50 protein-coding genes are annotated in these 57,671 nt (G+C 39.1%); 30 read left to right on the forward strand and 20 right to left on the reverse strand.

The window, feature by feature from the left end; genetic code table 11:
* Positions 1 to 761 precede the first annotated feature (761 nt).
* Both DRF67_RS13610 and DRF67_RS13615 read left to right on the forward strand, forming a co-directional pair.
* Positions 762 to 3,122, forward strand: a complete 2,361-nt coding sequence (locus DRF67_RS13610; protein WP_115928841.1) for a TonB-dependent receptor — start codon at positions 762 to 764, stop codon at positions 3,120 to 3,122.
* A 6-nt stretch (positions 3,123 to 3,128) separates the two neighbouring features.
* A complete protein-coding gene (locus DRF67_RS13615) occupies positions 3,129 to 4,331 on the forward strand; it encodes a hypothetical protein (protein ID WP_115928842.1) in 1,203 nt (400 codons plus the stop codon).
* 52 nt (positions 4,332 to 4,383) lie between these two features.
* On the opposite strand, the gene DRF67_RS13620 is transcribed toward DRF67_RS13615, so the two are convergent.
* The 3 genes from DRF67_RS13620 to DRF67_RS13635 form a co-directional block, all read right to left on the reverse strand.
* A complete protein-coding gene (locus DRF67_RS13620) occupies positions 4,384 to 6,507 on the reverse strand; it encodes an outer membrane beta-barrel family protein (RefSeq protein WP_115928843.1) in 2,124 nt (707 codons plus the stop codon).
* Positions 6,508 to 6,517: 10 nt separating this feature from the next.
* Complete coding sequence (locus tag DRF67_RS13625) at positions 6,518 to 7,726, reverse strand: PepSY-associated TM helix domain-containing protein (protein ID WP_115928844.1); 1,209 nt, start codon at positions 7,724 to 7,726, stop codon at positions 6,518 to 6,520.
* A gap of 439 nt (positions 7,727 to 8,165) precedes the next feature.
* Complete coding sequence (locus DRF67_RS13635) at positions 8,166 to 8,588, reverse strand: hypothetical protein (RefSeq protein WP_115928846.1); 423 nt, start codon at positions 8,586 to 8,588, stop codon at positions 8,166 to 8,168.
* Between the two features lie 148 nt (positions 8,589 to 8,736).
* On the opposite strand from DRF67_RS13635, the gene DRF67_RS13640 reads away from it, so the two are divergent.
* Both DRF67_RS13640 and DRF67_RS13645 read left to right on the forward strand, forming a co-directional pair.
* Complete coding sequence (locus tag DRF67_RS13640) at positions 8,737 to 9,159, forward strand: PaaI family thioesterase (protein WP_115928847.1); 423 nt, start codon at positions 8,737 to 8,739, stop codon at positions 9,157 to 9,159.
* 114 nt (positions 9,160 to 9,273) lie between these two features.
* Positions 9,274 to 9,618: a phage holin family protein gene (locus DRF67_RS13645; RefSeq protein WP_115928848.1), complete on the forward strand. Its 345-nt coding sequence runs from the start codon at positions 9,274 to 9,276 to the stop codon at positions 9,616 to 9,618.
* A 52-nt stretch (positions 9,619 to 9,670) separates the two neighbouring features.
* Here DRF67_RS13645 and DRF67_RS13650 read toward each other — a convergent pair whose 3' ends face one another.
* Positions 9,671 to 10,537, reverse strand: a complete 867-nt coding sequence (locus DRF67_RS13650) for a chitobiase/beta-hexosaminidase C-terminal domain-containing protein (RefSeq protein ID WP_115928849.1) — start codon at positions 10,535 to 10,537, stop codon at positions 9,671 to 9,673.
* Positions 10,538 to 10,739: 202 nt separating this feature from the next.
* Here DRF67_RS13650 and DRF67_RS13655 point away from each other — a divergent pair, with 202 nt between their 5' ends.
* Together DRF67_RS13655 and DRF67_RS13660 are read left to right on the forward strand one after the other, a co-directional pair.
* A complete protein-coding gene (locus DRF67_RS13655; RefSeq protein WP_115928850.1) occupies positions 10,740 to 12,734 on the forward strand; it encodes a S9 family peptidase in 1,995 nt (664 codons plus the stop codon).
* 140 nt (positions 12,735 to 12,874) lie between these two features.
* On the forward strand, positions 12,875 to 13,366 hold the full coding sequence (locus DRF67_RS13660) for a DNA-deoxyinosine glycosylase (RefSeq protein ID WP_115928851.1): 492 nt from the start codon (positions 12,875 to 12,877) through the stop codon (positions 13,364 to 13,366).
* 623 nt (positions 13,367 to 13,989) lie between these two features.
* On the opposite strand, the gene DRF67_RS13665 is transcribed toward DRF67_RS13660, so the two are convergent.
* The 6 genes from DRF67_RS13665 to DRF67_RS13690 all read right to left on the reverse strand — a co-directional run bounded on the left by DRF67_RS13665 (position 13,990) and on the right by DRF67_RS13690 (position 20,887).
* Positions 13,990 to 15,033: a phosphotransferase enzyme family protein gene (locus DRF67_RS13665; protein WP_115928852.1), complete on the reverse strand. Its 1,044-nt coding sequence runs from the start codon at positions 15,031 to 15,033 to the stop codon at positions 13,990 to 13,992.
* Complete coding sequence (locus DRF67_RS13670; protein WP_115928853.1) at positions 15,024 to 15,938, reverse strand: nucleotidyltransferase family protein; 915 nt, start codon at positions 15,936 to 15,938, stop codon at positions 15,024 to 15,026. Before DRF67_RS13670 ends, DRF67_RS13665 begins: the two co-directional genes overlap by 10 nt.
* Complete coding sequence (locus DRF67_RS13675; protein WP_115928854.1) at positions 15,928 to 17,325, reverse strand: Gfo/Idh/MocA family protein; 1,398 nt, start codon at positions 17,323 to 17,325, stop codon at positions 15,928 to 15,930. Before DRF67_RS13675 ends, DRF67_RS13670 begins: the two co-directional genes overlap by 11 nt.
* Positions 17,326 to 17,472: 147 nt before the next feature.
* On the reverse strand, positions 17,473 to 18,546 hold the full coding sequence (locus DRF67_RS13680; protein WP_115928855.1) for a serine hydrolase domain-containing protein: 1,074 nt from the start codon (positions 18,544 to 18,546) through the stop codon (positions 17,473 to 17,475).
* 57 nt (positions 18,547 to 18,603) lie between these two features.
* Complete coding sequence (locus DRF67_RS13685) at positions 18,604 to 20,139, reverse strand: M61 family metallopeptidase (RefSeq protein ID WP_165851798.1); 1,536 nt, start codon at positions 20,137 to 20,139, stop codon at positions 18,604 to 18,606.
* A gap of 55 nt (positions 20,140 to 20,194) precedes the next feature.
* Positions 20,195 to 20,887 carry an AIM24 family protein gene (locus DRF67_RS13690; protein ID WP_115928857.1) on the reverse strand — a complete coding sequence of 231 codons (693 nt, stop codon included), beginning with the start codon at positions 20,885 to 20,887 and terminating at the stop codon, positions 20,195 to 20,197.
* Between the two features lie 227 nt (positions 20,888 to 21,114).
* Between DRF67_RS13690 and queA the strand changes: the two genes are divergently transcribed.
* From queA to DRF67_RS13715, 5 genes are all read left to right on the forward strand, one after another.
* Positions 21,115 to 22,164: a tRNA preQ1(34) S-adenosylmethionine ribosyltransferase-isomerase QueA gene (queA, locus tag DRF67_RS13695; protein WP_115928858.1), complete on the forward strand. Its 1,050-nt coding sequence runs from the start codon at positions 21,115 to 21,117 to the stop codon at positions 22,162 to 22,164.
* A gap of 100 nt (positions 22,165 to 22,264) precedes the next feature.
* Positions 22,265 to 23,299: a 23S rRNA (adenine(2503)-C(2))-methyltransferase RlmN gene (gene rlmN / locus DRF67_RS13700; RefSeq protein WP_115928859.1), complete on the forward strand. Its 1,035-nt coding sequence runs from the start codon at positions 22,265 to 22,267 to the stop codon at positions 23,297 to 23,299.
* A 74-nt stretch (positions 23,300 to 23,373) separates the two neighbouring features.
* Positions 23,374 to 24,324 (forward strand): sterol desaturase family protein, encoded by a 951-nt coding sequence (locus DRF67_RS13705; RefSeq protein ID WP_115928860.1) that lies wholly within the window; start codon positions 23,374 to 23,376, stop codon positions 24,322 to 24,324.
* Between the two features lie 207 nt (positions 24,325 to 24,531).
* Positions 24,532 to 25,410 (forward strand): hypothetical protein, encoded by an 879-nt coding sequence (locus tag DRF67_RS13710; protein WP_115928861.1) that lies wholly within the window; start codon positions 24,532 to 24,534, stop codon positions 25,408 to 25,410.
* A gap of 73 nt (positions 25,411 to 25,483) precedes the next feature.
* The gene (locus DRF67_RS13715) at positions 25,484 to 26,461 is read left to right on the forward strand and encodes a polyprenyl synthetase family protein (RefSeq protein ID WP_115928862.1); all 978 of its coding nucleotides are present in this window, start codon (positions 25,484 to 25,486) and stop codon (positions 26,459 to 26,461) included.
* On the opposite strand, the gene DRF67_RS13720 is transcribed toward DRF67_RS13715, so the two are convergent.
* Positions 26,462 to 26,755 carry a hypothetical protein gene (locus tag DRF67_RS13720; RefSeq protein ID WP_115928927.1) on the reverse strand — a complete coding sequence of 98 codons (294 nt, stop codon included), beginning with the start codon at positions 26,753 to 26,755 and terminating at the stop codon, positions 26,462 to 26,464.
* Between the two features lie 136 nt (positions 26,756 to 26,891).
* On the opposite strand from DRF67_RS13720, the gene DRF67_RS13725 reads away from it, so the two are divergent.
* Positions 26,892 to 29,324, forward strand: a complete 2,433-nt coding sequence (locus DRF67_RS13725; RefSeq protein ID WP_115928863.1) for an alpha-ketoacid dehydrogenase subunit alpha/beta — start codon at positions 26,892 to 26,894, stop codon at positions 29,322 to 29,324.
* 479 nt (positions 29,325 to 29,803) lie between these two features.
* On the opposite strand, the gene DRF67_RS13730 is transcribed toward DRF67_RS13725, so the two are convergent.
* Positions 29,804 to 30,187 (reverse strand): winged helix-turn-helix transcriptional regulator, encoded by a 384-nt coding sequence (locus tag DRF67_RS13730; protein ID WP_115928864.1) that lies wholly within the window; start codon positions 30,185 to 30,187, stop codon positions 29,804 to 29,806.
* Between the two features lie 122 nt (positions 30,188 to 30,309).
* On the opposite strand from DRF67_RS13730, the gene DRF67_RS13735 reads away from it, so the two are divergent.
* Together DRF67_RS13735 and DRF67_RS13740 are read left to right on the forward strand one after the other, a co-directional pair.
* A complete protein-coding gene (locus DRF67_RS13735) occupies positions 30,310 to 31,371 on the forward strand; it encodes an NADH:flavin oxidoreductase (protein ID WP_115928865.1) in 1,062 nt (353 codons plus the stop codon).
* Positions 31,372 to 31,862: 491 nt separating this feature from the next.
* Entirely contained in the window at positions 31,863 to 32,351 is a 489-nt protein-coding gene (locus tag DRF67_RS13740) for an ASCH domain-containing protein (protein ID WP_115928866.1), read from the forward strand.
* A gap of 90 nt (positions 32,352 to 32,441) precedes the next feature.
* Here DRF67_RS13740 and DRF67_RS13745 read toward each other — a convergent pair whose 3' ends face one another.
* Complete coding sequence (locus DRF67_RS13745) at positions 32,442 to 33,644, reverse strand: C1 family peptidase (protein WP_115928867.1); 1,203 nt, start codon at positions 33,642 to 33,644, stop codon at positions 32,442 to 32,444.
* A 366-nt stretch (positions 33,645 to 34,010) separates the two neighbouring features.
* Between DRF67_RS13745 and DRF67_RS13750 the strand changes: the two genes are divergently transcribed.
* The 10 genes from DRF67_RS13750 to DRF67_RS13795 all read left to right on the forward strand — a co-directional run bounded on the left by DRF67_RS13750 (position 34,011) and on the right by DRF67_RS13795 (position 43,339).
* Positions 34,011 to 34,529: an RNA polymerase sigma factor gene (locus DRF67_RS13750; protein WP_115928868.1), complete on the forward strand. Its 519-nt coding sequence runs from the start codon at positions 34,011 to 34,013 to the stop codon at positions 34,527 to 34,529.
* Positions 34,530 to 34,541: 12 nt separating this feature from the next.
* Positions 34,542 to 36,839: a T9SS type A sorting domain-containing protein gene (locus DRF67_RS13755; protein WP_115928869.1), complete on the forward strand. Its 2,298-nt coding sequence runs from the start codon at positions 34,542 to 34,544 to the stop codon at positions 36,837 to 36,839.
* Positions 36,840 to 37,100: 261 nt separating this feature from the next.
* Complete coding sequence (locus DRF67_RS13760) at positions 37,101 to 37,604, forward strand: GbsR/MarR family transcriptional regulator (RefSeq protein WP_115928870.1); 504 nt, start codon at positions 37,101 to 37,103, stop codon at positions 37,602 to 37,604.
* A 148-nt stretch (positions 37,605 to 37,752) separates the two neighbouring features.
* Positions 37,753 to 38,118 carry a hypothetical protein gene (locus DRF67_RS13765; protein ID WP_115928871.1) on the forward strand — a complete coding sequence of 122 codons (366 nt, stop codon included), beginning with the start codon at positions 37,753 to 37,755 and terminating at the stop codon, positions 38,116 to 38,118.
* A 6-nt stretch (positions 38,119 to 38,124) separates the two neighbouring features.
* Complete coding sequence (locus DRF67_RS13770) at positions 38,125 to 38,937, forward strand: DCC1-like thiol-disulfide oxidoreductase family protein (protein WP_115928872.1); 813 nt, start codon at positions 38,125 to 38,127, stop codon at positions 38,935 to 38,937.
* 11 nt (positions 38,938 to 38,948) lie between these two features.
* Positions 38,949 to 39,731, forward strand: coding sequence for a fatty acid desaturase (locus tag DRF67_RS13775; RefSeq protein ID WP_115928873.1), 783 nt, complete (start codon positions 38,949 to 38,951; stop codon positions 39,729 to 39,731).
* Positions 39,728 to 40,204 carry an SRPBCC family protein gene (locus DRF67_RS13780; RefSeq protein WP_115928874.1) on the forward strand — a complete coding sequence of 159 codons (477 nt, stop codon included), beginning with the start codon at positions 39,728 to 39,730 and terminating at the stop codon, positions 40,202 to 40,204. The genes DRF67_RS13775 and DRF67_RS13780 overlap by 4 nt, the downstream gene beginning before the upstream one ends.
* Positions 40,201 to 40,905: a YqjF family protein gene (locus DRF67_RS13785; RefSeq protein WP_115928875.1), complete on the forward strand. Its 705-nt coding sequence runs from the start codon at positions 40,201 to 40,203 to the stop codon at positions 40,903 to 40,905. Before DRF67_RS13780 ends, DRF67_RS13785 begins: the two co-directional genes overlap by 4 nt.
* A gap of 40 nt (positions 40,906 to 40,945) precedes the next feature.
* The gene (locus tag DRF67_RS13790; protein WP_115928876.1) at positions 40,946 to 41,845 is read left to right on the forward strand and encodes a TIGR01777 family oxidoreductase; all 900 of its coding nucleotides are present in this window, start codon (positions 40,946 to 40,948) and stop codon (positions 41,843 to 41,845) included.
* A 3-nt stretch (positions 41,846 to 41,848) separates the two neighbouring features.
* On the forward strand, positions 41,849 to 43,339 hold the full coding sequence (locus DRF67_RS13795; RefSeq protein WP_228435813.1) for an alpha-L-fucosidase: 1,491 nt from the start codon (positions 41,849 to 41,851) through the stop codon (positions 43,337 to 43,339).
* Between the two features lie 57 nt (positions 43,340 to 43,396).
* Here DRF67_RS13795 and DRF67_RS13800 read toward each other — a convergent pair whose 3' ends face one another.
* Complete coding sequence (locus DRF67_RS13800) at positions 43,397 to 44,278, reverse strand: hypothetical protein (protein ID WP_115928877.1); 882 nt, start codon at positions 44,276 to 44,278, stop codon at positions 43,397 to 43,399.
* A 320-nt stretch (positions 44,279 to 44,598) separates the two neighbouring features.
* Here DRF67_RS13800 and DRF67_RS13805 point away from each other — a divergent pair, with 320 nt between their 5' ends.
* From DRF67_RS13805 to DRF67_RS13820, 4 genes are all read left to right on the forward strand, one after another.
* Positions 44,599 to 44,862 (forward strand): hypothetical protein, encoded by a 264-nt coding sequence (locus tag DRF67_RS13805; RefSeq protein ID WP_115928878.1) that lies wholly within the window; start codon positions 44,599 to 44,601, stop codon positions 44,860 to 44,862.
* Positions 44,863 to 45,088: 226 nt separating this feature from the next.
* Entirely contained in the window at positions 45,089 to 46,477 is a 1,389-nt protein-coding gene (gene lpdA, locus DRF67_RS13810) for a dihydrolipoyl dehydrogenase (RefSeq protein WP_115928879.1), read from the forward strand.
* A 99-nt stretch (positions 46,478 to 46,576) separates the two neighbouring features.
* Entirely contained in the window at positions 46,577 to 48,520 is a 1,944-nt protein-coding gene (locus DRF67_RS13815; RefSeq protein WP_115928880.1) for a S9 family peptidase, read from the forward strand.
* 264 nt (positions 48,521 to 48,784) lie between these two features.
* Positions 48,785 to 49,585, forward strand: a complete 801-nt coding sequence (locus DRF67_RS13820; RefSeq protein ID WP_115928881.1) for a patatin-like phospholipase family protein — start codon at positions 48,785 to 48,787, stop codon at positions 49,583 to 49,585.
* An 83-nt stretch (positions 49,586 to 49,668) separates the two neighbouring features.
* Here the strand turns inward: DRF67_RS13820 and DRF67_RS13825 are convergent, their stop codons facing one another.
* From DRF67_RS13825 to DRF67_RS13845, 5 genes are all read right to left on the reverse strand, one after another.
* On the reverse strand, positions 49,669 to 50,109 hold the full coding sequence (locus tag DRF67_RS13825) for a hypothetical protein (RefSeq protein ID WP_115928882.1): 441 nt from the start codon (positions 50,107 to 50,109) through the stop codon (positions 49,669 to 49,671).
* Between the two features lie 130 nt (positions 50,110 to 50,239).
* Positions 50,240 to 50,944: an ABC transporter ATP-binding protein gene (locus DRF67_RS13830; RefSeq protein ID WP_115928883.1), complete on the reverse strand. Its 705-nt coding sequence runs from the start codon at positions 50,942 to 50,944 to the stop codon at positions 50,240 to 50,242.
* 80 nt (positions 50,945 to 51,024) lie between these two features.
* The gene (locus tag DRF67_RS13835; protein ID WP_115928884.1) at positions 51,025 to 51,585 is read right to left on the reverse strand and encodes a hypothetical protein; all 561 of its coding nucleotides are present in this window, start codon (positions 51,583 to 51,585) and stop codon (positions 51,025 to 51,027) included.
* Positions 51,586 to 51,946: 361 nt separating this feature from the next.
* Entirely contained in the window at positions 51,947 to 52,639 is a 693-nt protein-coding gene (locus DRF67_RS13840; protein WP_115928885.1) for a LytR/AlgR family response regulator transcription factor, read from the reverse strand.
* Complete coding sequence (locus DRF67_RS13845; RefSeq protein WP_115928886.1) at positions 52,632 to 53,696, reverse strand: sensor histidine kinase; 1,065 nt, start codon at positions 53,694 to 53,696, stop codon at positions 52,632 to 52,634. Before DRF67_RS13845 ends, DRF67_RS13840 begins: the two co-directional genes overlap by 8 nt.
* Before the next feature lie 183 nt (positions 53,697 to 53,879).
* Between DRF67_RS13845 and DRF67_RS13850 the strand changes: the two genes are divergently transcribed.
* Complete coding sequence (locus DRF67_RS13850) at positions 53,880 to 55,037, forward strand: acyltransferase family protein (RefSeq protein WP_115928929.1); 1,158 nt, start codon at positions 53,880 to 53,882, stop codon at positions 55,035 to 55,037.
* Positions 55,038 to 55,465: 428 nt separating this feature from the next.
* A complete protein-coding gene (locus tag DRF67_RS13855; RefSeq protein ID WP_165851799.1) occupies positions 55,466 to 56,713 on the forward strand; it encodes a retropepsin-like aspartic protease in 1,248 nt (415 codons plus the stop codon).
* Between the two features lie 416 nt (positions 56,714 to 57,129).
* Here DRF67_RS13855 and DRF67_RS13860 read toward each other — a convergent pair whose 3' ends face one another.
* A complete protein-coding gene (locus DRF67_RS13860; RefSeq protein ID WP_115928930.1) occupies positions 57,130 to 57,669 on the reverse strand; it encodes a hypothetical protein in 540 nt (179 codons plus the stop codon).
* Positions 57,670 to 57,671: the final 2 nt, after the last annotated feature.

The following is a 57,671-nucleotide window of genomic DNA, read 5'->3' on the forward strand; positions in this document are numbered from 1 at the left end:
TCGTTTCTATCCATCTGTTTAGTTCACTTTATTTTCTCTGGTTCTTCAGAATTTAATTATTATCTAATTTATAACTAAATCCTTTTGCAAATCTAAAGGCATCTGTGGTTCAATTAAACCGCAATAATTACAAAGCTTTCGAACACGCATTTAAATGATAAGCTCAATGCATAGAAAGTATACTAAAGCCTTATGTAAATCTGCTATTTTAGAAAGGGAATCTGCGTTATCTCCCCAATCTAGAAGAGCAAAAGGATCTGTGTAAATCCGTGTTCTCTGTGGTTCAATTAAACCACAATAATCACAAAGCTTTCGAACATGCATTTAAGTGACAAGCTCAATGCATTGAAAGTATTATACTAAAGCCTTCTGTAAATCTGCTATTTTAGAAGGGAATCTGCGTTATCTCCTCATTCTGCGAGCATAAAAATCTGTGTAAATCAGTGTTCAATTAAACCGCAAATCGAAGATTATCTTCTTTCGGTCGATAAAAGGTAAAATTATTTATCAGTAATTCATTAAAAAGCTGGAAAATCCACCTGATCAGACCTGATTGATCGGATGATATTATTCATACTCAGCAATGAACTAATGTGATCTTTTAAGTGTTTGTATCTGAATATAAATTGTTTACATGATTCAGCTCAATGCAAATGATGAAAAATATTAACTATAATTAGAATAATTAAAAATAAATAAGCCGTTTTCTTTGATCATTCATAAGAACCCTGTAATTTTGCCGTTTGTAATAATTATAAATAATGAAATTATATCAACGTATTTTTATCTTTCTCATTTTTTCTCTTTCAATGACTCTCCTCAATGCACAGAATGCCGGTTTTTCGGTTCAGGGAGTTGTACAGAATGATACAAAACAGGGGCTAGGTGGTGTCAACATTTTTGTTGAAAACACAAAAATTAAAACACAAACCGATCAAAATGGAAATTTCAGGATGAGCTACAGGAAAGGAGAGGCCGTATTGGTCTTCAGTCTGGAGGGCTACAAAAAGTTCAGGAAGAAAATAAACTTCGGTAGCGAAGGATCTCCGGTAAATATTCAGCTGACGGAGGATCAGGCAGTCGTAGAAGAAGTTACCATACATGGCAAAGGGAAGGTGAAGGCACTGCAGGACGGTGCCTTTACTGTTAATGCCATAGATGTTGCTAAACTCGCCAACACCACAGCTGATCTTAATCAGGTTCTGAACAGGACCACAGGAATTAAAGTCCGGCAGCAGGGCGGTGTAGGTTCTGACTACAACTTTTCCATTAACGGAATGTCTGGTAAAGCTGTCAAATTCTTCATAGACGGGGTTCCGTTGGAAATGCTTGGGAAAGGAGTAGACCTGAGTACATTACCTGTGAATATCGCCGATCGTGTTGAGATATATAAGGGGGTCGTTCCTATTCATCTGAGCACTGATGCTATGGGGGGAGCGGTTAATATTATTACCCCGGGAAGCAGCAGGAATTATCTGGACGCCGGTATCAGTATAGGATCTTTCAATACGCAGCGTATCAATCTTAACGGACAGTTTAAAGATGATAAAACGGGGCTTATTATGCGCATCAACAGTTTTTATAATCACTCGGATAACGACTATACCATGAAGGATATGAAAATCTGGAACGCTGCTCAGAACGAATATCAGCCACGGAATGTAAAGCGTTTTAACGACAGATATCAATCTGTTTTCGGGATGGCTGAAGTGGGCCTGGAAAATAAAAGCTGGGCAGATTCTTTCTTCTTAGGAATGTCGCAGTCGGTTTTCGACAAACAGATACAGACGGGTTCTAATCAGGAAGTTGTGTACGGTGGTGTAAAACAGAACGGTGCAGCTAATAACTACTTTCTAAAGTATAAAAAAGCCAATCTCTTCAATGGCCACCTGGATGTGAATGTGTATGCAGGGTTCTCTAGAAGTGTTCAGAAAGCAACCGACACCCTTATGCGTAAATACAGCTGGGATGGGACATTTGAGCCTTCCGCTACCAGTGAAAAAGGAGGCAGGAGCATTATAATGCAGCACGAAGACCGCTTGTATTCACAGGTAGGGGCAACTTACAAAATAGTTGATCACCATAAACTTATTTTCAACTATGTAGTGGATTATCTTAAGAATACCACATTCAATCAGCTTGAAGAGCGGAAAGAAGATGTTTCACCTGCCAAGATGACCAAACAGATCTTGTCAATGGCTTATCAACAGGATTTTTTTAATAAGCACTGGACCAATATTTTCTTTGCTAAATACTATAAAGTAGGACTTCAGAAAATGGTATTCGATCCGGTAACCAGAACGGATAATCCGGCAAAAGATAATTTCAGCAGCTGGGGATATGGCTTCGCTACCACGGTAAGAATTACGAGAGGCCTGGGCGTAAAAGGATCATTTGAACGTTCTTACCGCCTGGTGGAACCACAGGAAATCTTTGGAGATGGAGTGGCAGTAACCAGTAATATGAATCTGAAGCCTGAAACCAGTAATAATGTCAACGTAGGTTTGTATTTCAATCACCATTGGGGACAACATGCTTTTCGTGTAGAAGGTGCCGGGTACATCCGCGATACAAAAGATTTCATTTATACCGTTCCTAATTTGTACAACAGTACTTTCAAGTATGAAAACCTGTCCAATATCTATACCCGCGGACTGGAAGGAGAGCTGAGTTATCAATACAAAAGACTCCTGAATGTGTTGATGAATGTAAGCTATAACAAAGCGTATGACAATACAAAGTTTGCCAACAACAGCGAAGATGTCATTTCCGCAACTTATAAAAAAGATGTTCCCAACCAGCCCTGGCTATTTGGAAACGTAAATGTAAGCATCGGTAAAGACGACTGGTTACAGAAAGACAGCCGTGTAGAATTCTACTACGGACTACAGATGACAGAGTGGTTCTACAAAAACTGGAAAACCTATGGAAATCCCAGAAACATTCCGATTATCCCAAGACAGACCCTGCACAACATAGGGATAAGCTATTCCATGAAAAACGGAAGATATAACGTGGCGTTAGATGTCACCAACGTAGGGGATGCTCTGGCGTATGACAACTTCAAGCTTCAGAAGCAGGGGCGTGCCTTCTATATAAAATTCAGATACCTACTTAAGTAAAAGACTATGACACAATATTTCAAAAACAGTATATTTTTATTACTTGCCTGTTTAACCATCATAAGCTGTGAACGTGAACCAGGCTACGGAGATTCCGGAAGCGGCGAAAAAGACTATCAATATTTTCTGCTTTCCGCTTTAGGAAGCTGGCCCAATACCGTACATTATATGACGGCTACCAACGACCTTACCAAAGGGGAAATGGATATTACCAAAGAGGGAGATGAGATCAATTCCAAAGGTACCTATTCTTATATTGTGAAAAATGGTTTTATCTATAACTACAAAACCGATCAGGGAGTCTTCAAAAAATTTAAATACACACAGGATAGGCTGACTACTGTAAAAGAGGTTCCTTATACCTATATCAGCGATATTTCCAGCTATGTTTGGGTAGATGACAACACTTTGGTGATTGTGGGAGAGACCGGTGACGGGCAGCATATCCGGTATACTGTTTTCAATGCTTCAGACCTAAGTATTGTCCGTCAGGGGGAGATCGAAGGCTTCCAGCCTTTCCCGGATGACTATAACTTTTATACGGTGGGTGCTATGACCTATATAGATGGAGAGATTTATTTGCAGTACAGCTTCCGTAATGGTAAATGGATCACACCGGACTATTATAATTTTGCAGTTATAGATTATAAAACTTTCAAGGTGAAAAAGTCGGTAAGTGATAGCCGAAGCTCCGGAGTCGCTAATGGCTCTCCTTATTTCAAAACTGCTTTTAAAAAAGAAAATGAAGCCTTTTATTACAGCTGTTTCCCAAGGGTAGGGGCCGGATCAAGTAAAATTTACCTTTTCAGAACTCTGAAGGGAGCAACGTCGCCTGATCCAGCCTATCAGATCAATCTTACCGATCTTATAGGAGGTAAACCGCTGGAAACCGTGATCGATTATATTGGGAATAATAAGATGGTGGTGCTCTACCGCGATCCGGCATTAGGCAGTTCCTATAACGGTCGTTATGCGATTATAGACATAGAAACCAAGCAGTTGGTTCGGGTACTGGATGAACTCCCGGGAGATGAACCTTATGAACAGGGTCTGTTTGTTCAGAATAAAAAATTATACATTGCTGTCAACACCAATAAAGGAGGTAACTATGTTTGGATCTACGATGTGCAAACCGACAAAACAACCAAAGGAATGAAACTTCCGAATAATATTTCCGGTTTCGCCCGCTTCGATAAGTTCTACGACTAGTCAAAGTAGCAGAGCCTTGCCAAGATTTTAAATCTTGCCAAGGCTCTGTATTCTAGAGCTTGTAATTGAATGACAGCGTCACCACCCGGCTGTCCAGGTTGTATTTCTGTCGTATAGTAGAGCTGAAGTTGTTTCCGGTCACCCGGTAATTATTTGTTTTTAGTAAATCGGTGACTGCTAATTTTACGGTTGCTTTATCCTTCAGCAATGTTTTAGAAACACCGAGTGTCAGGTCAAAATAAGCATCACGGATAAACAGGCCAATGTTCGATTTTGAAAAGTATTGGGCATTAGCTTCTGCTTTCAGGCCTTTTGCAATGCTGAAGCTGTTTTGTGCATTGAATGTAAATGCAAGTTGTGAACTGTTTACAGAATAATTCTGGTAGTTACCCTTATACTCATTGTTGAATACATTAAGCATTGAGGTAAGCGACCAAAAGTTGAAAAGCTTTGTAGTGGCTGTGATATTAGCCCCGTATACATAAGATTTATTCAGATTGTCCTGAGTTTTTACCAGAATCCCCGTGTCCGGTTGGTAATTGTATACTTCAGTCATCACATCATTTGTCACACTAAAGTAAGCCGATGCTATAATATATTTTCCCCAGGTATATCCTAATTCTGTTGCGTGGGTGAACTCAGGATTCAGATTAGGATTTCCCTGCCAGTAATTGAATGGGTCATCATAGAATCGGAACGGATTCAGGTCGAAGTGACTCGGTCGGTTGATCCTTTTACTGTACGAAGCATAGAATCCATGCTGATCGTTCACCTGGTATTTGATGGACGCGCTTGGGAAAAGATTGGTATAATCTCTTTTTCGTTGTTCTTTGGATGTTTTCTGGTTGATGTCCGTATGGGTCATTTCCGTTCTCAATCCTAATTGGAATGTCCATTTCATCAGATTCAGCTTGTAGTTGGCGTACAGCGCATGGATCTGTTCTTTGTATTCATATTCATTACTTGCCTTATCATCATTGATCCAGTCTTCACCTTGCTGTACAAAATATTCCGAAGGATTGTTATTGGATTTTATAGTAGATTTAAGCCCTGTTTCCAGGTTATGCATTTCACTAAAAGGCAGGGTGAAATCTACCTTCGCATTAAACACCTTCAGGCGGGAAGCGATGCTGCCTCTTCTGTTGTTGAACGCCTCTGTTCCCTGATTGACCCATGCGTCAGACAACTGATTCTGACGGGAAGTAAAACGTGAGGTTTCGTATTCCAGATCTACATCTACCTTATAATCCCTGTCGTTGAAAAGGTGTGTACCTTTTAGATTATACGTGTAGTCGTACCAGTTTTCTTTACTTTTGTTATCCGAGAATACATGAGCAAAAAGATGGTCTTCAGGCTGAAAGATTCTGTTTTCTCCCATCGAAAAATCTTCATATCGTCCTATTTTAGCATCAAATAAAGCTCCAATAGTTGTTTTATCACTGAAAGCATAATCTGCACCGAATTTAAAATTATTCGAGGTTAAAGGCTCATTGGTTAATGAATTCTGGTCTGTTCTCCTTGTTATTTTCTGAGGCTGTTTTTCATCAAAGAAAACCTGGCTGAATTCCCGACGCTCTTCCTCTCCCCGGAAGGTATAGCTGTAGTCTCCGTGCAGAGACAGTTTTTTATGGGTATAGTTGAGGCTCAGTCCTGTATTCACCCTGGTTTTACGGCCCCTTCCACCGTTCAGATAATAATTCCCGCTAAGCCCTTCCGATGAGCTCTTTTTAAGGACAATATTAATAATGCCGGCATTTCCTGCAGCATCATATTTGGAAGAAGGATTGGCAATAATTTCAATATTTTTTACCAGAGTAGAGTTGGTAGAGCGCAACAGATTGGCAAGTTCTTTTGCTGACAGGGAACTCAGCTTACCATTGATCATTACGCTTACCCCTTTCTTACCACGCAGGGACAGTTCGCCTTCCTGTGATACGACGACCCCCGGTGTTTTACCCAGTAATTCCAATACAGTGGTACCATCAGACAATACACTGTTTTCCACATTAAAAATCATTTTATCGGCTTTCTGCTGAAAAACTGCTTTGTTAGCTTTGAGTACAATGCCGCTGATCTCTGACGTTTTTTCCGTTTGCAAAGAATCGACGGGATTTTCCGTTTGGGCATATGCATTCAGGCTCGCCATTAAAGGTAACCAGATATAGTGTTTCTTCATGATAATGGGTTTAGGTTGTTGTTTTCTTTTTATTGTTCCGGCCCCACCAGATCATAAAACCTGTTACTGGCAGCGAGGCACAGAATAGGCTCATAATAAAAGCCAGTATTTTTCCGGTCATGCCGAAGAATGCGCCCACATGCAAATCGTAGGTAGCGTCTGTAGCTCTTTCTGCCATAGGTTTATCTCCATGCGGACGATTAAACAGAAGTTTTCCCGAATGTTCGTCAAAAATCATCATGGAAGATTCGGCATAGGTGAATTCCTTTTCCTTGATCCAGATGCTTAAGTTATCGTGTTGGTGATCCGCTTCAGCATGATCCTCCAGGTCAACTCCAAAGGAATAAGCCTGTGGATAATGAACTTTCACCTGTTCTATGATCCGGTCTATAGTTGTAGCTGTTTCCACAGATTCCGGTGCGGTGGTTTTGTACTGGCTGTAATCCGGTGTCGCTGAGGAAAATCCATTGAGCAACACATACACCCACATTTGGGTAATACGGAATGAATACATAATTCCGGTAATCGCCACAACAACGGCCAGAAAGGAAGCATAAAAACCAAGGATGTTGTGTACATCATAATTCTTGCGTCGCCATCCTTTCACCTTTTCCCAGCGGAACCACAGACGTTGTTTACGCATTTTTTTATTCTTTGGCCACCACAGGATGATTCCGGTAATCAGCATGATTACAAAGATAATGGTAGATACTCCCACAATGGTACCGCCAATGGTATTGCTCAGCAGCAAGGAGCGATGCAAAGCCATACAGATAAAGAAAGGATTGTTTTTTACATCGTATATGGCGATGACCTTTCCGGTATATTGGTTAACATAAACATTTTTATAGACAATGATGCTGTTAAAATGATTCCAGCCTTCAGGGTCACCTTTAACCAGTCCGAATTGATAAGAACGGGCAGGATCTATAGGAATGGTAACTTCGTCAGCTTTTATAATTTCATTTTTTAACTGTGCATTGACCACATCTTTCAATTTGTGTAAAGGAATAGGCTTTTTATGAAGAATATCTTTCTCCCCATGAAAAATGTGTTCTTTACGCAATACGGCCGTAATATCTTCATTAAACACAAAAAATGCACCCGACAGAGAAACGATCAGTACTATGATACCGGAAAGGAGTCCGAGCCACAAATGAGCTTTCAGAATATATTTTTTGAACGTACCTGTAGACTTCTTTTTACCGGACTGCTGCATTTTTATTATTATTTAGTCTTATTAAAAATAAATAAGATGCAAATATAACCTATTTGTTAGAATTCTCTATAGAAAGAAAGCTTTATTTTACCTGAAAAACCTGATTTTTATTAGAATTAATGGGAATTGATAATCTGTGCAGAGGGAGAAGAAGCAATTCCGGTAAGTGGAGTTTGGGATATGTAAACGGGTTTGCTTTAAGCGTACATTATTTTTTACCACAAATGGCAGAAAACCCCTTTGAACACTTAAGTGACAGACTTGCGTATAAAAAGTACACCTGGTTTTTGAAAATTTTTGATTTTTCTCTCATGTCATTGTAGTTATTGACATCATTGTAAACTTCCTAGTGAAAAAAGGCAATAAAAGAATAAATGAAATAAGACTGATCTTTTTGATAGGTGAGCATATCAAAAGATATGGCAGGTGGCTGTAAGTATTACCGGAACAGTCTGTCATACCATCCGCTAATATCCTTTTTGATATCCTCATGATGTTTACATAAAATAAACGCCAGTTCCAGTTCCGATCTTTCTGAGGTATACGTATTCAGGGTGAGAAATCCTAAAAAATTGCCATCCTGATCTACAATAGCGGGTGGATAAGAAGCATAAGCATTCCACGGAGAGTAGGTGCTGTATTGGCTTCCGTAATTCCCATAGGTGTTCCAGATCGATTTTGAGCTGTACACGTTGCCGTAATCACTGTACCTATTCCAGACAGAATTTTTATCAAAAGTATCACAGTTCAGACATCCCAGATACTGATCCTTATCCGCACCACCATACAAATGTAAAGTCTGTGCAAGGAAATAGCTGGAGAGAAGAAGGCTCAAAAAAATGAAACTTTTTTTTAAACTCATAGGGATGGTTCCTTTACTGCAAAGCTACTATTTTGAACTGAAAAAATTGTTTTTTTGTTATGGGTGGAAGGGTTTTCTTAGAATTTAAGCCTTTTAATTTTTTATTATTTAAATCAATCTTTACATTTACAATCAAATTCAAAAAACAATGACTCCCGAGAAAAAGAAACTCATGACAGACAGCTTCAACCGTTCCGAAACGTTAAAGTTTTACAAGGCAGAGCTGTTGGAGGCCGAAACTGATTTTGTCTCTATCAGGATTCCCAAGATGGAAATGATGACCCGCAAGGCAGGGATGTTCAATGGAGCAATGATCGCTTCGCTGGTCGACGTATCTTCAGGATATGCCGCGGTAAGCCACTATGCTGAGGATTGTTATGTGGTGACAGTAGAATTGAAAGTCAATTATTTACGTCCGGCAATGGGAGATGCCCTGGTTTCAAAATCATATGTAATCAAAGGGGGTGGAAAGATCAGCGTCATCAGAACCGAAATCTTTGTCCAGAACGAAAACCCAGACTCGGAAACGCATTGTGCAACTTCTTTAGTGACCATGATGAAGATCAAGTAACAGGCAGGCTTAGATTAAAATATTCTTTAAATAAAGGATTTTTGTAGATTTTTTTTTGCCGGAATGGAATGGCTTTTGCTCAATAGTTCCCATAAACATTAAAAAAATAACGAAATGAACTTAATTATCCGTTTGTTTGTGACTGCTATCGTTGCATACCTGCTAACAAAAATTTTACCGGGAGTACAATTTGAAGGATTTTCAACAGCGATCATTTTTGCTATTGTACTGGGAGTTTTAAACATCTTCGTAAAGCCTATTCTGAGCCTCTTTGGGCTTCCGCTGACTGTTATTACATTGGGCTTCTTTGCTCTTGTTATTAATGCAGCAATTATCATGATTGCAGATTATTTTATAGACAGTATGGTGGTAGATGGCTTCTGGTGGGCATTTATCTTCAGTATCCTGTTGTCTATTGTCACCTCACTGGCAAATTCAATATTCTCTGATGGAGAGTAATTGATTTACGATACAGATCAAAATAATAAATCCACTCGGCTGAGTGGATTTATTATTTTTTAATGAATTTTAGTAAGACCAGGCTTCCATAAGGATCTTTAAGCTTTAGAAAATAATTTCCAGAAGTAAGATCACCAATAGGAATTTCATTTACAAATTTATTCTTTGACACTACTTTTCCACTAACATCTATTATTTCATACTCTTGAAAGTAGCGGCTTGTATTAACTTTTAAAATGTCTGAAACAGGATTTGGATAAAGCTTAATCAAAACACCTTTATTTTCTGATAAATTTTCATGACTCGCCAGAAATAAGCATGAAGGTGGATTCGTAATTTCTCCGTCTGTAAAATCATAATATATTGTGCTCCCCGCCGGAATCAGATGGGTACTGATGGCTTGAGGAAAATTTTCATAAATGAAGCAGTTATTAAACCGTAGATTCGCATTTTCAAAATTCTTATTAATCTTATACCATGTTTCACACCCTGTAGATTGCATCGGTATTCCCGGCCAGAGGGTATCTATTAAAAGTCCGTCAATTGAATTCGGGTTCACCATATCAATCATTACACAGCTTCCTGATGTCCATGTTGAGGGAGCTTTAAAATAAATGGCAGCTGAAGGAATATTTCCTGTGTAATATTTTTTACTGACTACAGCTGAAGGGTTTCCTTGTCCATCTACAAGAAATGCCTTGATTTCTTTGTTTTGATCAATAAGAATTTGTACGTTGTTGACCGCCGATGGTGAATTTAATGTTGGTGTACTTCCGTTAGTCGTATAATAAATTGTTCCGTTTCCAGAAATAGCTGCCTGGTACGTATTATAGTAATGAGTTCCAAGGGGAAGTATTGTTATTTGGGAAAAATAGAATGATGATAAAAATATTGATAAAGAAAGTGAAAATTTTTTCATGGAAAAAGGAGGTTTAGTTTTTTATAAAAATAGCGAAAATTTACTGATAATATATTACTTCTTCCAGTTAAGGAAAACTTTAGTGTTAATTCTTTCGTCCGTTTTTATTTTAAATATTAACTTTGGCAATCTTTGAATTTAATAAAAGGATTGTATGAAATCTTAATGATAGCAAGAATCCGCTAAAAATGAATATTGACATATGAAACTTAAGTACAGTCTGCTGGCTCTGGCAGCTCCGCTTTTAATGAATGCACAACAAGTAATGACGCCTGAGATCCTCTGGACTTTAAAAAAAGTGGGAGTACAGGCTGTATCACCGGATCAGGCTTCCCTTATTTATAAAGTAGGACAGGTAGATCTGAAAACAGAAAAAACAAAAAATGAGAACTATTTTCTGAATGTTCTCAACCATCAGTCTTCCAAAATAGATTTTGGTAAAAAGGCCCTGATTCAATGGGATAAAAACGGGATTTATGCACAGGAAGGAGATAAGATTTATCTTTCTAAAGATGCCGGAAAAACCTGGACAGATTTTTACACCATCGGTGAAGCAGATAATATTGTGATTTCCCCGGATGGCAAGAAAATCGCTTTCAGTAAGCAGGTGCTGGTAGAAAAGCTGATGGGAAAAGACAAATATAGCGATACTCCCAAAACAACTGCTCAGGTGTATACTGACCTAAACCACAGACACTGGGATTATTTCAATGAAGGAAAGTACAACCATGTATTTGTTGTGAATACTGGCGATAAAGTGGAGGGGGCAAAGGATCTTCTGGATGGGAAAACCTGGGATTCCCCCCAAAGGCCTTTCGGAGGTGCAGAAGACTTTATCTGGAGTCCGGATTCTTCACAGCTTTTATACGTTACAAAGCCTAAAAGTGGTAAAGAATATGCAACCAGTACCAATACTGATATTTTTGCCTATGATTTGGCGTCAGGATCCACTAAAAACCTTACTGAATCCAATAAAGGATACGATGTAAACCCGAAATTCAGCCCGGACGGAAAATCATTGGTATGGCAAAGCATGGCCAGAGACGGCTATGAAGCAGATAAAAATGATGTAAAGATCATGGATTGGAAAACAGGGAAGACCACCAACCTTACCTCCGGATGGGATGAAAGTGTTTCCGGAGATGTGCTATGGGGAGCGGATTCAAAAACAATCTACTTTACAGCAGCATTCAGAGGGACCAAACAACTTTTTTCATTAGATCCCAAATCTGCAAAAGTACAGCAGATTACCAAAGGAGATTTTGACGTTAATGAGATCTTCACAGATAATAAATCTTCACTTTTAGTAGGGAGAACAGATGTAAACCATGCTACGGAACTATTCTCCGTAAACCTTAAAAACGGGGATATGAAGCAGGTTACTGAAACCAATAAAGATACGTATGCCAAGTTGGCTCAGGGAAAATCTGAACTTAAAATGATAAAAACTTCGGATGGTAAAGAAATGGGCGTATGGTTCCACTATCCACCCAACTTCGATCCGAACAAAAAATATCCTACGCTGGTTTATTGCCAGGGTGGACCTCAGTCTGCACTGACACAATATTTCAGTGTAAGATGGAACTTTGCGCTGATGACAGCTCATGATTATATCGTAGTGGCTCCCAACAGAAGGGGAATGCCGGGCTGGGGAACAAAATGGAATGAAGATATTTCCAAAGACTGGGGTGGACAGCCGATGAGAGATTACCTGGCAGCAACCGATTATGCGAAAACATTACCTTATGTAGATGGCGATAGAGTAGCAGCAGTAGGAGCAAGTTATGGCGGGTACAGTGTATTTATGCTGGCAGGAATCCACGAAAACAGATTCAAAACCTTCATTGCCCACGATGGATTATTTGATATGAAATCATGGTATCTGACGACTGAAGAATTATGGTTTGCCAACTGGGATATCGGTTCTCCATGGGAGAAGCCACAGCCAAAAGCTTATACAGAATTTAACCCAAGCAACTTTGTGGAAAAATGGAATAAGCCGATCATGATCGTTCAGGGAGGAATAGATTTCCGTGTCCCTTACGAGCAAGGACAAGAAGCATTCCAGGCGGCGAAATTAAGAGGTTTAAAATCAAAATTAGTATACTTCCCGAATGAGAATCACTGGGTACTTCATCCGCAAAACGGATTGGTATGGCAGAGAGAATTCTTCGACTGGCTGAAGGAAACTTTATAAGATCATAAGATAAACGATCAATAGGAGCGGGCTTAGCCCGCTTTTTTTATGATCAGAAACCATGGGCTATAGCCAAAACTTAAATAACCCTGCTTCTCAATCTGCATCATCTGCGAGAAATAAATTGTATATATTTGAATATGCAAAACCGTATTTCTTCCTTTCCTCCTGTTATTGATTCTCATTCTGAAATCTTAATCCTTGGCTCTATTCCCGGAGTGAAATCCCTGGAGAAACAACAGTATTATGCCCATCCTCAAAACAAATTCTGGAAGATTATTTTTGAATTATTACAGGAAGAATATACAGAAGAGTACGTAGTAAGAATGGAAATACTGAAGAAGCATCATATTGCCCTGTGGGATGTCATTGATTCCTGTGAAAGGAAAGGCAGTCTGGATTCCGAGATCCGGAATGAGGAGGCCAACCAGATTGCAGAATTGCTGGAACAGCATCCTCGCGTCAAAGCGATTTTCTCTAATGGTGGTAAATCCTATAAAAACGTACAGAAGCTTCTGGGAAAAAACTATAGGTTGCCCATCTTTTTACTACCCTCTACAAGTCCTCTCCATACCATCTCCTTTGATAAAAAGCTGGAAGATTGGAAAGCTATTCTGAAGTTTTTAAAATAAAGTTAGGATCAGGCGAAAAAGTTGGGGGGCAAGCAAAAAGTTGATTTAATATAAATAGAAAAAATAATATAGGATTGTATACCATCACTGTTTGACTCCGTAGAAATAACATTCATCTACTGAAGAAAGATTAATCTTCGATTTTAGTGTGTAAGTAAAAAAATTAACCAAAGATGACGCAAATTTCCACAGATGTTTGAGGATGTTTTCGGAGTTTTTTTTAATCGGCTTTCAATCCAATAAGAACTGTGAAAAATAGTTGTATTCTTTAATCGACCTAGGAATTAGGAGCGTTAATAAACCTTTTAAGGTTCGCCGATTCAAATAAAAAATAAAAAATCAGAGGCAAAATTGATCTTGAATCCGTTAAAAAATTTCCAGTGTCTGAGCATGGCCACTCTATTGAGTCGAATAACAAGTGTTGAATCCATGCGAGTTTGGAAATTTTAGGAGGCAAGGTCAATTTTTAGCGGATGATTCCAGTCTTGAATTTTTGTATACTTTTGCTTCAAGGCAAAAGTATAACAGGGAAAAAAAATCGTCTCTCCACAACTTTTGTACCTGATCCTAAAATTCTCGCAGAAAAGCAGATATCCATGTTAATGGTACACTGGCTTGGTCATTTAACCTTGTCTCGGATGATACAGATACGCCCTCAGCCCCTTCAGCAATTCCAGTTGATTTCTTGTCCTGTCCAGGTTGTGCTCAGGATGTGTTATAGAATAATAAGTGCTGCCGTTCAGGTAATCCGTTAAAAAACGAATCTCCTGAATATAGATGGCGACTTGCGCAGCATAGTCAAGATGATCAGATTCTTTCGGGGTCAGTTTTTCTTTCAGGTAGAATAGGAAACCTTCTTTTACGGCTTCATACATTTCGGGGTTGAAATTGTTTTTGGCGCTTCCATCATCTTCCTGTGTTGTATTGGTGTATGACTGAACCATCGTTCCAAAATCATATAGAATAGTAGAAATCATCATGGTATCCAGATCTATGACCGCTAACGGATTATGGTTTTGATCGAAGAGGATGTTGCTGATTTTTACATCGGCATGGATAATCCTTTTGGGGATCTGATTGCTTCTCTCCATTGCTATCCACTTGTCCGGTAAGGAAAGAAACTGATTGGTGGCTTCTATTTCAGCCTTTGCATTTTCCTGTAAATGGGGAGCTGCATTTTTTAGTGAATTTTTATAATCCGCAATTCTTTTTTCGAAATTAAGGAAATCAGGAAGCGTATCTTCAATAGCAGGCAGATTTTCGGTGTTTACTGTAGTAAGGAAATAACTGAAGGTTTTCGCTGCTGCAAAAGCCGTTTGTAAAGAGGGGGCAGTAAGAAAGGTAATGCTGTTTTCTACGAAACTTAACATACGCCATGGCTGGTCATTCTCATCCTTTACCAACAGTTGATCATTAAGAGAAGGAATAGGCTCCACAATTTGAAATTGATAATTATTTGACCTGAGAAGCTCATTAATCAGTAAGTGATTGTTGACGATAATTTCGGGCTGTTTGAAAACGTTTTGATTGATCTTTTGCAGAATGAATTTTTTCTCCCGGTCATGATCTTCCAGAAGATAGGTTGTATTGATCAATCCATCATTGATAGGAGATAAACTGTAATGGTCCGTACCGATAAACTGAATGACAATATCTTTTAGCTCCATAATTTGTCCGGGTATCTGTTGTTTCGGATTTCTGACATCAGAAAATCCTTAATTTCTTTTTTGTCGTCTGCATAGGTAACGCCCATCCATTGCGAAGGAGATGCCTGTACCATTACTTTTACCTTGCTCTCATCCATCATCCTCTGCACTGCAGAAGGAATGTAAAACTCCTGATTCGGAAGCGGATCAGATTCGATGAAATCATAAAAGTAAGCTTCCAGATAACAGAATATATGAGGATGAAAAATAAAAAAATTCATTGATACCAGGGTGTTGGGATCTAATGGTATATTTTTGCCATTCTCATTGTAAATGATAGAATTATTGATTCTCTGAATGGAAGTCTGCTCATCTACCCTGACGAGAAAATTTTCAGGGTCCAGGGTACAGATGCCTCTTGCAACAGCTCCATTACCACTCAGTGTAGTCCCTACCGGATAAGCAACCATTCCCAATTGTGAGTCTGAAATATGATGATGATCAATTTCATAAGCCGCCAGCTGATAAGCTTCTTTTCCATAAAAATCATCAGCATTGATCATGACAAAAGGTTCCTGTATCATATATTTTGCACAAAGCACAGCATGGGCTGTTCCCCATGGTTTTTCACGGTCAGGGTAATCAAAGCCCTCCAAAGAAATAGGAATACTGTCCATTTCCTGATATACCCAATGCAGCTCAAATTTTTTCATTTCTGAGATTGCATTGAGTCTTTCAATATAGCTTTGAGGTATCAGTCTGTTGACAATAATAACTACTTTGTGAAAACCGGCTTCCAGGGCATCGTAGATAGAATACTCCAGAATCGGAGAACCGTTTCCCAGTATTCCATCCACCTGTTTAAGACCTTTGTAGCGGCTGCCCAGTCCACCTGCTAGAATGAGTAATGTTTTCTTAGAATTCATCAGTCATTCCAAATACAGGTTTACGGGTTTTCCATTTTCCATTGGTGAAATCGGGAATATCAACCGCCTGGCCGCCTTTGGCAATGGATTCTTCACTCAGCGGCGTGATAGAATACCATAATGCAAGATCATATACATCCATCGGGAACTCTATATTTCTTTTGATACATTCGATAAAGGTATTCATGACAAAGAAGTCCATTCCTCCATGTCCTGCACCTGCAGCCGTATGTTCAAATTTTTTCCACATTGGATGATCGAATTCTTTCATCCATTTTTCAGTGTTTTCCCAGCGATGGCTGTGGTTCATGGTTTTTTCAAAATAAATATGCCCCTGGTTGAAATCTCCCCATCCGAAGTCCTGCCATAGTCCTTCAGTTCCCTGTACACGGAATCCGAGATCGTACGGTCTCTGTAGGCTTGTATCGTGTGTCAAAAGTATCGTTTCACCATTTGCACAGGCAATTTGGGTGGTCACAATATCTCCCTGGTTAAATTTCACTTTCGCATTGGGGTGATTTTCCCCACCCTTGGCATGTTCTGCAATATATTTGTGAAGGCCGACAGATTTTGAGGAGAATGAAGAAAGCCTTGTCAGGCGGTTTCCACGGTTAATGTCCATCATCATGGCAACCGGACCCAACCCGTGAGTAGGGTAGAGCTCACCATTGCGTTTTACATAGTGATCTGTTCTCCATTTTGCTTCGCTGAAGCCTTTCACTCCAAATTCAGCCCCGGAATTGTAAGGTGTAACTCCGTCATTGAAAAGAACCCCTCTCAGATCATGCTGATAGCCCCCTCGTCCATGCACCAGTTCCCCAAACATCCCCTTACGGACCATATTCAGAATAGCCATAATGTCTCTTCGGTAGCATACATTTTCCATCATGAAAATAGGAACTTTCGTTTCCTCATATACCTTTACAAACTCCCAGCAATCCTGAAGTTTTATGGCTCCGGATACTTCCATCCCCACAATCTTTTTAGCACGCATGGCCTCTACACCCTGAGGGAGGTGCCATTCCCACGGAGTAGCAATAACAACCGCGTCTATATTTTTTGATTTTAACAGATTTCTATAATCGTACTCACCATTTGAAAACTCCTGGGCCGCCGGTTTATGATTGTCTTTAAGGATTTTTTGTGAAGCGGAAAGCATTCTTTTATCCGGATCAGCAAAAGCGATAATCTCTACATCACTTCGTTTGGCAAGCAATTTTACATGTTCCTGCCCCCGAAGGCCAACACCGATAAAACCTACACGAACTTTTTTATCTGTTTTAAAATCATTGGAATAAGCAAATAAAGAATTGGGTAAAACCAGTGCCCCAAAGCTTGCCAGAGTTGCAGCTTTAATAAAGTCTCTGCGGGAAGTACTCTTGTTCATCTATTTTTTTTCTAAATATATTAAAACTTTTTCAAAGAATGGTGAATGCTTTTGCTGAAAAACATAGGAGTAGAAGAACAGAAAGGGAATGCTTTAGGGTTGAAAGTTCCTGCCGGATGTTCAGTGGATATTGTAGAATTATTGGTCTTACTGTCCGTAATATGCACTGATTACTTTTTCTCTCATTTTGTTGAGGTATTTGATATCTTTTGTATTGGAAAGAATGATGACGGTGAGGTTTTTATCGACCAGATGCACCCAGTTGGCACTATGGCCATAGCCTTCACCCTGACGCTCTGCAAACACCGTGGAGACAGTACCGAATTTTTTAGGATATACCCAGAATCCCAAAGCTGTATCTTCCAATTTTTTATCGGCAGTAAGCATCGTTTCCAATGTCTTTTTGTTGAAAAGAACAGCGTTGAATACCGCCTGGTCAAATAGGAGCAAATCCTTTGGAGTAGAATACATCGCCCCGGCTGAGTAGAAGTTATCAATATACGTATTGGTAGGCATATGAAGCGCAAAGGGATCTGATGAATCCGCCGAATACCCCTCATCAATATTACTGATGATGTCATTATGGTGAAGAAATCCGGTATTCTGCATGTGGAGAGGGGTCAGTATTTGCTCCTGTAAGACTTCTTCAAAAGGCTTATGATATATTTTTTCGATAATCTTTCCCAGAAGTATGAAATCACCATTGTTGTAGCTGAACTTTGTTCCTGGCGGGTCTACCAGCTTTTCAGACAAGAAGGTGCCGATAAAATCGTCCAGGTTCCAGATGGTATTATCGTAGGCCTGGTGAATAAGTTCTGGTGAACTGATGTCTTTATGATCTCTGCCACTGCTATAAGTGAGCAGGTTTCGTATCGTGGCTTTATGGGCAGCCTCGCCTTTATATTCAGGGTAATATTTTGCAATTGGTTCGTCCAGATTTATTTTTCCTTTTTCATACAGCTGCATGATCAGTGCCGCTGTAAAAGTTTTTGTAAGCGAAAAAATATGAAACCGGGTATCATCCGAAAAAGGAATATTGTAATGCCTGTTCGATAGTCCTTTATACGTAAGCAATTCAATCTTTCCGTTTTTTGCCAATAAAACTGAACCGTTAAAATTATCTTTTGTGACAGAGGAATCAATTACTTGTTCTACCTTCTGTATCTGTGGATGGGCAAAATGAAACATGATTAACAGCAATCCCGCAAGTTTTCTTTTCATGTTAATAGGTTTTTTATGGGTAAATGTTGAGGTAGGAACGCTTGTTTTACTTAAAGTCTATTGACTGATCCATGCTTTCCGTAAAGCCGTTTGTTTTAAATCCGGGTTGGGTGAAAGACTTACTTTCCCGGTAGCTTCATCATAATTAAAGCCTACTTTGGCAAGGTACTCTTTCAAAGGAACAGGTTGCGTACCTTCTACAAAATCCCTGAAAAACGTCCGTATTTCCGGGAATGTCATTGCTGTAATTTCATCAAATAGATCGCCATCGTTAAAGTATTTGCCTGCTCCATATTTTTTCATCAGCTGCAACATCAGATCCTGGGTACCCATTTTTCCACCTGAAAGCTCACGCAGTCTGATATCAAGGCATAACCCCAATAGTGGACCTTTCTGATAAAAATTCATATACTGATCCTGTCTCTCCATCGCGTTTTTACTGATCTCTGTAAAGGAGAGGCTGTTATCAAATTCTTTCATCCCCTTTATCTTTTCTTCCAGACTTTTTTCGAAATCTTCCAGACTGATCATTTTTTGTTTGATGGGCATATGGATCGTCGCATACTCCGTCATCCCTTCATACAGCCACAGATGTTCAGACATCGATGGATTCAGAAAATCATAATGCTGGATTTCTCCGGAATGAATATTAAGGGGAGTCACAATATGAAAAAATTCATGGGAAGCCACTCTGTTTAGGGCATTGGGTAGAAAACTCATATTTCCTGAACGGTACAGGCAGACAGTGGATTGGGAGTGCTCGAGTCCGTCACCCATGAATCCTTTTTCGTTTGAGGATTCATAGTAAATCAGAAAGGCATATTTGTTCACGGGTAATGTCCCTCCCAGGTAAGCCTGCTGGTTTTTCAGAATGTTTTCGATCTCAAGCGCTATTTTTTTAGAATAATGCCGTTCCTTCTTATTATAAAAGGAGACCAATACTTCAGTATGCCCTATCTTCAGCCAGGTAGTATCGGGAACACAGTATAGAACGGGAGAATCTACCAGCTGGCGATAGTCTTTTGCGTAGACTATATCTGTATTTTTATCTTTTTGTTGGTAATCCAGGGCCGAAGAAGCATAAAAATCTTTATTTTTTGTAATGTTTATCTGATAGGGAATATCTTTCATTTCTTCAAAATATCCCACTAAGGAATTATAGTTAATGACAAAAACACTGTCTTTTTTGAACGTGCTGCCGGCAGATTTAGCTCCCTGCGTGTTCTGTTTCAGGGAGTCCCATCCGTCAGCCACCTGATAGGATATTCTGTGGACATTCTTAAGGTCATGTACCATCCAGCTGTTTTGATCCAAACGCTCAACAGTTATTTTTTTTCCTTTTTTATCTGTGGCTGCCAGATTGGAAACGTACTGTCCAAAATTCATAGCCTGATAAAATCCCGGAACCAGTTTGGGAATGATAAATTTTCCCTCTTTAAGGGTATTCCTGGGTGGAGTGAAAGAAACGGTGACTTCATCATCAGACATATGAAGAAGATCAATATGGTATTGATATTTTTGCTTTGAAGCTTGGGCAATAAGTGCAGTAGGAAATATAACCAGTACGAAAACTAACTTGATCAGTTTGTTCATCTGCTTTTGTTTTAATTCATACGAAAGTACAAAAATTGCCCAAGGTTGAGAAGCTTTATTTTTCTGTAAAGTACACTTCTTCATAAGGTTGAATCAGTACCCAGCCGTTTCCAGAAAATTTCATCTGAAATTCTTCACCGCTTCCTCTTCCGATAAGGCTCTTTAGGGAAACATTGGTTTTAAGTTCAGGACTCAGGTTTCCGGACCATGCTACGGTGGCATTGGGATCTGTAAAAACTGGCGTCTCCGGAGTGACAAGCAAAGTCAAGGGATCTCCATGGGTTGTAATGGCAATATGTCCCGTTCCCGAAAGCTTTACCTGGAAAAGTCCCCCGGCCATCATTCCAGCAATACTTTTAAGCATAGTGATGTCACTCTTTACGCTTTGCTCGTGGGCAAGAACGTCATTCCCGTTAACGCATACCGCTTCGTTATTCAGGTAGAGAATACGGACTTTCTTCCCGGAATCAGCCACATACAGCTTACCTGTTCCTTCCGCTTTCATCAGTTTGCTTCCCTCACCGCTGATTGCTTTTTTCAAAAGATTTCCAAGTCCGCCGGATAACATTCCCTGTCTTTCAAAGTTGATATTACCCACATAGCTTACCATGCTTCCTCTTTTAGTCCATACCGTCTGGTTATTAAGGTTGATTTCTAAAAGATGTTTGGTTTCCAGCTCAAAATAATCTCTTTGCTGTGGATTCTCTTTTGTTTCATTGATAAATGCTTCGATTGAATACTTGCTCATTGTTATAATTTTTTGATGTTCTGGTAGATAATTCTGGCTGCTGATGACAGAGCAGTCTTTTACCGGAGGCTAAAGTTATCCTTTTTATTCGATTGAAACCCCCGTATAATCACGGTTTTACAATTGATTGTAAATAATACTTGACAAAGGGGTGTTCAATGTCGTATATTTGCACTCCGAAAATTACACCTTGTAATTTCAATAATTTTTAAACCGTAATTTAAAAAATGAAAACATCAGATTTTAATTTTGATCTTCCTGCGGAATTATTGGCAGAACACCCATCAGAACACAGAGACGAGGCCAGATTGATGGTGCTTGACAGAAAGACTGAAACAATCCAGCACAAGTTATTCAAAGATGTAGTAGATTATTTTGATGAGGAAGATTTGTTTATCTTCAACAACACTAAAGTTTTCCCTGCACGTCTTTACGGAAATAAAGAGAAAACAGGTGCTAAAATTGAAGTTTTCCTTTTAAGAGAGCTTGATAAAGAAACAAGAGTATGGGATGTACTGGTAGATCCGGCAAGAAAAATCAGAATTGGTAACAAATTATTCTTTACCGAAGATGAATCTTTGGTAGCAGAAGTTATCGACAATACCACTTCAAGAGGTAGAACATTAAGATTCTTATTCGATGGTTCTTATGAAGAATTCAGATCGAAATTAAAAGAATTGGGCGAAACACCGCTTCCAAAATATATCAAAAGAGCAGTAGAACCTGAAGATGCAGAAAGATACCAGACGATCTACGCCAAAGTGGAAGGTGCAGTGGCTGCTCCTACCGCAGGGCTTCACTTCTCCAAGCATTTGATGAAGAGATTGGAGATCAAAGGAATCAATTTTGCTGAAGTTACCCTTCACGTTGGCTTGGGAACATTCAACCCAATCGAGGTAGAAGACCTTTCTAAGCACAAAATGGAATCTGAAGAGATTATCATTGATGAGAAAAATGCAGCCATCATCAACAAAGCTGTAGAATCTCACAGAAGAGTTTGTGCAGTAGGAACAACAACTATGAGAGCTCTGGAAACTTCTGTTTCTTCGAACAAAAAAATCTCCGCATTCAACGGATGGACTAATAAATTTATTTATCCGCCACACGATTTTGGAGTAGCAAATTCAATGATTACGAACTTCCACACCCCAAAATCAACATTACTGATGATGATTGCAGCATTTGCAGGAAGAGACTTCGTAATGCATGCTTATGAAGAAGCCGTAAAAGAAAAATATAAATTCTACTCTTACGGTGATGCCATGTTAATTTTGTAATTAATTTTAAATTATAGATTATAAATTTTAGATTAAGTCCTAACCTTCGAAAGGGATTTTAATCTAAAATTTATAATTTAAAATCTATACTCAACCTATTTTGAAAGATATCCGTACATTATCACTGGACCAGCTTAAAGATTACTTTGTGTCTTTAGGAGAAAAACCGTTTCGTGCGAAACAGGTCTATGACTGGCTATGGAGTAAAAACCTCCATTCGATAGATGAAATGACGAATCTTTCGAAACCCCTTCGTGAAAAAATTTCCGAAGAGTATACCATCAATCCTGTTTCCGTAGACTTACTTCAGAAAAGTTCGGACGGGACCATCAAAAACGGAGTGAAGCTTCATGACGGCCTGCTCGTAGAATCTGTTCTCATTCCTACAGAGACAAGAACTACCGCGTGTGTCTCTTCACAGGTAGGATGCTCACTCAACTGCGAATTCTGCGCTACAGCCAAACTGAAAAGAATGAGAAATCTGGAAGTTGCTGAAATCGTAGATCAGGTGGCTCTTATCGACAGCCAAAGCAGAATGTATTTTGAAAGGCCCCTTACCAATATTGTATTTATGGGAATGGGTGAGCCGATGATGAACTATAAAAACGTAGTAGAGGCCATCAGGAAGATTACTCAGCCGGAAGGATTGGGAATGTCTCCCAGAAGAATTACTGTTTCTACCTCCGGTATTCCCAAAATGATTAAAATGCTTGCAGATGACGAGCTGAGAGTGAAACTGGCACTGTCCCTTCACTCTGCCATCGAAGCTAAGCGTAACGAGATCATGCCTTTCTCAGACAAATTTCCTTTGACGGATATTATGGAGGCCCTTCAGTACTGGTACCAGAAGACCGGCTCTGTAATTACTTTCGAGTATTGTGTCTGGAAAGGAATCAATGACGGTGACGAAGACATCAAAGCCCTGATTAAATACTGCAAACAGGTTCCGTCTAAAGTGAACCTTATTCAATATAACCCAATTGGAGACGGGAAGTATGACCAATGCAACAAGCAGGCAGAAGAAAACTATATCAGGCAGCTTGAAAATGCAGGAATTACAGTAATGGTCAGAAGAAGCCGCGGGGGAGATATTGATGCCGCCTGTGGACAGCTGGCCAACAAAACGACAGATTAAAATTTCCTTAAAAAAGGTTAAGATTTTCCCAACAACATTCCCTAAACTCCTACCTTTACACAAATTATTTTGTGATGATGGATTTTCTTATGAGTGAGGACGGGCTGGAAAATGTATATGCATGGGCTGTTCCTCTGCACGCTACGGTTATTTTAGCTGAAATGATTTATAGCCATGTTTCAGAAGCGAAGCTGTATAGTGGTAAAGACCTTGTGACGAATGTTTATCTGGCATTGATGAATTTTGGTCTGGACCTTATCATGAAGGCATTTGCGATGGGAGTTATGTTTTTCTTTTACCATCACAGGATTTTCTCCTGGGACCTTAGCATCTGGTATCTGCTGGTCTGCTTTATCATTACCGACTTTGCCTATTATGTACTACACTATGTAGATCATCGTTCCAGAGCATTCTGGGCAGTTCATATTACCCATCACAGCTCGGAATTCTTTAATCTTACCACTGGATTCAGAAGTCCGGTACTGCAGCCGCTTTACCGCTACCTATACTTTTCACCCCTGGCCTTTTTAGGATTCAATCCATGGCATATTATGGTCGCTTATGCGATAGGACAGGTATATGGAACCTGGGTACATACCCAGACGGTGAAGAGCATGGGATTTTTGGAACATATCCTGGTAACTCCTTCACACCACCGGGTACACCATGCGTGTAATGTAAAATACCTGGACAAGAATATGGGAATGTGCCTTATTATCTGGGACAAAATATTCGGTACCTTTCAGAAGGAAGACCCCAATGTTCCTGTAAAATATGGCATATACCCCAAAATGCCGGATAACAGACCGGATACTGTTCTTTTATACGAATGGAGAAAAATATGGAAAGACCTTAAACAGCCTGGATTAAAATTTACAGACAGAATTAATTATATTTTCAATTCTCCGGGATGGAGACACGACGGAACCGGTAAGACGGTGAGACAATATCAGAAAGAGTATTTTGCAAAGCAGGCTAAAAAGAAACAAAAGCCGCAAAATGAAAACAACCAGAAAATTGCTTAACACATAAGTTATTTTAATAAAAATCAATTCGAACGGGCCTTTGCCCGTTTTTTTGTTTCGGACAGGCCGGATTGTAAAGCCCGTTAATAGCCATTCAACGCACAGTTTACGCATTCGATCAACACAACCCATCTCCAAAACTTCAGACTATCTATATAGAAATACACATCACCTTGTTATTACATCTTAAAACCTTATTTTTGCTTTATGAAAAGAACACTTCTGCTACTGGCTTTTCTGGCCTTTCAAATCCTATTTTCTCAACAGGCAGATTTCCTGAAAATAAAGAAATATAAAATCAGCCATTTAGATCCCAAGATCCAGGAGACATCCGGATTGAATTTGTTCGATGGCAAATTATATACATTTAATGACAGTGGCAATGCTCCGGAGCTGTTTGAAATCAATAAAACATCAGGAGAAATAATAAGGACTTTAACGGTAAATGCAAAAAATACCGACTGGGAAGCTTTAACGAATGATGGAACTCATTTTTACATCGGTGACTTCGGAAATAATGACGGAAGCAGAAGGCATCTGACTATCTATAAGGTTCCTTTTCAGGCAGACAGCCTGCAAAACAGTATGGTTAGAGAAATAAAATTTCATTATCCTGAGCAGACCGAGTACAAATCCACTTATTTTAATACAGATTATGACGCAGAAGCCATGGTATATACCAATGGAAAACTTCATCTTTTCACTAAAGAATGGGCTTCAAAGGCTACCGTACATTATGTGATTGATCCTGATTTAAGTGAAAAACAGGACGCTGTAAAAACGGAAACGTATCAAACTAATTTTATGGTAACTGACGCTGCTTATTTTGAGAAAAAACTTTATTTGGTGGGGTATACCAAGAAGACAGAAGTCTTTTTGGATGTCTTTACTGAAACTGAGCCCGGCCGGTTTTTCAATGAAGCGCCCAAACATTATTATCTTGGAAGTTCCCTGTCAATAGGGCAGATTGAAGGAGTTGCCGTAGACGAGACAGGAATTTATATCTCTGGGGAAAAGTTCAAATATCCATTAGGAAGTACCAAGCCGGCGCTTTATTTTGTTCCGAAAAAGCAACTCAGGGATTAATTTTCTCCTGAAATTGACCGAAAAAAATTATCTTTGTGAGAATTAATATTTATTCACCCAGCATTCGCAGATTGTGGCAAACATTGTAGAAGAAATCAAACAACCGATCAACGAGGAAATGAAACTTTTCGAGCAGAAGTTTTATGAATCCATGCAGAGTAAAGTCCCTTTGTTAGATAAAGTAACCCGTTTTATCGTAACAACCAAAGGGAAGCAGATGCGTCCGATGTTTGTGTTTCTTTGTGCCAAACTGGTAGGGGATGTTACTGAAAAAACCTATCGTGGAGCTTCCATGATCGAGCTGATCCATACCGCTACTCTGGTACACGATGATGTGGTGGATGAAAGTTTCAAACGCCGTAATTTTTTCTCGATCAATGCGCTGTGGAAGAATAAAATTGCTGTTCTGGTAGGAGATTATCTTCTGTCAAAATCAGTACTGCTTTCTACAGACCATAAAGATTACGATCTGCTGGGCGTAATTTCAAGGACGATCCGGGAAATGTCTGAAGGAGAACTTCTTCAGCTTGAGAAAGCAAGAAAACTCGATATTACCGAAGAGGTCTATTATGAGATCATTCGCCAGAAGACCGCTACCCTGATTGCTGCCTGCTGCGAAATAGGAGTGCTTTCCAACAGTACAGATGAGGTGCTTGCTAAAAAAATGATGGACTTTGGAACCTACACGGGAATGGCATTTCAGATTAAAGATGACCTTTTCGATTATTTGAGCTCCAATGTCATCGGCAAACCGGTAGGTATTGATATCAAGGAGCAGAAAATGACGCTTCCTCTGATCCATACCCTTACAATGGCTGACGAAAAAGACCGGAAATACTATTTTACCACGATCAAACGTTATAATAACAATCCGAAAAAGGTAAAAGAGCTTATCGAGTTTGTGAAAAGTTCCGGCGGGTTAGAGTATGCGATTACCGTGATGAAAGATTTCCAGCAGAAAGCAAAGGATATCCTTAATGAATTTCCTGATTCTGAAGCTAAAGCCTCACTGCATAGCATGCTGGATTACGTTATTGAGCGAAAATTTTAATTAAATTATTTTCAGGGTCACAATGACAACAGCCAGAACTATACAAAATAAAGCGATTAAAAATAAATAATCCGCAATACCCTCAAACGTATATTCGCGCTTTTCTTTCTTCGTTCTGATAGCCAGGAAAGAAAAGAAGCAGCTGCATGCAAATAACAGGCAAGCGACACCTGCAAATTCATCTAAATAGGTATGGTGGCTCATTTTGGTGATTTTCAGCGAGGTGATGATAACCAGTGAAAACCCAAGAAGGTTGCTCGAAGCATTCAGGATATGTGGGGACTTTTTTTCCATATTTACAATTTTTTTCAAAATAAAACACAATTTTTTTTATTATCAAATTTTTAAAAAAGATTATTAAAAATTAAAATTAATTTAAAAAGTGTATATTAGCAAAATACTTGAAGATTAAAAACTTTTTTACTTAGCTATGCAAACAACCTATATTGAAACACAGCAAATATCCTTTCAAGATTTTAAAAATCAAATGCTTGAAGATTACAGGTTAGGAAGGATCTCTCGTGAAATGTCTTATCTCGGAAGGAGAGAAGTACTCACAGGAAAAGCTAAATTCGGAATTTTTGGGGATGGTAAAGAACTTCCTCAGTTGGCAATGGCGAAAGTTTTCAGAAATGGAGACTTCCGTTCAGGATATTACAGGGATCAGACTTTTGCATTAGCCGTAAATGCATTGACTGTGGAAAGCTTTTTTGCACAGATGTATGCAGATACCAATGTAGAAAGAGAGCCTGCTTCTGCCGGAAGACAAATGAACGGGCATTTTGCAACAAGAAGTTTAAATGAGGACGGAAGCTGGAAAGATCTTACCGCACAGAAAAATATCTCTTCGGATATTTCTCCTACTGCAGGTCAGATGCCAAGACTGTTGGGATTGGCACAGGCATCCACTATTTATAAAAGTGTACAGTTTGAAGGATCAGAAAAATTCTCGAAAGAAGGGAATGAGATTGCTTTCGGAACCATTGGTGATGCCTCTACAGCGGAAGGCCACTTCTGGGAAACTTTAAATGCAGCTTGTGCGCTTCAGGTACCTATGATCGTTTCGATCTGGGATGACGGGTACGGAATTTCAGTACCTACAAAAAATCAGAGAGCAAAAGCAGATATCAGCGAAATGCTGAGTGGTTTTCAGAGAAAAGAAGACGAAAAACAGGGATGTGAGATTATTCAGGTAAAAGCATGGGATTATCCTGCATTATTGGATGCCTATGCCAAAGCGGAGCAATTTGCAAGAATGGAAAGCATTCCGGTGGTAGTGCATGTAGTAGATGTTACCCAGCCTCAGGGACACTCTACCTCAGGATCTCACGAAAGATATAAGAATGAAGAGCGTCTGGCATGGGAAGCTGAATACGACGGCCTGGCGAAGTTCAAAGAGTGGATCTTGAATTACTCCATCGAAATTGAAGGAAAAGAAGAGGTGATCGCTACTGCTGAAGAACTGGATGCCATTGATGATGAAGCTAAAAAAATAGCAAAAGCAGGTCAGAAAAAAGCATGGGATAACTATCAGAATGCCATTACAGAACTCATTCAGTCGATCTTACCTTTAGTGGAAAACCTTAAAGGGCAGAATACAGAGATTGAAACGTACATCACTCAGTTTAATAAGTTGGTTTCAAAGGCCAAGAAGGATATATTCCAATTGGTCAGAAAAGCTTTACTAGCGACCAGAGGTACAGATTCTCCGGAAAGAAACCAGCTGATGCAGAAATACAATGAAGTAGCTGCTGTAGAAAAAGACAACTATTCATCACACCTATATTCCCAGTCTCAGTGGAAAGCTGAAAACGTCAAAGAAATCAAACCGGTTTATTCCGACAGTTCTGAAGATGTGGACGGAAGAGTGGTGATCAGAAACAACTTTGATAAGATCTTCTCAAAATATCCTGAAACGCTGATCTTTGGTGAAGATACCGGAAATATCGGTGACGTTAACCAGGGATTGGAGGGAATGCAGGAAAAATACGGCGCATTGCGTATCGCCGATACAGGAATCCGTGAAGCGACCATTCTTGGACAGGGTATCGGGATGGCGATGAGAGGATTAAGACCGATCGCTGAAATTCAGTACTTAGATTATATTCTTTACTGTTTACAAGGAATGAGTGATGACCTGGCGACTGTACAATACAGAACAAAAGGAGGCCAGAAAGCCCCTTTAATCATAAGAACAAGAGGTCACAGGCTCGAAGGGATCTGGCATTCAGGTTCTCCTATGGCAGGAATTCTGAATCTTTCAAAAGGTATTTTAGTGTTGGTACCAAGAAACCTGACCAAAGCTGCAGGATTCTATAATACAATGCTTCAGGCTGATGAGCCGGCGATCATTGTAGAATGTCTGAACGGATACAGACTGAAAGAAAAGCAGCCTGATAATTTAGGAGAATTCACCGTTCCTGTAGGTAAAATTGAAGTAACCAAAGAAGGTAAAGATGTTACTTTGGTGACTTATGGTTCTACATGGAGAATCGTAACGGAAGCGGCTAACGAATTGGAAAAGTTAGGAATTTCTGCAGAAGTGATCGATATTCAGTCGCTGATTCCTTTCGACTTATCTCATGAAATTGCTGAAAGCGTTAAAAAAACGAACAGACTGGTGGTGATAGACGAGGATGTGGAAGGCGGAACTACAGGGTTTATTTTACAGCAAATCCTTGAGAAGCAGAAAGCATTCAGATACCTGGATTCTGATCCGGTAACGATCTCTGCCAACGATCACAGACCTGCCTATGCCAGTGATGGTGACTATTTCAGTAAGCCGTCCACAGATGACATGGTAGAAAAGATCTATGCAATGTTTAATGAAACCAATCCTCAGAAATATCCTGCGATATTCTAATTGGGATTTTAGATAGATTAAAAACCGCTTCCTTTTGGGAGCGGTTTTTTTGTTTAAAATTAGTATTTTTAGGAATAATAGTTCTTCATGAAAAATATTCCAGAGCACATAACGAAAAGGCAAATTGATAGTCTTCCATTAATTCAAAATCATACATGTGGAAATTTGGCAATATGCTCATTTGATGGCAGCGATCCATTAGAATAGAAAAGTAAGATTATTTGAATTTTTGACATGCCGCTACTTACTACTTTTCTATGACATAGGAGATCGGAGCGTTAAGAAAATAAATTCTGTGAACGTCAAGAAAATTCTACTGTTTGAAGTGCGGATAGAAATTGGAAAATAAATATACATTGCTACCGCACGAGTTTAGAATTTTTAGAGAACAGAATTAATTTTTAGTGAAGAGATCCAGGTCTTGAATTTTTGTTTCTTTTGTTTCAAGACAAAAGAAAAATACAAATGGAAAAAAGCGATCAAACATTGACCGCCTTTTTAGGTTCTTTTTTCTGAGCACTACAATCCTTATAAGGTATTCCACTCACCTGATATTTAGCCTCCCATTCTTCCAGCAGATAGAGAATAGGCAATAATGCCAGTCCCTTCTCTGTCAGTGAGTATTCAACCCTGGGTGGAAGTTCTTTAAATTCCTCACGAATGACCAGACCGTCACTTTCCATTTCCCGCAGCTGATCGGTGAGTACCTTTCTGGAGATGACATTAATGCGCACAGCGAGCTCTCCGAAACGAAGTTTTCGATCCTTAATCACCAATACGATAATCGGTTTCCATTTGCTTCCGAGGGCAGCCATGGCTTTCCCTAAAGGACAGCTGTATTGCATCAATTCATTCTTTTTCATACGTTACTTTGATGTTACTAATGTAAGTTACTGCGAAGTTACCACTATTTTTTTAATAAAAGATACAAAAACGAACTATTATTAGTTACTTTGTGTAACAATTATAAAATACCAATTTAAATATGAGCACATCAGCATTATTTAAACCGTTTCAATACAAGAATTTACAGCTTAAAAATAGAATCGTAATGGCTCCGATGACCAGAGCACAGTCGGACAACGGAGTTCCCACACAAAGCATAGCAGATTATTATGGGCGACGAGCTGCCTCTGAGGTCGGACTTATTCTTTCTGAGGGAACTGTTATCAACAGACCTGGGTCAAAGAACGTACAGAATATTCCTGATTTTTATGGCCAGGAAGCCCTGGATGGCTGGAAGAATGTAATCGATACCGTACATCAGAATGGCGGTAAAATGGGGCCTCAGATCTGGCATGTTGGCGATACAAGAATGTCTGAAGACTATCCGTTGGTTGCTATGGAGAAAGCCTCTACAATGACAATTGAAGATATTCAGGATACGATTGCCCAGTTTGCTGCTTCAGCAAAATCAGCCAAAGACCTTGGATTTGATTGTCTTGAAATTCATGGAGCCCACGGTTATCTTATCGATCAGTTTTTCTGGGAGGTAACCAATACGAGAACGGATGAATATGGCGGGAAAACCCTGAAAGAAAGAAGCCGGTTTGCTGTTGATGTCGTAAAAGCGATCAGGGCTGCAGTAGGAGAGGATTTTACCATTATTATCCGTCTTTCACAATGGAAGCAGCAGGATTATAAGAGCAAACTTGCTCTTACCCCAAACGAAATGGAAGACTGGTTATTACCACTAAAAGAAGCGGGAGTAGATATTTTCCACTGCTCACAACGCCGTTTCTGGGAGCCTGAATTTGAAGGTTCGGATCTTAATTTTGCAGGCTGGGCAAAGAAAATTACCGGCCAGCCAACCATTACGGTGGGTTCTGTAGGATTGAACGGTGATTTCTTAAATGCTTTTGCAGGTGAGGGAACAGAGAAAGCAGATCTTACAGAATTGGTCAGAAGACTTGACAACGAAGAATTTGATCTTGTCGCTGTGGGAAGAGCTATTTTGCAGGATTACCAATGGGTACAGAAGATCAAAGACGGACATACAGAAGCGCTTTTAGATTTTTCAGCAGAAAGTATGAGCGTATTGTATTAAGAGGAGTGGTGAATACTTAATGAACCTCGCAGTTAATTTTTTACAGCATATTTTATTGATGCAGGCCAATTAATGATTCACAGCTCCTGTTAATCAACATAATTCACTTTATTTTATATTTAATTTTTCACCTATTTATTAAGAAACCGGCTTTCAGAATTTTCTGAAAGCCGGTTTTATTATTTTATTGAATCCTGCATCCAAGAGCTAAAGGTTCACAGGACCAGTAGGCAGGAATGCCGGGTTGTGGAGCGTGCCGACATGGGATTTCTCCTTCAGGACAGATTGGAGCGCCATTACCTTTCACTTTTTTTAATTCCGATTTTGCTAATTTCTTTACATTTTTCATGTTTTATTAGTTTGTTATTCATGTAAATATAATGTTTTTTAGGAGGTGGGCAATACTTTGCACCTCATTGTGAATTGTTTTATATTCTTTTGTAAGGTTGCTTGCAAAACTGCTATATTTATATCCTTAAATAATAAGCTATATGTCTCTAGCAACAGCGTACTGGGAACAGTTTATATGCCGGATGGATGACGGTCGTATAACATTACCGGAACTAGCAGGTTCCTTTCATTTTGGAGGACAGGAAGAGGCCACATCTATTGCAAAACTTGTTGTGTCCGGTATAAAAATAGCTACCGGTTCCCTGCTATGGGTGTATGAAGAAGAAAACCGATCTATTCCCTTAATAGGAGAATATAATATCATTACAGATTCCGAGGACCGTCCTGTTTGTATTATTCAAACGACAGCATTATCTGTTATTCCTTTTGATGAAGTGGAAGATCAGTTTGCCTTTGACTGCGGGGAAGGAGATCGAACATTAGAGAGCTGGCGTCACATGTATCTGGAATATATTCAGTCGGAATGTACACGTATTGGACGAACATTCACTCCTGAAATTCCAATGGTCTGTGAGTATTTTAAAGTCGTGTATAAAGAACCTCCGGCCTGGTCAAACAGGTCAGAGTAAAAATAAACCCGCCTCAGAAATCTCCGAAGCGGGTTTTTAACAGATTTAAATATCTAAACTGCCATCAAGAATAGCAGAAGTGATTTATTTTTATAAGCCAATATTCTTGGTCGGTTTCAGCTGCTTCAGAATACTTTTCGGGATCGCATTTTTGTGGACAAGAATTGCGGTTGATTTATATTCTACATATGGTCTTGTTACATAAAGATATCCTGCGAAGTCATTCGTTACTCCCCATGAGTTTTTCACCATATAATATTCTTTCCCGGTCTGATCTTTTGCCAGTCCTACGATATGCATCCCATGATCATCCGTTGTAGAAAGATTGTTAAGGGCTTTCTGGCGCATGTCTTCAGTGATTGTTTTATCTTTCTTAGGCTCTGAAAAAAGGCTTTGCTTATTGTCAGCGTTGATTTGGTCCAGATCAATATCCGGAACATAGGCAACACCATTTTTATAAGAGAAATAAGGTTCAGAAACGTCGGTTGCCCAACCTACAGAATACCCTTTAGCTACAGCATTGTCAACAATTGCTGTAAGGTCTTTCATAGGAACATTCCAGTCAGAATCGTGGCTCCAGTTATCAGGGATCGGAACGACAAATTTTTCATAGTACGCATAATCTTTATAAGAAGATAATTCTACATAATCTTCAGGATTAATTCCTACGACTTCCTTGGCAAATGTTTTCGGAGTATAATTTTTACCTTCATACGTAAAGTTGGCCGGAACTTTTCCTAAATATTCATCCAGGATTGCATCTACAGAATCCATCCAGTTGTCAGAAAGCTTTCCTTTTGAAGAAGCCTGAACAAGGCTGTCAAGAACTGGCTTTAATTTACCCTGCATTTCTTTGAAGTTGTTCAGTGTCTGACCGGACTTCAGTCCTGTATACACATCCTGAGGAACAGCACCGTATTTTTTATACATGTTGATCACATCATGAAGCTCTCCACCGTCACCCCAGCTGATAGCTCCACCATTTAAAACATACAGTTTTGCTTTATCATGGTAAGAATTTCTTGCCGTAAAAATTTCAGCAAGATCTACGGGCTTTTTACCCATTCTCTGCATTTCAGATTCAAGGAAAGAGTTTCCGGAGTAGCTCCAGCATGTTCCTGAAGAACCCTGGTTCTTTACAGAAGTCGCGCCCACGTCCTTTAACGTGGTGAACTGGAAATTAGCATTTTGTGAGTGGTTGTTTTTTAACTTGTTGATTAAGTCATCTTGGGCAAACATCATACTTCCTGCAGACAAAACAAAAAGTAATGATGCAATTTTGGCATTTTTCATTACTATAAAAAGATTATTTGTATTAATAGTCGTTAATAATAGAGATTTGTTACAAAAGCAGAAGTTAAATTTAAAAGGAAAGTTTTTTTGTTAAATGAATAAAACAGTTAAAATAATAAAGTAATACATTTTGATAGCAAAGAAGGGGAAGGCGAAGACGAAGACTAAGATCATAGCGCAGTTCATGGGTAACTATTATAATATTAAACTCTTAAATAGATTGGCGCTCTTTATCATGGTAAGGTAGAATTTTCGATAGATGGCTTCTTTGTCTATCCATATAATTATTTTATTTTAGAAAAAAGTTTAACCATGATTCCAACCTGCTGGAAAGTTCCTGCATCTATATTGATATAAAGCCTGACTATGGAACGACAATTATTATCAGAATGCCAGCGTAATGACCGCAATGCCCAGCGGAAGGTGTATGAAAAAATGGCAGGCAGGCTGTACGCTGTCTGCAGACGTTATCTAAAAAATGACGAAGATATCGAAGAAGTACTAGCCGATACCTTCTACAAAATTTTTACGAAAATCAGTATGCTTCAGAATCCAGATACTTTTGAAGCCTGGGCAAGAAAAATTGCAGTCAATGAATGCCTCCAGAAATTAAGGGCGAGCAAAGCTTTATTCATCTCTTTAGAAGAAAACTATACCGATGCTCCGGCAGGAACGGCAGAAAGTATTTCTTTTGAGAAAGATATTCTTGATCTGCTGAATTTTCTGCCTGAAGGCTGCAGAGCAATCTTTAATCTCTTTGCCATTGAAGGATACCCTCATAAGGAAATCGCGGCAATGCTTTCCATAAGCGAAGGAACTTCAAAATCTCAACTCAATTTTGCAAGGAAAAAACTACAGGAACTTTTGGTGAATCAGAACATTTAAACTTTTACAACAATGGAAAATAATCATATAGATCAACAATTCAACGAAGCCTCTAAGCTTTCAGATGAGCCAACAGTTTTTCCTGGTTTCGAAAAAGTATGGGAAAAGGTTGAACAAAAGCTGGATACGAAAAAAGAGAAAAAGAAAATAGTTTCTCCGTGGCTGCCTTACGGGATAGCCGCAAGCCTTATTATTGGATGTGGAGCCTTTTATTTTATGAACAAAAAAGAGACTGCTGACCTTGTGAATCCGTCAACAGTAATCGCTGAAAGTAAAACAGCACCAAAAGCGGTTTCTAAAACAGATATTGCAGCAATTGACCGGATAACGAAAGAGAATATTAACAAAGAGAAAAAGAATGCCAAGCCTGCAATAGAAAAATTGGCCGTAAATTCAACTCCTGTTCCTATTCCAAATCCGGTTTCGGATGTTCCACCGCTTGTCACCGCTCCCTCATCTAGAGGAGATTTGACGCCTTCGTCAATTGAACGACATATGGAAACTTCAAGTGGAGTGGTTAAGAATATTGAGGAAGTAGTGGTAGTGGGGTATAAGGCTGTTAGAAGAGAAAAAGTTATATCAGCCTCCAGTAAGATTTCTTCGAGTGAAGCTTCCTTAGCAAAAGAATTAAGTGGAAGTGTTGCCGGAGTATCAGTGTCCAAACCGGGTAAAGATATGAAAATAATGATCAGGGGGATGAGTTCTGTTGCAGGGAGTTCAGCAAAACCATTGGTAATTATCAACGGAAAACTTGCCAATATGGAAATCCTGAAAGCTCTGGACCAGGAACGTATTAAGGAAATTTCTGTGTTAAAAGGCGCTGAGGCCGCTGCAATTTTCGGCAGCAAAGCAAACAATGGTGTAGTGATTATAAAAACAAAACGGCTCCGCCGGGCTGAGAAGGTGAAATTCAATGAATTATTGTCAAAAGTTGTTGAGGAACGTGGGAAAGAACCTGTTGAAGAGCTTGAAATAGAACTTCCTAAGGCAGGACAACTAACAGCTGGAGAGGTGAATGATTTTTCCAAATGGGACTTCTGGAAAGATGTTGCCGTTCCTGAGCTGGACCGTTACAAAAAGACCTGGAAGTTTTTTCCTGAGAGAAGGGTTTCCGTTCAGTTGGTGAATAAAGATAAAAAACCGGTAATAGGAGAAACAGTAAAGCTTCTGGATGATAAGAAAAAGGTGATCTGGGAGGCTGTTTCAGATAATTTAGGAAATGCTGAATTATGGATCAGCCCGATGACCAATGAAAGCTCAGATTCCGGTAACTATTATCTGGCAGATGCCTCCGGACAGATGATAAGTTCGAATATCAGAGAATTTAAAAACGGTCAGAATGTACTTATTCTCAATAAATCCTGCCTGCAAAAACGAAAACTGGATTTGGCCTTTGTGGTGGACGCGACAGGTTCTATGGGAGATGAGATTTCTTATCTGCAGTCTGAGCTGTTGGATGTTCTGAAGAAAGTGGAAACAAAATTAAAAAATACAGATGTGAGATATGGGTCGGTATTTTACAGGGATCAAGGAGATGAATATGTGACCCGGAAATTTGATTTTTCTCATAAAGCAGAAGATTTAATAGGCTTCATCAAAAAGCAGAAAGCCGGTGGTGGCGGAGATACCCCGGAGGCTGTTGTGGAAGCCATGCAGGTTTCTATTGATGAGCTCAAATGGAGCAGTGAAAATTCAACCAAAATTATGTTTTTGATTTTGGATGCGCCACCCCACCAGTCAGAAGAAAACACTAAAAAATTGTATGAGAAAATAAAAAGTGCCGCTAAAAAAGGCATTACCATTATCCCACTGGCAGCAAGTGACACCGATAAAGAAACAGAATATCTGATGAGAACGTTTGCGTTGCTTACCAACGGTACGTATACTTTCCTGACCAATGACAGTGGAATAGGGAATGATCATATGAAGCCTACAGCATCTTCTTACGAGGTTGAGAAGCTTAACGACCTCTTGTTAAGGCTGATTCTTCAAAGAGCTACCCTGCCGGAATGCAGCAATGGAATTTCCAATGAAAATCTTAATAAAAAGATGGAAACCGAAATAGACAACCAGACGAATAACAGGGCCATTGTATTTCCGAATCCAACAAAAGGTCCTATTCAGATCAAAGCAAAAAAGACCATTGATGAACTTTTTGTGTATGACTTAGCGGGGAAAATTATCATGAGAAAAGAACATTTGAACGAAGGTAAAAACACAATTGATATGACTCCGTATCCACAAGGCATTTACCTGCTTCGGATCCGGTCCGGTGAAGCCTGGGAAACCTTTAAGATCATCAGAAACTAAATTAAAATCAAAAAACAGGTTTCTTTGGGAATTTCTTTTTTCTTAATTCTGAAGCATTTCTTAGCGAAAGAAGGAAAAGGCAAGGATGAAGAGGGATACAGAGCAGAATTTATGATACTGTTGGAGGCCTATAAAGGCACAAAATAGCCATAAAAACAGGCATTCCTGGGATATGCCTGTTTATTTTAAAATTAATTTTCAATAATTATTGAAAATTCAAAAAATATAATTATATTTGTAATAGAATTTTAAATCAGATCCATGAAACTTTCAGAAGCAAAAGAAAAATATATTCAAACCTGGGGAACGTTTGCCACCAATTGGGGAATCAACCGGACCATGGCACAGGTACATGCTCTGCTTCTGGCCAGTGATAAGCCGCTTTCTACCGATGAGGTGATGGACCAACTGGAAGTTTCCAGAGGAAATGCCAATATGAATCTTCGGGCTTTGATCGATTGGGGAATTGTGAAAAAAGAATTTGTAAAAGGGGACAGAAAAGAATACTTTGTCGCAGAGAAAGATGTCTGGTACCTTTTTAAGCAGATTACCAAAGAACGCAGAAAAAGAGAAATAGAACCTGTGATTGCTTTTTTAGAAGAGCTCAAGAATATTGAAGATAAAGATTCTGTGGAAGCCCAGGAATTTATTAAGCTGATGGATGATTTCAGTTCCGTAACCGGAAAAATCAATAATATCATGGACCTGGCCATAAAGAGTGACGATCACTGGCTGGTGGGAAAGATCACCAACCTGCTAAAATAGAAAAAGGATGAAAATCCTTTTTTATTTCAAATGTATTTTCAATTATTTCTGAAAGTTTTAAATTAATAATAATTATGAAAAATTTAATCATTCATTTATTCCTGATTATTTATTTCGGAAGGAGAGGAACCCATTCATAATAGCCATCATGAAAGAATTTGCCAAATATGACTACTTCATTCAGTTATTCGTTAGCATAATAGCTGTTATTACTACAGTTGCCGGATTTCAAACCTGGGGGTTTATGGCTTTTTATGTTATTGTGGGGATTTTCCAATTGATAAGTTTCCTCATAAGGTTGTTTATAAAGACAAAAAAATCAGTAATGTATGTTGTTTATGGAATTACAATATTACCAGTCTGGAGTTCTATTTTATGTATTTTTCTTTGTAAACAGAATAATGGCATTACCAATTTCTTGGGATATATTTTAATTGGTGCTCTTATTTATAGCCCAATCATGGCCATATTGTATATTCATGAAACTTACCATCAGTATAAAAATTTAAAATAACAACCAATGAAAACGCTCAAAAACCACACCCTGCTCTACGACAACGAATGTCCGATGTGTGCAATGTATTCCAAAGGTTTTACAAAATGGGGAATGCTGGATGAGAACGGAAGAGAAGCCTTTACGGAAATCTCCATCAAAAATAAAAGCTTGGTTGATTTCCACCGCGCAAAAAACGAGATCGCTTTAGTCAATCATACTACCCATGAAGTGGCATACGGATTAGACAGCTTGTTGTTGATTATTGGAAATTCATTTCCGTTATCAGAAAAAATAGCGAGGATACCTCCTTTGTATTGGCTGTTTAAAAAGTTATATTCCTTTATTTCCTACAACCGTAAACAGATTATTCCATCAAAAAAAGATCAGACGGAACAATCCTGCGTTCCCGATTTTAATCTGAAATACAGAATTGGATATATCGCGTTTGTGGCCTTTTTTTCAGCCTACATCTTAAGTTTGTTTTCTACGAAACTTGCCCCGAATCTGTCTTCCAACTTTTTTAGAGAGTTAGCGGTCTGTTTAGGACAGATTCTTTGGCAGACCATCTTTTTAAAGGCTTATTTAAAAGATAAAATCTGGGACTATATAGGCAACATGATGACAGTTTCATTCATAGGAACGCTGCTTTTACTTCCTGCTCTGATGACTGATTTTACTTCTGCTTTTTATATGATGTACTTTGGTGCAGTAGTATTCATTATGTTTCTGGAACATGTAAGAAGATGTAAAATATTAAAACTGAACTGGATACCAACGGTTTCATGGATGCTGTTCAGATTAACAGCTTTGGCCTGTATCATTTTGATAACCATTTAAAAATTAGAATCATGAACCATCTTGAACTTACCAAAATTGTGGAGTGGAAAGACCTCAGAAAACTTTCTGTAAGTGAAATGCTTATTGAAAATAACATCAGCCTGCCGTGGCTTTTTATTTCCTTATGCTTAGCTTACAATGAATATTACTGGATGGCACTGCCTTTTTCAGGCTTTTATTTTCTTACAGCACTCAGGCAGGTTCATAATGGCTTTCACAATTCCCTGGGAACAGGAAAATTCCTTACGTGGCTGTCACTGTACCTTAATAGTATTACGATGATGGCGTCCATTCATGCTGTAAAATTCAACCATATCAGGCATCATAAGTTTTGCCTTTCTGAAGAAGATTATGAAGGAAAATCAGCATCAATGAAATGGTACGAAGCCATCTTATATGGTCCTGTGCATATGTTTCTGATTCATCGGATCACCTTTAAAAAAGCAAATATGAAATACAGGAAGAATATGGGTCTGGAACTTGTTTCTATTGCTTTTTTGATGGCCATTGTATGGTACTTCCAGATTAATTTTTTGATGTATCATGTGCTTGTCATGATTGCCGGAGAATTTTTAATGGCCTTTTTTGCCGTCTGGACCGTTCATCACGATACCCATGAAAATCCAAATATAGCAAGAACACAAAGAGGATTCTGGAAAAACAAGTTGACGTTCAGTATGTTTTATCACATGGAGCATCATCTTTTTCCTGCCGTTCCCACGATTAAGCTTCCGGAACTCGCTGATAGAATAGACAAAACATTACCTGAATTGACTAAAAAACAAACTTTTTGAATCGTTCTGTAATTTATGTAGAAACCGCGATCAATGCTGATATCCATTGTGTATTTGATTTAGCAAGAGATATTGATCTCCATCAGGCTTCCACGTCGCGAACCCACGAAAAAGCCATTGCAGGACGTACCTCCGGCCTCATCGAAGAACATGAAACGGTAACCTGGAGAGCTAAACATCTGGGAGTGTATCAAACTCTCACTACAAAGATCATCAGTATGGACAAACCCAACCAGTTTACGGATGAAATGCAGAAAGGAGCCTTCAAATCGCTTCGTCATCAACATATTTTCAAAGAAATAGGAGGAAAAACGCTGATGATTGACCTCTTTGAATTCGAATCTCCATTGGGAATCATCGGGAAGCTTTTTAATAAGGTTTTTCTCACCCGGTACCTTAAAGAATTCCTGCTGGAACGGAATGAACTGATCAAAACCACCGCAGAAACCCATTATAAAAATACAATCGTATGAACTTTTTAAAAGCAGAATGGCGAAAATTAGCCATCATTAATTACGAGATCAATCCTGAGCTACTATTAAAATATCTGCCTGTAGGGACAGAGCTGGATTTTTATAAAGGTAAATGCTATGTCAGCTTAGTTGGCTTTATGTTTTTAAATACAAAATTGATGGGCGTGCCTATTCCATTTCATCGGAATTTCGAAGAAGTAAACCTTAGATTTTATGTGAAGAAAAAAGAAAATGGCATCTGGAAAAGAGGCGTGGTTTTCATCAAAGAAATTGTCCCCAAACCGGCTTTAAGTTTTGTGGCTAATGCTGTATATAAAGAAAACTATCATACCTTACCGATGAAAAATACGATCTCTGAGAAGGATGATGAACTGCTCATTAAATATTCCTGGAAGGACAAAAGCTGGCATTCGATCAGAATCATTGCCGACTGTAACGCCCAACAAATGGAAGCCGATTCGGAATTTGAATTTATCACTGAACATTATTGGGGCTTCACCCGGAAGAAGAATATGACTGCTGAATACGAAGTATGCCATCCGAAATGGGATTGCTACCCGGTAAAAGATCACCGGCTGAATATTGATTTCCGTACCGTATACGGTCACGATTTTGACTGTCTTACTCATCAGAAGCCTATCTCTGTCATGCTGGCGGAAGGATCTGAAATTGAGGTGAAGACAAATAAGTATATTGCTTAGGAAAACACAGAGGTATGTAAAATTCATAAAGTCTAGAGAAATGAAAATAATTATAGCTGGAGGCACCGGATTTCTCGGTGAAAACCTTGAAAAATACTTTACAGAAAAAGGAAACCGGGTATACATTCTGACCCGGAATCCAAAACGCAGCAATGAGATCTTCTGGGATGTAAAAACGATGGGCGAATGGAAGAACAGACTTGAAAATGCTGATGTTCTCATCAATCTTACAGGGAAATCCGTAGACTGCCGTTATCACGAAAAAAACAGACAGGAAATTTATTCATCAAGAATTGAAAGCACCAATATATTGCAAAAGGCTGTGGATGGCTGTTCTGAAAAACCAAAGGTCTGGTTGAATGCCAGTTCCGCAACCATTTATGTTCATTCTGAAAAACATCTGAATACTGAAGAAAACGGAATTATCGGGGATGATTTTTCAATGAATATCTGCAAGAGCTGGGAGAAAGAATTTTTTAAGGTAACCCATGATGATGTACGCAAAGTCGCATTGAGAACTTCCATTGTTATTGGGAATCATGGAGGTGCTTTTCCGAAGCTCCGGCAGGTTACCCGGTGGGGATTGGGAGGTAAGCAGGGAAGAGGTAATCAGTGGGTAAGCTGGATTCATATTGATGATTTTTGTAAGGCAGTGGAACTGATCATTGAGAACAAAAATATGACAGGACCCATTAATGTAACAGCCCCAAAACCCATCTCCAACGAAGAAATGATGCAAATATTGCGAAAGCAGATGAATATGCCGTTTGGATTGAATGCTCCGGTCTGGCAGCTGGAACTGGCATCTTTATTCCTGAAAACAGAAACTGAATTATTGCTCAAAAGCCGTCATGTATATCCTGAAAAACTGATCAAAACTGGATTCACTTTTTCCTTTCCGGATTGGGAGGGTGCAGTTTTTAACCTATTGAAATCCTAATGTTTGCAGATTTATCAAAGGTTGTTTAAATTAGCGGGAAACTATCCTTATATGCTCATCCGGCCAAAAACAAAAACGCTGTTCTTTTTATCAGTTTTCATAAGTTCGACGCTGCTTTCACAGGCGCACCCTGTTTCCGAAGGCTACCAAAAACCTACAGATCCACTTGTTGTACAAAATCTGGAAGAATGGCAGGATCTGAAATTCGGATTGTTTATGCACTGGGGGACCTACAGCCAGTGGGGAATTGTAGAAAGCTGGAGCTTATGTCCCGAGGACGAGTCGTGGACGCAAAGAAAACCTGAACACGGAAAATCTTATGATGAGTATGTAAAGAATTACGAAAACCTTCAGACGACATTCAACCCCATACAGTTCAACCCTGAAAAATGGGCAGATGCGGTAAAAAAGGCAGGAATGAAATACATGGTTTTTACCACAAAGCATCACGATGGTTTTGCAATGTTTGATACCAAACAGTCAGACTATAAAGTGACTTCCCCCAAAACTCCGTTTTCAAAAAATCCGAAGGCAGATGTTACCAAAGAAATCTTCAATACGTTCAGAAAGGAAGGATTCAGAATCGGCGCTTATTTTTCAAAACCGGATTGGCATTCTGACGATTATTGGTGGTCTTATTTTCCACCTAAAGACAGAAATGTAAATTATGATCCCCAAAAGTATCCGGATCGATGGAATGCCTTTAAACAATTTACCTTCAACCAGCTGAATGAAATTACCTCCAACTATGGTAAAATCGATATTTTGTGGCTGGATGGAGGCTGGGTTCGTCCTTTTCATACCATAGATCCCAATGTGGAATGGCAGAGAACTATTAAAGTGGAACAGGATATTGATATGGATAAGATAGGAGCCATGGCCCGCCGGAATCAGCCGGGAATTATCATTGTAGACCGTACTGTTCCCGGAAAGTGGGAAAATTATGTAACCCCGGAACAGGCTGTCCCGGAGCACGCCCTTTCTATTCCATGGGAAAGCTGTATGACCATGGGAGACTCCTTTTCTTATGTTCCCGACGATCACTATAAGTCGTCGCAGAAGATTATTGAAACCCTTGTTAAAATCATTTCAAGGGGCGGAAACTATCTTATGAATATTGCTCCCGGACCCAATGGGGACTATGATGCAGTGGTCTATGACAGATTAAAGGAAATTTCCGGATGGATGGAAAAAAATCAGTCTGCAGTGTTTGCAACAAGAAGTATAGCGCCTTATCACGTCGGCGATTTTTATTATACCCAAAGTAAAGATGGAAATACGGTAAATATCTTTCATCTGGACGAAAAAGCAGAGTATAAGGCGCCGGCAATCCTTTCCGTTCCCATTCCTGAAAAAGTAAATCCAAAATCTGTACGTGTTCTGGGAGTTCCTGCTAAAGTACAGTGGAAGAAGAGCGGCAATAGCTTGGAGATCAGGATTCTCCAAGACAGGTCTGCATTACAATATGTTACAGTGATTCAGATAAAGCAATAAATTCAGAAATACAAAGAGCAGATATTTCTACTCTTTGTAAAAATGTATATGGTTACTTTAATATTTTCTTGCCAGGAGAAGATTAAGTAAGAATGTTCCGGTCCAGTTACTGTTATTGGATCCATTGCTTCCTATGAAATCTATCCTGGCAACAGAAACCGTAAGTCGGGTTCTTCCGGCAGTTCCATTATTGGCAAGACTTACAAATGATGCCGTAAAAACATCCGGAAAACTTGAATTGTTCCCAGCAGTAAGGATAGGATACATATTAGTCACATTGAAAGGCGACCCCTGATATTCATAAACAATAGTCATTCTGCTCGTATTGGAATAAGCGGAGGTATGGGCATAGGCAGTGGATGTTTTGCTGATCACCCACCATACATCGGTTCCTGTTCCGGTATCATAAGAAGTAACTGTGTGATTGGACCAGTCCCCAACCCCTGGAGATCCGCCCCCATGGGGAGGGATAGACAGCTGTGCGCCATAAATCTCCACGTTGCTTGGTTTAGGGAGAACTGTAAAAGACAGATCCCAAGTACCACCCGTCGTATTGCTGTTGTTAACTACCTCCGCATAAGCCCCCCTAGGAATAACAAAGGAAGCTACTGGTGTGTTATCAATCCTTAGCGTATTAGCACCCGATGCCTGAAGGGTAATACCAGAAGTGGAAATATTTTTGATCTTATAAATTCTTCCCGTGTAGCTGGTAGCTCCTGTTCCGATAACAGGGAGTGTAAATGTCGCATTACCCGTTCCATTATATGTGATATAATGGTCAGTTGGAAGAATAGTATAGCTGTTTGCTGTGATCTGGCTGTAACCAGCCCCTAGAGAGCCGTTAACAGCCAAAGTACTGTTGGGTGTTGTAGTATTAATTCCTACTTGCGCATGAAGAGGGAACATCCCAATTAAGAGTGGTAAAATGTATTTTTTCATATGTATAAAATTTGGTTATCACAAAAATATAAAAAAAAATATGCAAATAATCCGTTGAAAGTTAATATTTTACAGATAATTTATTTAATTCACTATAATGTGATTTTGGTGGATTTTTGTATGATTATAACTTATATATAGAGGTTTTTTATACCTTTTACATCAGAATTTCTGTCATTATAAAACAATTGGAGCGTTTTTACAGGTCATTTCCGTACCATCTGAAAAAGTGGTACAATATGTGTAATCTTTATGATAAATCTGAAAGAATTCAATGAATTGTAATTGATCAGTTGAAATCATTCATAAATATACTTGTTATGAAAAAGCTTTTTATATCAACAGTACTCGTTTTAGGCTTTTCAGTAAATGCAGCAGCCCAAAAGCGCCCGCCCCTTCCTCCGCATCCATCAAAGACAGAACTGGTCAATCGCAAGATGCAGGAACTCGACAAAAGATACAATACTGAAAAAAAACTGATTATGAATCATCCGCTTGCGACCAAACAGATGAAAAGGGACCAGATGAAGGCTTTAAACCAAAAATACCAAAGCCAGAAACGATTACTTAAAAAAATGAAATAAGATCGTTTTTTTGCTATTATAGAAATCAGGATTACTGATTTTTACAGATTAAATTTTAATACTTTTCAATAAAAATTGATTTTGTCATAAGAGAATGGATTTACATTCTCTTTTTTATGCTGATAATTCAATAGAAATAACTTTACAGATGCATTGTAAGATGAACCCGAAGAAATGGCAAACATCCAATATTTTTCCTTAAATTCGCATAAAAATTTTTAAAGTAATGAATTACGATATTATTGTCATTGGAAGTGGTCCTGGTGGATATGTTACTGCGATCAGAGCAGCACAGTTGGGTTTCAAAACCGCAATTATCGAGAAAGAAAACTTGGGAGGAATTTGCCTGAACTGGGGGTGTATTCCAACGAAAGCTTTACTAAAATCTGCTCAGGTTTTTCATTATATCAACCATGCTGAAGACTATGGTCTGAATAAAGTGGAAGCAAGTTTTGAGTTTCCCAATGTAATTCAGAGAAGCCGTGGTGTTGCCGGTAAAATGAGCAAAGGAATCGAATTCCTGATGAAGAAGAACAAAATTGACGTAATTCTGGGGACAGCAAAAGTACAGAAAGGTAAAAAAGTTTCTGTTACAGATAAAGACGGTAAAGTAACTGAGTATGCAGCAAACCACATCATTATTGCTACAGGAGCTCGTTCAAGAGAATTACCAAACTTACCGCAGGATGGTAAAAAAGTAATCGGATACAGACAGGCACTGTCTCTTCCTGAGCAGCCAAAATCTATGATCGTTGTAGGTTCAGGAGCGATCGGAGTAGAGTTTGCAGATTTCTATAATACAATGGGTACAAAAGTAACGGTCGTAGAATTTATGCCGAATATCGTACCAGTAGAGGACGAAGAAGTATCTAAGCACCTGGAGAAATCCCTGAAAAAATCAGGAATTGAAATCATGACCAATGCTTCTGTAGAAAGTGTTGATACCAGTGGAGAAGGAGTGAAAGCGAACGTGAAAACAGCGAATGGTAACATCACTCTTGAAGCGGATATCCTATTATCTGCCGTAGGTATTGCTGCCAACATCGAAAACATCGGTTTAGAAGAAGTAGGAATCCAGACAGATAAAGGCAGAGTATTAGTTAATGAATGGTACGAAACTTCAGTTCCTGGATACTATGCAATCGGTGATATCATCCCGACTCAGGCATTGGCTCACGTAGCATCTGCTGAAGGAATCACTTGTGTTGAAAAGATCAAAGGAATGCATGTGGAGAAAATCGACTATGGCAATATCCCTGGATGTACATACTGTCACCCTGAAGTAGCTTCTGTAGGTCTTACAGAAAAGCAGGCTAAAGAAAAAGGATATGAGATCAAAGTAGGTAAATTCCCTCTTTCTGCAAGTGGTAAAGCTACTGCCAACGGAAACACAGACGGATTTGTAAAAGTGATCTTCGATGCTAAATATGGTGAGTGGTTAGGATGCCACATGATCGGTGAAGGAGTAACGGATATGGTTGCTGAAGCTGTAGTCGCTAGAAAACTAGAAACGACAGGTCATGAGATCATCAAGTCTATTCACCCACACCCAACAGTTTCTGAAGCAATTATGGAAGCTGCTGCCGCTGCATATGGTGAGGTGATTCATATCTAAGAATAAAATAAGAGGGAATACCTCTGATAAACCATAAAAACCACAGATTTTATCTGTGGTTTTTTTATGGAAAATAACTAATTTCGGTAAAAATTTAACATGAGAAATAAATCTGTCATCGCTCTGTTTGCCTTAGCAGGATCCCTGTTTTCAGCACAGGAAAAAAATATGTTCGTAAGCCCCAATGAAAATCTGATTGCCGAAAATATATTGCCCATTCCCAAAAGCTTAAGCCAGGGACTCAAAAAATATTCTGAAAGCAGAAATGCAAGCCTTGCAGATATTCATCCTGGGGGAAAGGAAATTATTGCGGTTACCCGATTTGCATCTACCAATCAGCTGTATAAAATCGCAAATCCACTGGGAGCCAGACGACAGATTACATTCTTTGATGAGCCGGTGAATACAGCTTCATACGAACCTGTAAAAGGGGAGTTTCTCATCTATTCAAAAGATACCGGTGGCAATGAATTTGGTCAGCTTTACAGGCTCGATTTAAAATCTCTGGAATCCACATTGCTTACCGATGGAGGAAGATCTCAAAATGGTGGAGTTACCTGGAAAAAAGATGGCTCAGGTTTTTATTTTACCTCTACCAAAAGAAACGGTGGCGACCGCGATATCTATTATATGAACCCTTTGAAGCCGGAAGAAGTAAAGCCGGTTTTGGAGCTGAAAGGCGGCGGATGGGGAATCAGTGATATTTCTGAGGACAACACAAAACTTCTGATTACAGAATATGTTTCTGCCAATGATTCTTACCTGTATATCTATGATCTGGAAACAAAGAAACTGGAACCTCTTACGGACCGTAAAGAGAAAGGAATTGTACAGCTTAATGCCTCCTTTGGAAAAAATAAAGATGAAATATATTATATAACAGACCGTGAGAATGAATTCAGCAGACTCGCCGTTTTGAATATGAAAACCAGGAAGATCAATTATCTGACTCCATCCATTCCATGGAATGTAGAGAGGTATGATCTGTCTAAAGATAAATCAAAACTTATTTTTATCACCAATGAAAGCGGGATCAATAAAATGTATATTCTCGATACAAACACCCGGAAATATGTGTCCGTAAATAGCATTCCAACAGGGCTTATCGGTAGCAGTAAATTTTCAGGAGATGGGAAGGCTGTTTATTTTTCACAAGCTACGGCCAATTCCGGAACGGATGTATACAAAATGGATGTGGCTACCCAAAAGATCGAACGATGGACGGAAAGTGAGCAGGGAGAAATGCAGCCGGCAGATATGATCGCCCCAAAACTTATTGAATGGAAGAGTTTTGACGGAATGAAGATCACAGGCTTCTATTATCCGGCACCGGCAAAATTTACAGGTAAAAGGCCGGTTCTTATTTCCATACACGGAGGCCCGGAAGGACAATCTATGGCATCATCACTGGGATCCGGCAATTATTTTCCAAACGAAATGGGAATTGCGATGATCTATCCTAATGTAAGGGGTTCCTCTGGATTTGGCAAGACCTATATTGCCGCTGATAATGGATACCTGAGAATGAATTCTGTGAAAGATATCGGAGCCCTGCTGGACTGGATTGCCAAACAGCCGGAACTGGATAAAGACAGAATCATGATTACCGGGGGAAGCTACGGTGGTTTTATGACACTGGCGACGGCCTATGAATACGCAGACAGAATCCGATGCTCCATGGATGTAGTGGGAATCTCAGACTTTAATACATTCCTTAAAAATACCGAAGAATACCGAAGAGATCTGAGAAGGGTAGAGTATGGGGACGAAAGAATTCCTAAAATGGCAGAATTTTTTACCAAAATAGCCCCATTAAATAATATTGACAAAATTAAAAAGCCGATGTTCATCGTTCAGGGAACCAATGATCCCCGGGTACCTGTTTCCGAAGCAGTCCAGATGCGGGACAAGTTGAAGGCCCAGGGAAAGACGGTATGGTATCTTGAGGCCAAAAATGAAGGACATGGCTTCAGAAAAAAAGAAAACGTAGACTTTCAGCGCCTGGCCATGATCCGGTTTATGCAGGAATATCTCTTGAAATAAGATGATTATAGAATGACACTACAGCAAAACCGTACGGAAATGTTGTAGTGTTTTTTTTTAATCAGCCTTTCATTCCGCAGCAGAAGATTTTTGTCTTTCTGTAGTTGGTATGGGACATACAGTGACTTTGGCTGAAGATGACAACATGAACAAGGGATCCGGTTTGAGAATAAAAAGAATTTGGACTTATTAAAAATAAACTTAAAAAAACATAATTATGAAAATTAACCTGTTTTTCTCATTGGGTTTTCTTAATTTTATTCTATGAATTTTGAAAGAGTAGGGCTTGTTTTATCAGGAGGTGGTACCAAAGGGATCGCTCATGCGGGAGTATTAAAATTCTTGAAAGAAAATAATATGGAGGTAGATCTCCTTTCCTGCTGTAGTGCAGGATCTATTGTGGGCTGCCTGCATGCTATCGGAAAAACTCCGGAAGAGATCCTTGAGTTTTTCAATTCAGTTTATTTTTTCAACTGGAAACATTTTACTTTCAATCAGCCGGGGCTGGTTTCGTCAATTATTTTCAGAAACTATCTCAAGCCAATCTTTCATGATATGAAACTGGGCGACCTTGATATCGAAGTGAAAATTGTGGCCACGGAACTTGTTTCAGGAACCCAGAAGATTTTTGACAAAGATTTTGAGATCGTAGATGCGATTATTGCCTCCTGTTCCATTCCCGGAATTACTACCCCATACATCATTGATGATGAAATGTACTGTGACGGCGGAGTGTTGAACAATTTCCCGGCAGACATTATCAGAGAAGACTGTGACAAGCTGATTGGTGTATTTGTATCGCCACCAAGCGAAGCACAGATTAAAGATCTTAATTCCATAAAAGCCATTGTCTCACGTTCCTATGACCTTCTTTCCTACAGGATAGAAAAAGTGAAATTCGATTACTGTGACTGGTTTATTTCCTCTCAGAAATTAGCTTCCTATGGAGCTTTTGAACGTAAGAAAGAAAGACTGGAAGAAATCTTCAATATCGGGTACAAAGCAGCGAGAGAAAGCTATGAAACCAGCCGGTTCCTTACCGAGCTCAGACAATCCGGAACATAAAAAATCCTGTACAATGACAGGATTCTGTTTTTTATAAAAAATTGTTACCTTTTAATACATTCGGTAAAATAGCAGCTGAAAAATCAGTTTTTCACGACATAGCCGTCCTGACGTACGATTTCCTGATCATTCTGATCGGTAACTGTCAGGGTATAAGGGGCTTTTTTTGCAGAATCTGTAAGGTAGTTTCTCCAAACCTGATAGCTGTATCCTTCATTATTAAAGACAATATAATAATTGCCTCCCGTACCGTCAGGAACAAGTTCCCCATCACTGATGATCATACTTGGTTTAGCCGTAATCTTTGCATTCGCATTCCAGGACTGGTAAAGATATTTCCCATTAGGCTGTTTATCAATTCTGATTTTGAATTTTTTAGTTTTGATGATGACGGTTTTCGGTACTTCTTGAAAAGCATAGCCGGAAACGACGTGGCTCGCTTTTGAATCATTTGGAATTTCCTTAGCATAAGCAAGAGAAAATTGCGCTAAGCACAATGTTCCTAATAAAAAAGTTTTAATCATATTATTATATGGTTATTGGTTTGACAGTCAAACCTTATCAAATATAACGCCACGATCAGATACAATGCGTTATTAGGTGCATATTACATTACACTTTAAGCTTGATCCGAAAAATTATTGGGTTGAAAAATTAATTCTGAATCGCGGTATAACTTGCAAAAGCCTCTTCCAGGCTGTCAAACTTTCCTTTGAACTCATCAATTGGACAATCCTGAAGAATATTTCCTTTATGAATGAGAATAACCCTCGAGCATAGCGCTTCTACTTCCTGCATGATGTGCGTGGAAAGGAGAACGGTCTTTTGCTGACCGATTTCTTTTACGACATTACGGATTTCAATAATCTGATTAGGATCCAGGCCATTGGTTGGCTCATCCAGAATAAGGAGGTCAGGCTGATGAATGATTGCCTGTGCCAGTCCTACACGTTGCTTATATCCCTTGGAAAGCTGACCGATTTTTTTTGATCTTTCCGGGGTAATTCCGACAAGCTCGATAACCTCGTCTATTCTACTTTCAGGGATTTTATGGATATTGGCTACAAACTGAAGGTATTCTTTCACATACATCTCCAGGTACAGCGGATTATTTTCCGGTAAAAAGCCTATTTTTTTCTTACTTTCAGTCTCATGTCTGGAAATATCCATTCCATTGAAGATGATTTGTCCTTCGTCGATTTTCAGAGCTCCTACGATAGATTTCATCAGTGTAGATTTTCCGGCACCGTTAGGGCCAAGAAGACCGATGATTTCATTTTTATCGATAGAAATGTTGATATCGTTAAGAGCGATCTGCTCTCCAAACTTTTTGGTTAGATTGAGAATCTGAAGCGGCATAATACTGAATGTCTTTCTGCAAAAATAAAATAAAAAAACTCATCCGGTAGAATGAGTTTCGTAATATTTTTAAATTATAATTATTTTCTTGATTTTTTCTTCGCTCCGCCAGAAGTAGGGGTTGCGGTAGAAGCGGTATTGGTTCCTTTGTTAGCTGCATTCGGATTCACAGCAGGGGTCTTGTCATACAGTGCATACTTCCCGTTGGTTCTTCCAAAGATTTTCTCAACCTGTTTTCTCGTTAAATACTGTGACTTTCCAATGTATTTTCTGTTTTTGTTGATGACCTGAATAAACTGTACGGTAGGCTGGCCGTAGTTTCTTTCATAATGAAGTTCAATGATATCATTGGGAAGCTCCAGTATGATGTTTTCACCTGGCATTGTTATAAAACCATCCATAATCAGTTTATAGAGTCCGATCACATCACCATTCAGGTTTTGAAAAGAAAAAGATCTGATGGTATTCAGGTTGCTGGTGTTCAGATCCTGGTAATTGACTGTAAATTTATCTTCCTTTTTATAGAGACCAACGGAATTATCTTTACCAACTTCCACCAAACTTTCATTTTTCAACACTTTAATCTGTGAGAAAACTGAAATACCGAACATACATGTAATAAGTAGAATTATTTTTCTCATGGAATGAATTTTAATGTTTTATAAATTGGTGCACTTAAAATTACTAATAAAAAAGCTAAAAAGCAATTTAATTCGTTGAGGCAAAAGTAATACTTTTTTTTAATATTGTTAAGAAACGGACAACCGCCAGATCTATTGTGCTTAAAGGGTAATAAGTTGTAAATCATGTATTTATTGCATAGTTGTCAGGATCTGTTTCTGAATTCATTTTATCCTTGTAAAGTGAATTGTTTTTTGTAATGCATTGAATTTCAGTGATGAAATATGGGAATAGGGAAATGGAGGAGTAATATTTAAAAAACAAGTGTTAAAATCATGGAAAATATCTTTACCTTAGACTTTGGGGGCTTTGAAACCGGTTTTAAAGCAGTTTGTTTTTGGAAATGGCTGATATATAATGATCGAATTCTTTTTTGTAACTTCTTCCCACAGGAATCTGATGACTACCCAATAGAATTTCATGGGTGCTGAACGCGGTAACAAACCTGGAATTGATGATAAAAGACCTGTGAACTCTGATGAACCCTTTCTCTGAAAGGATCACTTCCAGGTCGGCTGTTTTGTTTTTCGAAATAAAGCTTTCCTTTGCCAGGACTACTTTGATATCATTTCCCTGGCTTTCAATATACATGATCTCCGAAAGCTGAATCTTCCGGTGCATTCTTTCCGTTTTGATCATGATAAAGTCTTCTTCGGTCTCTGGAACTGTCCTCAGAATCCGCTCAACAGATTTGAAAAAACGCTCAAATGTGATGGGCTTCAGAAGATAGTCTACGGCTTCCAGCTCAAATCCTTCAATCGCAAAATCACGGTAGGCCGTTGTGAATATGGTCTTGGGTTTCTGAGAAAGGGACTTTAAAAAGTTAATTCCGTTTAAATCGGGCATTTGAATATCCAGGAACATCAGATCAATGGTCTGGTTCTGGAGGATCTTGTAAGCATCCATTGCATTTTCAGCTTTTCCTTTGAGCTTTAAGTGACCGATTTTGGAGATATGGTTTTCCAGTAACAGGGCTGCCAAAGGCTCGTCATCTACAATGATACAGTTAATCATATTGTGGCGGAGTGATTATTTCAACTTTAAAAGTATTGTTTTTCCGGGAGATTCTGAATACAAAATTATTCTGATAATGATGTTCAAGCTGCCTTTTTATATTTTGAAGCCCAATTCCGTTTTCATTATTATCCTGGTAGTCAGGACAGGTGTTTTCAATACTGAAGTAGGTTTGCTTATCATCAGCTTCGATCTCAATGCTAATTTCCGTTATACCGGTGTTCTTTCCGGCACCATGCTTAAAAGTGTTTTCTACCAATGTGAGATACAGCAGAGGCGGAATAGTATTGGAGGAATGAAGCATCGTCCGCCGGCTTATTTTTAATCTTTCATGGTTATACCGCAGGTGCTCAAGAGCGATATACTGCTCAATAATGGTCAGTTCTTCAGAAATAGCTACCCATTTTTTCTCGGCTTTGTATAAAATATAGTCTAAGATATCCGAAAGCTGACTGATGGACTGAGAGGTTTTATCAGAGTTGCTTATCGAAAGAGAGTAAATATTATTCAATGTATTGAACAGAAAATGAGGGTTGAGCTGGGATTTAAGGGATTTCAGTTCCAGTTCCGCCTTTTCTTTCTGAAGCTTCAGGCTACGTTCCTTTTCGTCCCGGTACCGCATGATAAACTGGATCGAAATAAAGATAAAAGAGCCGCTTACTACAGGCAAAGTATAATGGAGCGTGAGATACCTGATGTCGGTAAAAATGCTGATCAGGCTGTCCTTAGGCTCACTGATAAAAAAAGGCTCTGCAATATAAACAATAAAGACCCGGTTGATAACGGACAGTAAATACAGACCTGTGATGAGGTACAGAAAAAATTCTATGTATTTTTTCCGGTCGGAAAAATGACGGATGAGGATGTAATAGATCAAATTGGCACCGATGATCTGGAAAATCCAGTGGCAGAAATTATAAATCACCAGTACCCCGAAGTTTCCACCATCATACTCTCCATAGCTTTTTGCTGTTCCGAATAAAAACAAAGCGGTCCAGAAGAATACCTGGAAGTAGATATTCTGCCTGATTAGATTTTCTGACCCTGTTTTTATCATCCTCAAAAATAATAAAACTTAATGCACGGTGACAAAAGCAATATTAAATGGGGGAAAACAATGACGAATGATCCTTTTTGATGTGCAGACAACCTGTTTTACACTTGATATCAGAAAGGCTGCTTTTTGCATGATGCACGACAAATGGATTCTGATTTTATCAATATTTGCAGGAAAAAAAATATGAAAACAGGCTATTCTGAAAGGCTTTACGGATTAGATCATCTGAGAGCGCTGGCTATTGTACTGGTCTTAATGTATCACTACCGGGCATTCCAACATCCGGCATGGATTGATACTGTGGGAAGATGGGGCTGGACGGGAGTAGATCTGTTTTTTGTGCTGAGTGGTTTTCTGATTTCGAGTCAGCTGTTTAAAGAAATAGACCATAACGGAGGGATCAGCCTCAAAAGATTTTATGTAAAACGGTTTTTCAGAATTATTCCTCCATACGCCTTTACTGTTCTTCTGTATTTTTCCTGTCCACTCTTCAGGGAGCGGGAAGCATTGCCGCCCTGGTGGAAACTGGCCACTTTTACCCAGAACTATGGTTTGGATGTGATCCATTATGGAACATTTTCACACGCCTGGTCATTGTGTATTGAAGAGCAGTTTTATCTGGTCCTTCCTGTATTGCTATTGATGCTGATGCCGGCAAAACTTTTTAAATATTTAGGCATTTTGATCATTTTGATCATCGCTTTTTCATTGACTGCCAGGCTGATGGTCTGGAACAGCGATGTTGTAGTGGTCAATACAGAATCGCTGGATTTCTGGAAATTATGGTATATGAAGATATATTATCCTACTCATACCAGGCTGGATGGGCTTGCCACAGGGGTATTGGTTGGTTATCTCATGCAGTATTCACCTGTTTTTAAACGGTTGGTCCACCGCAATGGAAACAAGCTTTTCCTTTTGGGAATCCTGCTGTTGGCGATCTCATTCTGGGTATGCTACGAACAGGCTTCAAAAGCGGCTTCCATTATAGGATTTACCTTAGTAGCCGTAAGTTATGGGTTTATAGTGATGTCCGCGGTTTCTCAGTCTTCATTTTTATCCCGTTCAAAATCTTTTGTCACAGGGCAGCTGGCTGCCTTATCCTACGCAATTTATCTTTCCCATAAAGGGATTGTTCATCTTGTACAGAAGACTCTGGAATATTTTAATCTTGATGCTTCAGATCATGTAAGTCTTATTCTTTGCCTTGCAGCCTGTATTGGGGGAGGCCTTTTTTACAGGTTCACCATTGAAAGAATATCCTCAGAAATACGACTGAAAGTTTTAAATCTCATGAACAGAAGAGGTAAGTCTGCGGGATCGATTGGAGAAGAAAAATAGTAGCTTTTGATTTTTTAACCCTAGATCTTCACAGATCATTGCGGTACTCATAAGCTGCTTTGGCCATATATCTTCGATGAACGATTTACATTTTCAAATTTTTCCTACGTATTGTGAACAAAAACCGAAAGTAATAATTATCTTTTGATAATCATTTGTTGTTAGTTTTTTAGATTTCAAATATAGGTTATATCTTTTTTGCTTTTTGTTTCTACTTCTGGCTTTTATTGGGGATTTTATCCAGCTCAAAATGGGAAAAATGATAAAATATCTTCCTATATGATCAAATAGCTCTTTTGCTGTTGCAGGATTTAATACATTAGCAGAATCAATACCCTATACTGATTATGAATGACTTTTACTTTAAAATTAGCGATTGTAATAAAAAAGATATCTATTGCAGAGCAGTCAAAAAGGTAGGATACACAATGATTCTGATTATGCTTTTAGCGATGTCAGGCAAGAGTTTTGGCCAAGCCTCAGACCCGGCATTTAATGCGGTCTACAAACAAATTCAGCAGAAAAATTTTTTCAAAGCCCGTCTGCTCTATGCAGAATCGAAAAAAAAGCTGCCGGCAGAATATCAGTATTTTACCGAAGCTGTGCTTGATAATGCCTTTAACAGGCCTGAGCAGTCTAATCGCAGAATAACAGAGCTGGAATCTTCAAAAGTTAAACTTCAGGATTCGCTTATGCTTAAAATACAGTCTCTTAAGGAAGATAACTGTATGAAACAATATGATTACAAAGGGGCAAAAAATGCAGTTCAAAATGCTCTTAAAGTGTATGACAAGTTACTGACAGAAGAAAAAAGAAATGACCTTAAAAATAATCTGAAAATCTGGACCGCACTCGAAAATGAGCCGCGACAAAAGGTGACGTTCACCGGAAGTACGCGTATGAAAATGGAGAAAGATGCTGCAGGATTAAAAAACCTGAAAGTAAGCATAGGGGAAGAGTATATGAATTTTATCTTCGATACGGGGGCCAATATCTCTACGGTGTCAGCGACAACAGCAAAACGTTTGAAAATGAAAATCATCCCTGCTGATATTGATGTGGATGCCATTACGGGCATTGCCGTGAAAGCGGATCTCGCGGTCTGTAAAAAACTGGTGCTGGGAAATGCGGTCATAGAAAATGCTGTATTTCTGGTGTTTGCAGATACGGCGCTCAGTTTTCCACAAATCAGTTATCAGATCAACGGAATTCTGGGATTTCCGGTAATAGAAGCCTTGAAAGAAGTACAGTTGAGTCAGGATGATTTTTTTACCGTTCCCGATAAAGAAACCAAAATCAATGCCCCATCCAATATGGCAATAGACGGACTGACTCCGCTTATTTTTGTAGATGGTAAACATTTTACCTTTGATACCGGTGCAGATCATACCATGCTTTACGCTCCTTTTTATGCCGAAAACAAAAACCAGATTGACAGGCAGTATCAGATGGTTAAGATCGGTATGGGAGGCGCAGGAGGAAAGATAGAGTATGACGGATACAAGATATCGCATACTTTTCATATTATGGGAAAGGAAGTTTTGCTGGAGAATGTCAATGTGCTAAAGTCTAAGATTAATAAAGAAACAGCCTACGGCAATATAGGTCAGGATGTGATTCGTCAGTTTAATAGGATGACCCTGAATTTTGATCAGATGTTTATTAAGTTTGATTAAAGAGAAGTGTTCTGATTGTGAGGTACTGATCAGAAAAATAAAAATGTTCACAATGATGAGGATGCGGTGCAAAATTGATGGTGAATGGATTTCAATAGGAACGGGCTTTAGCCCGTTCTGACTGTGAGGCACTGATCAGAAAAATAAAAAATGTTCACAATGATGAGGATGAGTTGCAAAATTGATGGTGAATGGATTTCAATAGGGACGGGCTTTAGCGCGTTCTGATTGTGAGGTACTGAGCAGAAAAATAAAAATGTTCACAATGGTGAGGATGGGGTGCAAAATTGATGGTGAATGGATTTCAATAGGGATGGGCTTTAGCCCGTTCAAGCTATGTACAATGCCGACAATAGAATTTGAAAACAAAAACCCACTTCGCTCAGAAGTGGGTTTTATACTATGTTTCACAATAGTTACGATTTCCAATAAGACCATTTGCTGCCGTTGAAGACCGCTAAACGTTTCGCTCCGGCTTTATTAACATACACCATCATTCCTGGTGAAGGATTCTGGATATTTTGTACATCTGCTACAATCGGCAGAACCATGGAGCGGGTTGTAGATTCTAACACCAGAACTCCATTGGCCGTGCTGGAGCTCGCTCCTATGACTACTTTAGCAGATGGAGTTTCAGGGGTTTGTGCAGCAGTAGGCTGAGCAGCCAGAGCACTTGTAACATTCGAATCCTGTCCGCTTAAGTCTACCCAGGCGCCGTTGTAATATTTTATACGTGCTTTGGTAGGGTCGGTGGCATCAAGAAGCATTGTCCCTTCTGCCGGAGCAGCAGGAAGGGTTCGTACATAGGGTAAGATAAGTCCTTTGTTTTCATTGGCAGGAAATTCTAGCAGAACAGAAGTTTTTACAGCTGCTGTACCCGTGGCATTCCCAATAACAACTTGGGCATTTGACATTGCTGTGGCTCCAAGAAATACGGTTAATATGATTTGTTTCATTT

The organism is Chryseobacterium pennipullorum (assembly GCF_003384725.1).
GTDB lineage: Bacteria > Bacteroidota > Bacteroidia > Flavobacteriales > Weeksellaceae > Chryseobacterium > Chryseobacterium pennipullorum.

Coding starts and splice junctions, on each gene's coding strand:
- DRF67_RS13705 (WP_115928860.1), top strand. CDS start 23,374: ATGATGGATTTTCTTATGAGTGAGGACGGGCTGGAAAATGTATATGCA.
- DRF67_RS13615 (WP_115928842.1), top strand. CDS start 3,129: ATGACACAATATTTCAAAAACAGTATATTTTTATTACTTGCCTGTTTA.
- DRF67_RS13835 (WP_115928884.1), bottom strand. CDS start 51,585: ATGAGAAAAATAATTCTACTTATTACATGTATGTTCGGTATTTCAGTT.
- DRF67_RS13775 (WP_115928873.1), top strand. CDS start 38,949: ATGAACCATCTTGAACTTACCAAAATTGTGGAGTGGAAAGACCTCAGA.
- DRF67_RS13720 (WP_115928927.1), bottom strand. CDS start 26,755: ATGGAAAAAAAGTCCCCACATATCCTGAATGCTTCGAGCAACCTTCTT.
- DRF67_RS13640 (WP_115928847.1), top strand. CDS start 8,737: ATGACTCCCGAGAAAAAGAAACTCATGACAGACAGCTTCAACCGTTCC.
- DRF67_RS13750 (WP_115928868.1), top strand. CDS start 34,011: ATGGAACGACAATTATTATCAGAATGCCAGCGTAATGACCGCAATGCC.
- DRF67_RS13760 (WP_115928870.1), top strand. CDS start 37,101: ATGAAACTTTCAGAAGCAAAAGAAAAATATATTCAAACCTGGGGAACG.
- DRF67_RS13735 (WP_115928865.1), top strand. CDS start 30,310: ATGAGCACATCAGCATTATTTAAACCGTTTCAATACAAGAATTTACAG.
- DRF67_RS13860 (WP_115928930.1), bottom strand. CDS start 57,669: ATGAAACAAATCATATTAACCGTATTTCTTGGAGCCACAGCAATGTCA.
- DRF67_RS13785 (WP_115928875.1), top strand. CDS start 40,201: ATGAACTTTTTAAAAGCAGAATGGCGAAAATTAGCCATCATTAATTAC.
- DRF67_RS13660 (WP_115928851.1), top strand. CDS start 12,875: ATGCAAAACCGTATTTCTTCCTTTCCTCCTGTTATTGATTCTCATTCT.
- DRF67_RS13805 (WP_115928878.1), top strand. CDS start 44,599: ATGAAAAAGCTTTTTATATCAACAGTACTCGTTTTAGGCTTTTCAGTA.
- DRF67_RS13850 (WP_115928929.1), top strand. CDS start 53,880: ATGAAAACAGGCTATTCTGAAAGGCTTTACGGATTAGATCATCTGAGA.
- DRF67_RS13755 (WP_115928869.1), top strand. CDS start 34,542: ATGGAAAATAATCATATAGATCAACAATTCAACGAAGCCTCTAAGCTT.
- DRF67_RS13635 (WP_115928846.1), bottom strand. CDS start 8,588: ATGAGTTTAAAAAAAAGTTTCATTTTTTTGAGCCTTCTTCTCTCCAGC.
- DRF67_RS13740 (WP_115928866.1), top strand. CDS start 31,863: ATGTCTCTAGCAACAGCGTACTGGGAACAGTTTATATGCCGGATGGAT.
- DRF67_RS13670 (WP_115928853.1), bottom strand. CDS start 15,938: ATGAATTCTAAGAAAACATTACTCATTCTAGCAGGTGGACTGGGCAGC.
- DRF67_RS13725 (WP_115928863.1), top strand. CDS start 26,892: ATGCAAACAACCTATATTGAAACACAGCAAATATCCTTTCAAGATTTT.
- DRF67_RS13790 (WP_115928876.1), top strand. CDS start 40,946: ATGAAAATAATTATAGCTGGAGGCACCGGATTTCTCGGTGAAAACCTT.
- DRF67_RS13675 (WP_115928854.1), bottom strand. CDS start 17,325: ATGAACAAGAGTACTTCCCGCAGAGACTTTATTAAAGCTGCAACTCTG.
- DRF67_RS13765 (WP_115928871.1), top strand. CDS start 37,753: ATGAAAGAATTTGCCAAATATGACTACTTCATTCAGTTATTCGTTAGC.
- DRF67_RS13680 (WP_115928855.1), bottom strand. CDS start 18,546: ATGAAAAGAAAACTTGCGGGATTGCTGTTAATCATGTTTCATTTTGCC.
- DRF67_RS13650 (WP_115928849.1), bottom strand. CDS start 10,537: ATGAAAAAATTTTCACTTTCTTTATCAATATTTTTATCATCATTCTAT.
- DRF67_RS13825 (WP_115928882.1), bottom strand. CDS start 50,109: ATGATTAAAACTTTTTTATTAGGAACATTGTGCTTAGCGCAATTTTCT.
- DRF67_RS13730 (WP_115928864.1), bottom strand. CDS start 30,187: ATGAAAAAGAATGAATTGATGCAATACAGCTGTCCTTTAGGGAAAGCC.
- DRF67_RS13625 (WP_115928844.1), bottom strand. CDS start 7,726: ATGCAGCAGTCCGGTAAAAAGAAGTCTACAGGTACGTTCAAAAAATAT.
- DRF67_RS13685 (WP_165851798.1), bottom strand. CDS start 20,139: ATGAACAAACTGATCAAGTTAGTTTTCGTACTGGTTATATTTCCTACT.
- DRF67_RS13845 (WP_115928886.1), bottom strand. CDS start 53,696: ATGATAAAAACAGGGTCAGAAAATCTAATCAGGCAGAATATCTACTTC.
- DRF67_RS13610 (WP_115928841.1), top strand. CDS start 762: ATGAAATTATATCAACGTATTTTTATCTTTCTCATTTTTTCTCTTTCA.
- DRF67_RS13745 (WP_115928867.1), bottom strand. CDS start 33,644: ATGAAAAATGCCAAAATTGCATCATTACTTTTTGTTTTGTCTGCAGGA.
- DRF67_RS13820 (WP_115928881.1), top strand. CDS start 48,785: ATGAATTTTGAAAGAGTAGGGCTTGTTTTATCAGGAGGTGGTACCAAA.
- DRF67_RS13815 (WP_115928880.1), top strand. CDS start 46,577: ATGAGAAATAAATCTGTCATCGCTCTGTTTGCCTTAGCAGGATCCCTG.
- DRF67_RS13770 (WP_115928872.1), top strand. CDS start 38,125: ATGAAAACGCTCAAAAACCACACCCTGCTCTACGACAACGAATGTCCG.
- DRF67_RS13665 (WP_115928852.1), bottom strand. CDS start 15,033: ATGGAGCTAAAAGATATTGTCATTCAGTTTATCGGTACGGACCATTAC.
- DRF67_RS13800 (WP_115928877.1), bottom strand. CDS start 44,278: ATGAAAAAATACATTTTACCACTCTTAATTGGGATGTTCCCTCTTCAT.
- DRF67_RS13830 (WP_115928883.1), bottom strand. CDS start 50,944: ATGCCGCTTCAGATTCTCAATCTAACCAAAAAGTTTGGAGAGCAGATC.
- DRF67_RS13655 (WP_115928850.1), top strand. CDS start 10,740: ATGAAACTTAAGTACAGTCTGCTGGCTCTGGCAGCTCCGCTTTTAATG.
- queA (WP_115928858.1), top strand. CDS start 21,115: ATGAAAACATCAGATTTTAATTTTGATCTTCCTGCGGAATTATTGGCA.
- DRF67_RS13690 (WP_115928857.1), bottom strand. CDS start 20,887: ATGAGCAAGTATTCAATCGAAGCATTTATCAATGAAACAAAAGAGAAT.
- DRF67_RS13710 (WP_115928861.1), top strand. CDS start 24,532: ATGAAAAGAACACTTCTGCTACTGGCTTTTCTGGCCTTTCAAATCCTA.
- lpdA (WP_115928879.1), top strand. CDS start 45,089: ATGAATTACGATATTATTGTCATTGGAAGTGGTCCTGGTGGATATGTT.
- DRF67_RS13840 (WP_115928885.1), bottom strand. CDS start 52,639: ATGATTAACTGTATCATTGTAGATGACGAGCCTTTGGCAGCCCTGTTA.
- DRF67_RS13645 (WP_115928848.1), top strand. CDS start 9,274: ATGAACTTAATTATCCGTTTGTTTGTGACTGCTATCGTTGCATACCTG.
- DRF67_RS13855 (WP_165851799.1), top strand. CDS start 55,466: ATGATTCTGATTATGCTTTTAGCGATGTCAGGCAAGAGTTTTGGCCAA.
- DRF67_RS13620 (WP_115928843.1), bottom strand. CDS start 6,507: ATGAAGAAACACTATATCTGGTTACCTTTAATGGCGAGCCTGAATGCA.